Origin of the sequence: Bradyrhizobium altum, assembly GCF_020889705.1 — a bacterium.
In the GTDB taxonomy this organism is placed as follows: Bacteria; Pseudomonadota; Alphaproteobacteria; order Rhizobiales; family Xanthobacteraceae; genus Bradyrhizobium; species Bradyrhizobium altum.
Map to the genome: position 1 here is coordinate 1 of NZ_JACMYP010000009.1, position 57671 is coordinate 57671.

The following is a 57671-nucleotide window of genomic DNA, read 5'->3' on the forward strand; positions in this document are numbered from 1 at the left end:
GGGTTTGGTAGCTGTGTTCGTGCTGTGCTGGGACGCCAGCCAACTCCGGCGTCGTCCTGGCGAAAGCCAGGACCCATAACCACAAATGTCCCTTGTTGGGCTCGCTGGAACGACGAGTCCTGTTCGCAACAACGGCCGCGGAGTATGGGTCCTGGCTTTCGCCAGGACGACAGCGGAGTGTGAGGCTAATACACGTCCTTCGCGTCGGCCTCTTCGCTGGTCTGCACCAGTTCGAGGCTGGTCTCGACCTTGCCGAGCAGGCGTGCGAGATCGCGGCGCTCCTGTGCGGACAGGCAGGACAGGATCTCCTGCTCCTTGCGCAGCAGGCGCGGGATCAGCTCTTCGTAGAGTACCTGGCCCTTTTTGGTCAGGCGCAGGCGGAATTCGCGGCGGTCGTCCGCGTTCTCGACGCGCTCGACGATCTCGCGCTCCATCAATGCCGAGACCGCGCGGCTGATGGTGGATTTGTGGGTGCGGGTGCAATGCGCAATGTATTGCGCGCTGCAGGGATCGCTGCGGAAGCCGAGCGTGGCGAGCACGCGCCATTCCGGAATGTCGAGGCCGTACCGCGCCTGATATTCGCTCGACAGCGCCGAGGACACCTCGGCCGCCAGCCGGTTCAGGCGGAACGGCATGAAATGGAAGAGGTCGAGGCGCTTCTTGGTTGGCGCGACATTGTCGCGCGCGTCCGCTTCCACGGCGCTGCGTGGCCGGGCTGGAGGCTGGCTTGCAGATGTTCTGGCCAAAAATTCCTCCAATTTGAGTTGACGGCGGGCCCGACTGGGAGTTTAAGATAGTTGCAAGTGAGACTAATTTAGCAAGGTCGCGCCCGGCCCGCAAGGTCCCGGTCGCAAACCGGTCACACAGGCCGCAGCCCAAGCTACAAAAAAGGGCCGGCGGCGCCAGGGAACATCCAGGGTCACGCAATCAGGGTCACTCAATGGCACACGCCAATACGGCACAGGCCAAAACCCAGTTCGGCTATCGCCGTCATCCCGACCAGGAGCGGTCGGGCGCCAACGTCGCGGAGTATCCGGTCGTCGTGGTCGGCGCCGGGCCAGTGGGATTGTCGCTCGCGATCGATCTCGCCCAGCGTGGCCAGCGCGTGGTGCTGCTCGACGATGCCGACCGGATCGGCGAGGGCTCGCGCGCGATCTGCTTCTCGAAGCGCTCGCTGGAGTTCTGGGATCGCCTCGGCGTCGGCGACCGCATGGTCGAGAAGGGCGTGGTGTGGAGCGTCGGCAAGATCTTCCATGGCGCCTCGCAGCTCTACCAGTTCAACCTGCTGCCCGAGGAGGGCCACAAGCGGCCCGCCTTCATCAATTTGCAGCAGTTCTATGCCGAAGCCTATCTGGTCGACCGGGTCGAGCAGCTGTCTGAAATCGACCTGCGCTGGCGCAACAAGGTGATCGCGCTCGAAAGCCGCAACGATGGCGTCGCGCTGACCATCGCGACGCCTGAGGGCTCTTACCAGGTGCACGCTTCCTTCGTCGTCGCCTGCGACGGCGCCCGTTCCTCGCTGCGGCAGATGGTCGGCGCCGATTTCGCAGGGCAGGTGTTCGAGGACCAGTTCCTGATCGCCGACGTCAAGATGACCGCGGCGTTCCCGACCGAGCGCTGGTTCTGGTTCGATCCGCCGTTCCATGCGGGCCGCTCGGCGCTGCTGCACAGGCAGCCGGACGACATCTGGCGGATCGATCTGCAGCTCAATCCGGATGCCGATCCGGTGGCCGAGAAGCAGCCCGAGAATGTCCGGCCGCGGATCGAGCGGATGCTCGGACACGACAAGTTCGAATTCGAATGGATCTCGCTGTACAAGTTCCAATGCCGGCGGATGGCCAAGTTCATCCACGGCCGCGTGATCTTTGCCGGCGATTCAGCGCACCAGGTCTCGCCGTTTGGCGCGCGCGGCGCCAATTCAGGGCTCGAGGATGCCGAGAATCTGGCGTGGAAGCTCGATCGCGTGTTGCGCCGGCTGTCGCCGGAAGGCCTGCTGGAGACCTATCACATCGAGCGCAGCGCGGCGGCGGACGAGAACATCCGCGAGTCCACCCGGTCGACGGATTTCATGGCGCCCGTGACCCGGCAGGAGGCGCGGCTGCGCCAGGCCGTGCTGTCGCTCGCAAAGGATACCGAGTTCGGCAAGCGCATGGTCAATGGCGGCCGGCTGTCGGTGCCGTCGGTCTACGACACGCCGCTATCGAGCGGCGATCGCGACGACTGGCGCGGCGGCCCGCAGCCGGGCGCCTCGATGCCGGATGCGCCGGTGACCGAGCAGGGCGGCGGTTCCAGCTATCTCACCGACGTTTTCATCAGGCAGGGAACGCGGTTCACGCTGCTGGAGTTTGGCAATGGCGCGGCCGCCGATGTCCCTGACGGCGTCGGCACCATCCGCGTTGGCGGCGAGGGCGGGCTGATCGACGCGCAAGGCCTTGCGGGCAAGCGCTATGATGCCGAGCCGGGCACCGCCTATCTGTTGCGGCCGGATGGTTACGTCGCAGCCCGCTTCCGCAATGCGGCGCGGCCGGCGCTCGAGGCGGCGCTGGCGCGCGCATCCGGCCTGAACTGAGGTATCTGCGATGGCGCTGTCGACCAGTTCGAATTTCGCAAAGCCGGATGACGCCTTCCGCGCCATCGTCGAGGCGCATCGCGGCCTCACCGACGCGCAGAGCGCCGATCTCGATGCCGCGCTGGTGCTGGTGCTCGCCAACCACATCGGCGATCTCGACGTGCTGCGCGAGGCGATCGCGCTGGCGAAGCGGCGGACGCTGGATGCGAGCCAGCAGCAACAACAGCAACAACAATAGCACTGATCAAACGGACAGGATTGAACTGATGGCCAAAGGTTTCGCATCGACCACGGATCTCGCGGAGAAGAAGGTTACCTTCTCCGAGATCGGCACCGATCTCTACGCCTTCACCGCCGAGGGCGATCCCAACACCGCCGTGATCGTCGGCGAGGACGGCTGCCTGGTGTTCGACGCGCAGGCGACGCCGGCGATGGCGAACAAGGTGATCGAGCGGGTCAAGACCGTCACCGACAAGCCGATCAAGTACGTCGTGCTGTCGCATTATCATGCGGTGCGCGTGCTCGGCGCCTCCGCCTATCACGCGCAGGGCATCGTGGCCTCGCAGGAGACCTATCGGCTGATCCAGGAGCGCGGCCAGCAGGATTGGGATTCCGAATACGGCCGCTTCCCGCGGCTGTTCCAGGATGCGGCGAGCATTCCCGGACTGACCTGGCCGACGCTGACCTTCGAGGGCGAGATGTCGATCTATCTCGGCAAGCGCGAGGTGCGGCTGATGCAGCTCGGCGCCGGCCACACCTCGGGCGATATCGTCGCCTGGGTGCCGGATGCCGAGGTGATGTTCTCGGGCGATCTCATCGAGTATCACTCGGCCTGCTATTGCGGCGATGCGCATTTGCGCGAATGGCCGATGACGCTGAACGAGATTCGCGCCTTCAATCCGAAGGCGATCGCGCCGGGCCGCGGCGATGCGCTGAAGGGCCTCGAGACCGGGCGCGATGCGATCGCGATGACCCGCGATTTCGTCACTTCGCTCTACGGTGCCGCCGAATCCTCGGTCGCCAAGGGCCGCAGCCTGAAGGAATCGATGGCGGCGACGCGCGAGGTGATGGATCCGAAATTCTCGAAGTTTGCGATCTACGAGCACTGCCTGCCGTTCAACGTTTCGCGCGCCTATGACGAGGCGTCCGGGATCGACGATCCCGTGATCTGGACCGACAAGCGCGACCAGGAAATGTGGGCCGCCCTGCAAGGAGGATAGCGATGAACATCAATACCTCGCCTGATCAGATCGTGCGCAGCTCGGGGCAGGTCACGCCGGGCTACATGTCCGGCTTCGGCAACAGCTTCGAGACCGAGGCACTGCCCGGCGCGCTGCCGATGGGGCGCAACTCGCCGCAGCGCTGCGCCTATGGGCTCTATGCCGAGCAGCTTTCGGGCTCGCCGTTCACGGCGCCGCGCGGCACCAATGAGCGCTCCTGGCTCTACCGCATCCGCCCGTCGGTGCGGCACTCCGGCCGCTTCGCCAAGGCCGATGCGGGGCTGTGGCGCACCGCGCCGTGTCACGAATACGAGATGCCGATCGCGCAGCTGCGTTGGGACCCGGCGCCGATCCCGAAGCAGGACATGACCTTCCTGCAGGGCGTGCAGACCATGACCACGGCCGGCGATGCCAACACGCAAGCCGGCATGGCGGCGCACATCTATCTGATCACCAAATCGATGGTCGATCAGCATTTCTACAATGCCGATGGCGAGATGATGTTCGTGCTGCAGCAGGGCAATCTGCGCCTCGTCACCGAGTTCGGCCGCATCGATGCCGAGCCGGGCGAGATCGTGGTGATCCCGCGCGGCGTGAAATTCCGTGTCGAGATTCCGAATGGACCCGCGCGCGGCTATCTCTGCGAGAATTACGGCGGCGCCTTCACGCTGCCGGAGCGCGGCCCGATCGGCGCCAACTGCCTGGCCAATTCGCGCGATTTCCTGACCCCGGTGGCGAGCTACGAGGACAAGGACACCCCGACCGAGCTCTACGTGAAGTGGGGCGGCGCGCTGTTCAAGACCACGTTGCCGCATTCGCCGATCGACGTCGTCGCCTGGCACGGCAATTACGCGCCCTACAAATACGACCTGCGCACCTTCTCGCCGGTCGGCGCGATCGCGTTCGATCATCCGGATCCGTCGATCTTCACGGTGCTGACCTCGCCGTCGGAGACCGCCGGCACCGCGAACATCGACTTCGTGATCTTCCCGGAACGCTGGATGGTGGCCGACAACACCTTCCGTCCGCCGTGGTACCACATGAACATCATGTCGGAGTTCATGGGTCTGATCTACGGCGTCTACGACGCCAAGCCGCAAGGCTTCGTGCCGGGCGGCATCTCGCTGCACAACATGATGCTGCCGCACGGCCCCGACCGCGAGGCCTTCGAGCACGCCAGCAACAGCGAGCTGAAGCCGGTGAAGCTGACCGGCACGATGGCCTTCATGTTCGAGACCCGCTACCCGCAACGCGTGACCCAACATGCCGCGACGTCATCGACGCTGCAGGACGATTACTCGGATTGCTGGAAGGGGTTGGAGAAGAAGTTCGACCCGAACAAGCTGTAACATAGCTCTCCGTCATTCCGGGGCGCGCGTAGCGCGAGCCCGGAATCCATAACCACGATAATGAGTATGGATTCCGGGCCTGCGCCTGTCGGCGCATCCCGGAATGACGATCGATAGACCGTAGCAAATTCGGCAGGAAACCATGCCCCATCCCAACGACCCAAAACTCCGCTCCTTCGTCGACGTCGCCCCGACCTCGGACTTTCCGATCCAGAACCTGCCCTATGGCGTGTTCTCGTCGAAGGACGGCCTTGCGCCGCGCGTCGGTATTGCGATCGGCGACTATGTGCTCGACCTCTGGGAGCTCGAGCAGGATTCCCGGCTCGATGTCGGGCCGCTCGGCGTTTTCTCGCAGCCGTCGCTCAATGCCTTCATGGCGCTCGGGCCGAAGGTGTGGTCGGCGACGCGGGCGCGGATCAGCGAGCTGCTACGCGCCGATCATCCGGAGCTGCGCGACAACAGGGAGTTGCGGGCGCGGGCGTTGGTGCCGATGGCGGACGTCAGGCTGCACATGCCGTTTGCCGTCTCGGGCTATACCGATTTCTATTCGTCGAAGGAGCACGCCACCAATGTCGGCGTCATGTTCCGCGGCAAGGACAATGCGCTGCAGCCGAACTGGCTGCACATGCCGATCGGCTACAACGGCCGCGCCTCGACGGTGGTGGTGTCAGGCACCAAGGTGCGGCGGCCGCGCGGGCAGCTGAAGCCGCCGACTGCGGAGGTGCCGAGCTTCGGTCCCTGCAAGCGGCTCGATTTCGAGCTCGAGATGGGCGTGGTGGTGGGGCAGGCCTCGCCGATGGGCGAGATGCTCACCGAGAAACAGGCCGAAGAGATGATCTTCGGCTTCGTCATTCTCAACGACTGGAGCGCGCGCGATATCCAGCAGTGGGAATATGTGCCGCTCGGCCCGTTCCAGGCCAAGGCGTTCGCGACCTCGATCAGCCCGTGGGTGGTGACGCGCGAGGCGCTGGAGCCGTTCCGCATGCAGGGCCCGGCGCAGCAGCCGGAGCCGCTGGCTTATCTGAAGCAGACCCAGTCGAACAATTACGACTTGCAGCTCGACGTCGCGCTGCGCGCCGGTGCGATGAACGAAGCGAAGACGATCTGCAGCACCAACTTCAAGTACATGTACTGGTCGTCAGTTCAGCAACTGGTGCACCACGCCTCCAGCGGCTGCGCGATGAATGTCGGCGATCTCTTAGGGTCCGGCACGATCTCCGGTCCCGAAAAGCATCAGCGCGGCAGCCTCCTGGAAATCAGCTGGAACGGCACCGAGCCGGTCGAGCTTGGCAGCGGCGTGACGCGCTCGTTCCTCGAAAATGGCGACTCGCTGGTCATGCGCGGCTGGTGCCAGAGCGATGGCTATCGCGTCGGCTTTGGTGAGGTCGAAGGCACGATCGTTGCGGCGGAGTAGCCGCCGGCTGTGTCGCGCCGCTTCACCTTCCCTTGAAAAGCAGGGCTATCGCATATGGAAATCCCGAGTCTCTTCCACAGGTTAGTCGGCGATGCGCTTGCGCGACACTGCCAAAGCACGGAATCGGATCGAGAACAAAACGGAATCGAACCGCGAAGCTGGAGCGACGCTTCTTGAACGTGTCCTTTACAAGTGTCGATCGCGCCTCGCGTTTTTCCATATGCGATAGCCCTGCCTTGAAAAGGGGGGGTCGGTTTGCGCAGCAAACCGGGTGGGGATCTGGTCTCTCAGCAAGCGCCAGCGCCCGCGGCTGACCCCCATCCCACCTTCCCCTTGCAGGGGAAAGGAGCCCGAGAGCAGGTCAGCCTTACCGCTCCTCCGGCCTGACATCCCTCAGCCGCGCCGTATTCGCCGCGCAGTCCTCGAGGCTGTATTTCAGATGCACCCGCTTGTCCGACGGCGGCTGGTTCACGGTGCAGACACCCGCCCGCCACGGCTTGGCCGGGCGGATCGGCCGCGGCGCGAAGCCGCCGCCGCAGTTCGGGCAGACATTGCCGAGCTTGGTCTCGGCGCAATCCACACAGAACGTGCATTCGTACGAACAGATCCGCGCCTCCAGCGCGCTCGGTGGCAGGTCCTTGTCGCAATATTCGCAGTTCGGTCGCAGCTGCAGCGCCATGGCTTTCCTCAGATTCTTGGATGCCGCGTACACCGCTGCACCTCTCCCCTTGTGGGAGAGGTCGGATCGCATCGCAAGATGCGATCCGGGTGAGGGGTCGCGGTCTCTCGACGGAGTGTGCTCGGCGGAGAGAACCCCTCACCCCAACCCTCTCCCACAAGGGGAGAGGGAGCCCACCGCCGATGTCGCAGCATCGAACCAATTCATGCGAATGATCGCAAATCGGGCCGGGAAAGCGAATGACGGATTTCCCTCGATTTGCGCCAGTCAGGCTTGCAGAGCCTTCAGCGGCAGCTTGGTGCTCTCTTTCAGGCGGTCGAGCACGATCGAGGAGCGCACATGCGCCACGCTCTGGTGCGGCATCAGCACGTTGTTGACGATGTCGGACAGGCTCTTCAGGTCGCGCAGCATCACCTTCAGCACGTAGTCGGCATCCCCGGTCAGCGCATAAGCTTCCTGGATGTCGTCGACGCGGTTGACCAGCTCGCGAAACCGTTTGGCGTTGTCGGGCGAGTGGGTCGCAAGCGTGATGTGGATGAAGGCGATCAGGCCGAAACCGAGCGCTTCGCCGGCGAGGTCGGCGTGGTAGCCCGAAATCACCTTCTCCTCCTCCAGCCGCATCCGCCGCCGCGAGCATTGCGAGGCGGAGAGCCCGACCAGATCGGCGAGCTGCTGGTTGGTCAGCCTGCCGTCGTCCTGCAACGCGGCGAGCATTTTGAGGTCGAAGGCGTCGACGTCAGGCATGCGCGGATGGTCCATTTCATGCACGGATCGTGCGCGATTCTAGCAAATCAGGGACCATTTTGCACGCACGTTGCGCCGCAGATGACGGAAACTGATCCCCAGACAAATCAGGGAGTTACCGCCATGGGTCCGTTTCCGCACGATGCGCCGCCGGCCGAAATCAGCACTGAGAACCCGATGGGCACCGACGGCTTCGAGTTCGTCGAATATGCCCATCCCAACCCGGCGGAGCTGCATGCTTTGTTCAAGCTGATGGGCTTTGTCGCGGTCGCCCGCCACACCACCAAGAGGATCACGGTCTATCGCCAGGGCGACATCAACTATCTCGTCAATGAGGAGCCGGGCAGTCACGGCTTCAACTTCGTCGCCGCGCACGGTCCCTGCGCGCCGTCGATGGCGTTCCGCGTGGTCGATGCGAAGCACGCCTATGAGCGCGCGATCGCGCTCGGTGCGGAGCCGGCGGATGTGTCGTCCGCGGAGAAGACGCTGGATGTGCCCGCGATCAAGGGCATCGGCGGCAGCCTGCTGTATTTCGTCGACCGCTACGCCGCCAAGGGTTCGGCCTATGATGCCGAGTTCGAGTGGCTCGGAGAGGAGAATCCGCGTCCCGCGGGCTCGGGCCTTTATTACGTCGATCACCTCACCCACAACGTCCATCGCGGCCGCATGGATGTCTGGACCGGCTTCTATGCGAAGCTGTTCAACTTCCGCCAGATCCGCTTCTTCGACATCGAGGGCCGCGCGTCCGGCCTGTTCTCCCGCGCGCTGACCAGCCCGGACGGCAAGATCCGGATTCCGATCAACGAGGATGCCGGCGATTCCGGGCAGATCGAGGAATATCTCAACATTTATCACGGCGAGGGCATCCAGCACATCGCCTGCGGCGCGCGCGACATCTACCGCACCGTGGAGACGCTGCGCGCGGACGGCCTGCCGTTCATGCCGTCGCCGCCGGACACCTATTTCGAGCGGATCGATGCCCGCCTGCCGCAGCATGGCGAGGACCTGGCGCGGCTTAAGACCAACGGCATCCTGATCGATGGCGAGGGCGTGGTCGACGGTGGCCAGACCAAGGTGCTGCTGCAGATCTTCTCGGCCAACGCGATCGGGCCGATCTTCTTCGAATTCATCCAGCGCAAGGGCGACGACGGTTTTGGCGAAGGCAACTTCAAGGCGCTGTTCGAATCGATCGAGGAAGACCAGATCCGCCGCGGTGTGCTGAAGGTCGATCACGCGGCTTGAAGCCGTCGTAGGGGGACCGCGCTGGCGCACAGCCAACAAGTGTCGTCCCGGCGAACGCCGGGACCCATGCCGCCGAGTCTATCGAGTATGCCGGATGGCGGTCCCGCGGAACGATCGTGCACCACAACGACATTCCGGGGTTATGGTCCCGGCTCGCGCTTCGCTTGGCCGGGACGACAGCGAGACTATTTCCCCGCCTTCCACGCGCTCGTCACGTCACCGATGCTGGCCAGCTCCGGCTCGCGGATCGCCGACGGCGTGCGCGAGAAGCGCGGCGCGGGGGCGGGCTGGGTGACGCCGTGGCGCTCGACGAACACCTGGCGCGCGCCATGTGCGGATGATTAGGCGCTTCCTCCATGGTGAGGATCGGCGCGAAGCAGATGTCGGTGCCTTCCATGATTGTGCACCAGTCCGCGCGCGACTTGCTCTTGAACACCTTGGTCAGCTTCTCCTTCAGCGCCGGCCAGGCCTTGCGGTCCATCTGGGCGTCGAAGTCGGCCTCGGTCAGGTCGGCATGCTTGCGCAGCAGCGCATAGAACTGCGGTTCGATCGAGCCGATCGAGATGAAGTTGCCGCAGGAGCATTCGTAGACGCCGTAGAAATGTGCGCCGCCGTCCAGGAAGTTCTGGTCGCGGCCGCCGCTCCAGCGGCCCTGTGCGCGCATGTCGTAGAACATCGACATCAGCGAGGCCGCGCCGTCGCACATCGCGGTATCGACCACCTGGCCCTTGCCGGACTTCTGCGCTTCCAGCAGCGCTGCGAGCACGCCGACCACGAGATAGAGCGCGCCGCCGCCGAAATCGCCGACCAGGTTGAGCGGCGGCACCGGCTTCTCCTTGGTGCCGATCGCAGCGAGTGCACCGGTGATCGAGATGTAGTTGATGTCATGGCCGGCGGCGTTCGCCAGCGGGCCTTCCTGGCCCCAGCCGGTCATGCGGCCGAAGACCAGCCTCGGATTGCGCGCGAGCACGACGTCCGGGCCGAGACCGAGGCGCTCCATCACGCCGGGGCGGAAGCCTTCGATCAGTGCATCGGCATGGCTGAGCAGGTCGAGCACTTCAGCAATCGCCGCCTTGTTCTTGAGGTCGAGCTCGATGACCTTGCGGCCACGGGTTGCCACCGCCTTCAAATTCTTGCCGGCGCCGACCCGATCAAGGGTGATGACCTCGGCACCCATGTCGGCGAGCAGCATGCAGGCGAACGGGCCGGGGCCGATGCCGGCGAATTCGACGATGCGGAAGCCGGCGAGCGGGCCCGAGGTGCGAGCGGCGGTTTGGGAGGCGGGTTTATCGAGCACGTTGTTATCCGTTCGTTGTGGGGCGTTAAGCGGCTGAGGTGTTTGCGGCTGACTTGGCGCCGAATGTCCTGCGTTCCCCCAGCCGTCCGTGGGACGGTATTTTTAATTAGCTGATTAGCTAAATTGTCTCGCCGAACGCGCGATGAGGCAAGCCTCTTTTGCCCCGAAGCGCCGGTAAAACGAGGCGCCGGTAAAACGCGAACGGCGCGCATCGCTGCGCGCCGCCGCTCGACTTGTGTTTAGGCGCTATCAGCCGGCGGCAGTCACCGCCCGCTGTCCCATCACCTTCACCAGATTCGCGCGGTAGTCCGCCGAGCCGTGGATGTCGGCGAGCAGGCCGCTCGCCGCGATCGTGACGCTGTCGAGTGCCGAAGCCGCCCAGTTCGCCTTCAGCGCCTGCTCGATCGGCCCCACCCGCATGACGCCGCTTTGCGATGCACCGGTCGCGGTGACGCGGACGTCACCCGACTTGGTCTTGGCGACGAACACGCCAGTCAGGGCGAAGCGCGAGGCCGGGTTCGGAAACTTGGCATAACCCGCCTTGGCCGGGATCGGGAACGCGACCTGCGTGATGATCTCACCATCCTCGAGTGCCGTCGTGAACAGGCCCTTGAAGAAATCATCCGCCGTGATCGACCGCTTGTTGGTCTTGATCGTCGCGCCGAGTGCCAGCACCGCCGCCGGATAGTCCGCCGCCGGATCGTTGTTGGCGAGCGAGCCGCCGATCGTGCCGCGATAGCGCACGGCGGGATCGCCGATCATCGACGCCAGATTGGCAAGCGCCGGGATCGCCTTCTGCACGGCGTCGCTTTGCGCCACGTCATAATGCGTGGTCGCGGCCTTGATGGTGACGGTGTCGCCGGACACGTCGATGCCGACCATGTCCTTGATCTTGGCGACGTCGATCACGTCGGATGGCGCCGCAAGGCGCTGCTTCATCACGGGGAGCAAGGTCTGTCCGCCGGACAGGAACTTGGACTCCGCGCCCCTGCCGAATTGCGCCACGGCATCGTCGATCGAGGAAGCGCGGTGATAATTTGTCTCGTACATGGCTCTTCCTCCCTCAACCGTGAATGGCGTGCCAGACGCGATCGGGCGTCGCCGGCATTTCCAGCTTGTTGTTGCCGATGGCGTCCGTGATCGCGTTGATCACGGCAGCGGAAGCACCGATCGCGCCGGCTTCGCCGCAGCCCTTGACGCCGAGCGGGTTGCCCGGACACAGCGTCGTGGTGTGGGAGAGCTGGAACGACGGCAGGTCGTCGGCGCGCGGCATGGTATAGTCCATGAACGACGCGGTCACGAGCTGACCGGTGTCGTCATAGACCGCGCCCTCGAGCAGCGCCTGGCCGATGCCCTGCGCAAGGCCGCCATGGACCTGGCCCTCGACAATCATCGGGTTGATCAGCCGGCCGAAATCGTCCGCTGCCACGAAGTCGACAAAGGTGGTCTTGCCGGTGCCCGGGTCGACCTCGAGCTCGCAGATATAGGCGCCGGCCGGGAAGGTGAAGTTGGTCGGGTCGTAGAACGCCGTCTCCTTCAGGCCGGGCTCCATGCCGTCGGGCAGATTGTGCGCGGTGTAGGCCGCGAGCGCGACCATCGGCAGCGCGATCGCCTTGTCGGTGCCGGTGACCTTGAACTCGCCGTTCTCGATCACGATGTCGCTCTCGGAAGCCTCGAGCGCGTGCGCCGCGATCTTCTTGGCCTTGGCTTCCACCTTCTCCATCGCCTTCACGATCGCCGCACCGCCGACCGCGATCGAGCGCGAGCCGTAGGTGCCCATGCCGAACTGCACCTTGTCGGTGTCGCCGTGGACGATCGAGACCTGGCTGATCGGCACGCCAAGCCGCTCGGCGATGATCTGGCAGAACGTCGTTTCGTGGCCCTGGCCGTGGCTGTGCGAGCCGGTGAGCACCTCGATGGTGCCGACCGGATTGACGCGGATCTCGGCCGATTCCCACAGGCCGACGCCGGCCCCTAAGCTGCCGACCGCCTTCGACGGTGCGATGCCGCAGGCCTCGATGTAGCAGGAGACGCCGATGCCGCGCAGCTTGCCACTGGCTTTCGCCTTGGCCTTGCGGGCCGGGAAGCCGGCATAGTCGATTGCCTTCATCGCCGCATCGATCGAGGCGTGGAAGTCGCCGACATCATACGCCATGATCACAGGCGTTTGATACGGGAACTGGTTGATGAAGTTCTTCTTGCGCAGCTCGGTCGGATCGACCTTCAGCTGCCGCGCCGCCGTCTCCATCATCCGCTCGAGCAGATAGCTCGCCTCGGGACGGCCGGCGCCGCGATAGGCGTCGACCGGCGTGGTGTTGGTGTAGACGCCGATCACCTCGGCATAGATCGCCGGGATCACATACTGGCCCGACAGCAGCGTCGCGTAGAGATAGGTCGGCACCGCCGAGGAGAACAGCGACATATAGGCGCCGAAATTGGCGTGGGTCTTCACCCGCAGGCCAAGGATCTTGTTGTCCTTGTCGAACGCGATCTCCGCCTTCGAGACATGGTCGCGGCCATGCGCGTCGGTGAGGAAGGCCTCGGAGCGGTCGCCGGTCCACTTCACCGGGCGATTGACCTTCTTCGACGCCCACAGCGCCACCATCTCTTCCGGATAGATGTAGATCTTGGAGCCGAAGCCGCCGCCGACGTCGGGCGCGATCACGCGGAGCTTGTGCTCCGGCGCGATGTTGTAGAATGCCGACAGCACGAGGCGGGCGACGTGCGGATTCTGCGAGGTCGTGTAGAGCGTGTAGTGCTCTTCGGCCTGGTCATATTGTGCGATCGCGCGCGCGGCTCCATCGCGTTCGGCACCAGGCGGTTGTTGGTGAGCTCGAGCGTCACCACGTTGGCGGCCTTGCTGAAGGCGTCGCCGACCGCGGCTTCGTCACCGATGTGCCAGTCATAGACGATGTTGCCGGGGGCTTCGGGATGCAGCTGCGGTGCGCCCGGCTTGATCGCGGCCCTGACGTCGGCCACCGCGGGAAGCTCCTCGTAGTCGACGACGACGGCTTCGGCCGCGTCCTTGGCCTGGTTCTTGGTCTCGGCGATCACGACCGCGACCGCCTGCCCGACAAAGCGCACGGTCTCCGGCGCCATCGCCGGCCACGCGCCCATCTTCATCGGCGAGCCGTCCTTCGAGGTGATGGCCCAGCCGCAGATCAGATTGCCGACCTTGTCGTCGACGATCTGCTGTCCGGTCAGCACCGCGATCACGCCGGGCATCTTCATGGCCTCGGCGGAGTTGATGCCCTTGACCTTGGCATGTGCGTGCGGGCTGCGGATGAAGTGAGCGTAGCTCATGCCGACCATTTTGACGTCGTCGACGTAACGTCCCTGGCCGGTAATGAACCGGCGATCTTCCTTGCGCACGACGCGTGCGCCAATTCCTTCAACACCCATAGTCTAGTCCTCCCGACGGAGATTCGATTTGCCGCCGTTTCCATCGAGACCGGCGGTGATGAGCTTGATCGTGTGTACTGCGTGGGCCGGCTATTCGGCGGCCTGCGCGACCTTCATGCGGCCGGCTGCGTCGAGCACCGCCTTGACGATGTTGTGGTAGCCGGTGCAGCGGCAGATGTTGCCTTCGAGTTCGTGGCGGACCGTTTCCTCGTCGAGCTTGCCGCCATGGCGGTGCACGATATCGACCGCGGACATGATCATGCCGGGGGTGCAATAGCCGCACTGCAGGCCGTGATTGTCGCGGAACGCCGCCTGCATCGGGTGCAGTTCGTCGCCCTTGGCGAGGCCTTCGATCGTGGTGACGTTGGAGCCCGCCGCCTGGCCGGCCAGCATGGTGCAGGATTTGACCGCCCGCCCATCGACATGGACGACGCAGGCGCCGCACTGGCTGGTATCGCAGCCGACATGAGTGCCGGTGAGGTTGAGGTTTTCGCGCAAGAGATGCACGAGGAGGGTTCGGTCCTCGACGTCGACCGAAACCGCCCTGCCGTTTACCGTCAGTTTGACTGTAGACACGCGTTTCTCCCAATAGCTTCGTTATGGGCCCAGTAGACCACGCTTCATATGGGACGTAACCGCGATCAAAGTCGTAGGTGCGGCCCTGTCGTGAAGGCGCCGGGCTGTACTTCCGATCCTAGCAGGCAGCCGTTCAATGGGCAATTTGCAAGCTGCCGGGAGCATGCTCCGGCGCGATGAAATCACCCCGCAGTGCAAGCGGTTTTCGGCAGATCAATGCTGCCTGCGGCGCGCCAAAATCGCCGCCGCGATTGCTACTACCTTCCGCCTATAACGACGCAAAAGCGTTGCTGTCATCTTCATCGCCGACGCAGCGACAGAAGATCGCTGGTTCATGAAATTGGGTATCGATCCGCGCGCGCGATGCATCCATCGCGGCAACGAAACCATATTGGAGGAAGCCAATGAAGCTGAGGAGCGGGATTTTCTTTGCCGGTGTGTCGCTGGTCGCCATGGTGATGGCAAGCATTGGCGCGTCGAAAGCCAATGATTCCGTCGTGAACGCGGCGTCCGATCCGAACGGATGGGCGATCGCCGGCCACGACTACGGCAATACGCGCTTCAGCCCCCTGAAGCAGATCAATTCCGAGAATGCCGGTAAGCTGCAGCTGGTCTATTCGCTGTCGCTGGCCTCGCTGCGCTCCAACGAGTCTTCGCCGCTGGTGATCGGCAAGACGCTGTATGTGTCGACGTCCTGGGGTCCGAAATACGTCTATGCGATCGATGCCGCGACCGGCGCGCGCAAATGGACCTGGCAGCCGGATATTCCTGACGATGTGCTGCAATACGCCTGCTGCGACGTCAATAACCGCGGCGTGTCCTATGCCGACGGCAAGATCTTCGTCGGCCGGCTCGACGGCAAGCTGACCGCGCTCGATGCCGAGACCGGCAAGGAGCTCTGGACCTCGACGGTCGTCGACTACAAGCAGGGCTCAGTCATCACCTCGCCGCCGCTCATCGTCCGCGACAAGGTCATCACCGGCTTCGGCGGCGGCGAATACGGCGTCCGCGGCTCGCTGCAGGCCTTCAACCTCAAGGACGGCAAGCTGCTCTGGCAGACCTTCACGGTGCCGGCGCCCGGCGAACCCGGCAGCGACACCTGGAAGGGCGACACCGGGCTGCATGGCGGCGGTGCCGCCTGGCTGGTCGGCTCCTACGACGCCAAGTCCGACACGGTCTACTGGGGTACCAGCAATCCGGGGCCGTGGAATACGGGCGTGCGCTCCACCGGCGACGGCAATTTCGGCAAGCTGACCAATCTCTACACGGCCTCGACGCTGGCGATCGATCCCAACACCGGCAAGATCAAGTGGCACATCCAGGGCACGCCGGCCGACGCCTGGGACTATGACGGCGTCAACGAGCTGCTGCTCGCCGACCTGAAGATCAAGGGCGCCGAAACACCCGTTCTGATGAAGGCGGACCGCAACGGCTTCTTCTTCGTGGCCAACCGCGAAACCGGCAAGGTGATCTCGGCCGAGAAGTACGTCTTCGCCAACTGGGCCAAGAAGTGGGACATCAACACGATGCGGGCGGAAGAGGATCCGGACAAGCGTCCGGGGCCCGGCCACCCCGCCAAGGACATCTGCCCGAACCTGATCGGCGGCAAGAACTGGCAGCCGATGTCGTTCAACCCGCAGACCGGCCTCGTCTACATCCCGAGCAACAATGTCTGCATGGATTGGTCGGTCAGTGACGTGAACTACAAGCGCGGCGTGTTCTATCTCGGCGCCGAATTCCCGACCAAGCCTGGTCCCGGCGGCTTCCTCGGCGAACTCGTGGCCTGGGATCCCGTGGCCAACAAGAAGGTGTGGAGCATCAAGGAAGACCTGCCCTTCAACGGCGGCACGCTGACGACCGGCGGCAATCTGGTGTTTTCAGGCAATCTGCACGGCGACTTCCGCGCCATCGATGCCAAGAACGGCAAGGTGGTGTGGAGCAAGAACCTCGGCAGCGGCATCGGCGCCGGTCCGGTGACCTATTCGGTCGACGGCAAGCAATATGTCGCGATCGTGGTCGGACGCACTGCCGCGCTGCCGGCTTTCCTCGGTGACATCGGCAAGAAGATGGTCGCCGCGGCGCCCGAAGGCGGCTCGCTGTTCGTGTTCGCCCTGCAATAACGATCGTCAAGGAGGCAGCATTGTCCCTGTCCTGCATCGCCCGAAACGAACTGCGCACCCCCTCGCGCAACACGCGGTTGGAACATGCAATCCGGACCGTGCTGCTCTCCGCCTTGCTTATGGTGCCGGCCCTCGCGGCCGGCGCCGACGAGACAAAACCGCCGCTGCGGCTTTGCGCCGACCCGACCAATCTGCCGTTCTCGAGCGACGACCCGGGCAAGCCCGGCCTCTATCTCGAGATCGGCCAAGCGGTGGCGCAGAAGCTCGGCCGCGCGGTGAGCACCAACTGGTACAAGTCCTATTTCGGCAAGCGCACCGTGCGGGAGACGCTGCTCGCCAAGCAGTGCGACGCCATGGTCGGCCTGCCCTTGATCGACGATTTCATGGGCCCGGCGGTGATTTTCTCCAAGCCGATCGCCCATGAAGGCTATGCGCTGGTCGGCGCCAGGGATCGCGCGCAGGATCGCAAGCTCGCCGGCATCGACGACCTCAGGGGATTGCGGGTTGCGGTGCAATATCAATCGACGCCGCAGAACCTGCTGGCGATGCGCGACGATATCCAGAAGGTCACCGTGCTCAGCCCGGAGGAGGGCATGACGGCCCTCGAACAGGGCAAGGTCGACATCGCGTTCATCTGGGCGCCGGTGGCGGGCTGGCTCAACAAGACGACCTATGGTGACAAGTACCAGATCGTGTCGACCGAGGGCGACAGCCTGCTCTGGGCGACCGCGGTCGGCTTCGCCAAGGCCTCCGGCGCGCTGCGCGATGAGGTCGACGGCGTGCTGCCGTCGCTGCAGCCGGAGATTTCGGCCCTGTTTGCCAAATATGGTGTGCCGAACGGCGCTCCCGTGAAGTTTGGCCAAATGGCCCCGGCGACGATATCGTCCGTCGGGACAAGCGAGCCGGTCACGGTCGGGCAGGCGACGGCGGCCGAGAAGCCGGTGCAAACCGCCGCGGCTGCCGGGGACGCCAATGCGGGCCGGGAGGTGTTCAACGGAACCTGCGCCCATTGCCACGGTCCGGACGCGGTGCAGGCCGAGCGAAAGATCGACCTCAGGCTGCTCAAGAAGCGCTATGCTGATGACATGGAACAGACATTCTGGAAGACGGTCCATGACGGGCGGCCGGCCAAGGGCATGCCGGCCTGGAAGGACGTCTTCAGCGACGACGAGCTCAGAAACGTATATGCCTATCTGCAGAGTGTGCAGGATCCCGGCGGGTCGAACTAGCTGCTGCGATCCGCAATAGAAGCGTTTTCGAGCGAAGTGGATACCGGTTCGCGTGAAGAAAACGCGTCAGAACATGAATCGAGTGCCCCGTTCCGATTCAATCGGAACGGAAAAAGGCTCGAGCAATGCGAGGGTCCTCATGATGGGGTTCCTGATCATCGACGATCACCCTCTGTTTGGGGAGGCGCTTGGCAACGCCATCCGCATCTCGCATCCCGATGCCCGGATCTATGAGGCCACCTCGATCAAGGGGGCCCTTGGCATCCTCGCCAGCGAGCCGAATATCGACCTCGCGCTGCTCGATCTGCTGCTGCCCGACGTCGTCGGCTTCTCCGGCTTCCAGAAGATCAGGGATCGCTATCCGCGGCTGCCGATCGCCATCGTCTCCAGTGAAGAAGACAAGCACACCATCCGCGAGGCGCTGGAAATGGGTGCGGTCGGCTATCTGCCGAAATCGACCTCGCTCGGCGAGCTCTCGCAGGCGATCGCACGCGTGCTGAGCGGATCGGTCTCGGCGCCGCGGGATTTCGTCGCGGTCGGCGCACTGGATCAGTCCGAGACGGCGCGGACGCTGCGCGAGCGGATCCAGAAGCTGACGCCGCAGCAAATTCGCGTGTTGCATCTGATCATCCGCGGCCTGCAGAACCGCGAGATCGCCTCCGAGCTTAAGCTCGCGGAATCCACGGTGAAGGCACATGTCACCGAGATCCTGCGCAAGCTGAAGCTGTTCAGCCGCAACAAGGCGATCATCGAGCTCGGCAAGATTCCGCTCCCGGTTCCTGACGCCTGCGCGGGAGCGAAGGCAGAGAAGGCACCGTAGGCTTGCTGCACTGCGAGGCGGGCGCCTTGACTATCCGCCTATAGGCTGACGATCGGCTTTGAGATAACGTCGTGCGCACAATGGCTGTCATGAGCATCCAAGGGAGGACGGCGCAGCATTGACCACGACCGCGCCCCTGGCGGACGAGCCGCCGCTCGACAAGGCGGGTGCGCCTCGACTGCTGATCGTCGAGGACCACCCGCTGTTCCGTGCCGCCCTGATCGGTGTGATCGGGGCCGAGTTTCCCGACGCCGAGGTGCTGCAGGCGACCTCGATCGATGGGGCGCTTGACGTGATCGCCGCGCGCGACGGCCTCGACCTGATCCTGCTCGATCTGTCGATGCCGGGAACCACGGGCCTGCTCGGTGCCTACCGGGTGCGGGCCGCGGCGCCGCGTAGCTCGCTCGTGATCGTGTCGGCGCATGACGATTCCCGGATCATTGGCGGCGCCATCTCGCTCGGCATTTCCGGATTCATTCCGAAGTCGACGCCGAAGCTCGAGCTGGCGCGCCTGCTGCGCGGCATTCTCGAAGGCGAGGTGTGCCTGCCGACCCGTTTCCGCGATTCGGCCGCCGCACGGAAGGGGCAGGCCGACACCAAGCAACTGGTGCAGCAGCTTGGCCAGTTCACCGCGCAGCAGCTTCGCGTGCTCGACATGATCTGCCGCGGCCTGCAGAACAAGCACATCGCCTATCAGCTCGACATCTCGGTCACCACCGTGAAGGTGCACGTCTCGGAGATCCTGCGGAAGCTCGGCGTGCGCAGCCGGACCGAGGCCATCATCGCGCTGTCGAAACTGGATTTCGGCAAGCACGACCATGCGCCGGTGACGGCTTCGCCGCCGTCGCATAGCGTCTAGAGCCCCGTTCCGATGGAATCGGAACGGGGCTCTAGGTTTTTATCTTGACGCGTTTTCTTCACGCGAACCGGTATCCACTTCGCTTGAAAACGCTCTGATCATAGCCGCGCGCTCGACTGCTCCGCCGCCAGCAGGAACGACAGCAGCGAGCGCATCTCGGCGGGCTTGATCGGCTTCTTCAGCAATTCGTGGCCGAAGGCCGAGACGTCGGAGGCGGCCTTGGCCGAGTAGTCGGCGGTCACGATGATCGCCGGAACCTTGGCGTTGATTTCGCCGCGGATCACGTCGACGGCCTGGATGCCGGTCTCGCCATTGTCGAGGTGCAGGTCGGCGATGATGGCGTCGGGGATGCCGTCCAGCGCGTGGATGCGCTCGAGCGCCTCGGTCTTGGAGATCGTCACGGCGACGTCGCAGCCCCATTTCTCCAGCAGATGGGCAAGGCCCTCGGCGCTCGAGAGGTCGTTCTCGATCAACAGGATCTTGGCGCCTTCCATGCCGCCATAGCGATAGTCGACGCTGGCCTGTTCGCGTACGGGGATCGCAACCGGATCGAAGGTGCGGGGCACGGTGACCGAGAACACCGAGCCCTTGCCGGCGCGCGAACTCAGCCTGATGTTGTGGCCGAGCAAATCGGCAAACCGCCGCACGATCGAAAGGCCGAGCCCGATGCCCGCCTTGTCGCCGGCGCCGGCGTCGCCGCGCTGAAACTCGACGAAGATGGCTTCGCGCTGGGCTTCCGGGATGCCTGGCCCGGTGTCATGCACCTCGATGCAGATGTCGTCGCCCTTGAGGCGGCATCCCATCAGCACGGTGCCGCGCTGGGTGTAGCGTAGCGCATTGGCCACAAGGTTTTGCAGGATCCGGCGCAGCATCAGCTGATCGGAGCGAACCACCGCCGACGACGGCATGATCCGGAAGCCAAGGTTGCGCTTGGCGGCGGTCGCCACAAATTCCTGCTGCAGCGGCTCGAACAGCGAGGCGATCGCGACCGGACCGAATTCCGGCCTGAGCACGCCGGCATCGAGCTTCGAGATGTCGAGCAGCGTCCGCAACATGTCTTCCAGCGTCGCCAGCGAACGGTCGATCTGGTCGGTCAGCGCGACGCTCTTGGGCTCGCTGGCCATCTCGGTCAGCGCGGACAGGGTCAGTCGCGCTGCATTGAGCGGCTGCAACAGGTCGTGCGTCACCGAAACCAGCACCGATGATTTCAGCGAGCTTGCGGCCTCGGCCTGCTGTTTGGCCTGCAGCAGGCGTCCGTTGGTCTTTTCCAGCGATTGCAGCGCCTGCTTGAGCTGCTGGGTGCGGTCGCGCACCTGCTGATCCAGCGCAATCGCGGTCTCGAACAGAGAAAAGGCATTGAGCTGCTGGTCGGTCGAACGTTCGACGCGCGACATCAGCGCCGCGTTGATCTTGCGCAGCTTCTCGGCTTCGCGTTCGAGGGCCGCAATGCGCGTGGTCTTGCTGTCGGTCATTGCGGCGCGACAGCCCGCTTGCCGATGGCGATGCCGGTCAGCGTCTGGTTGACATGCATGGAGCGATACTGCTCGCCATAGGTCTGAAAGCCAATCACTTTGTTGCGGCGATAGAGCTCCGACATCTCCCGCGACAGCTGGCGCTGCTCGACATCGAGCCGGCGCAGCACGCATTCGAAGCCGATGAACATCGAGACCTCGCCGAGATCCTCGGTCAGCTCCTTGAGCAGGCGGCTCGTCACGTCGATCGGGTCGCGCTCGCGCGCCACCGTCAGCACCATTCCCTCGTCGATCGCGCAGAAGAACTGCAGCGACCCGTCGGGATTGGTTCGCTGGATCGACCGCGCGTAATATGCGCCGCCGACGCGGACCAGGACCGGATGCGCGGCAAACGAGAACAGTTCGAGCTTGCTGTCGCTGAGGCCGACGGCGCGGGAATATTCGAGCGCGGCAGGCTCGGCATTCAATTCCTTGACGATACGGTGCTCGATGTCCGCTTCGGTCACCACCATCTTGGTCGAGGTCGGCTCGAAATGGTCGCATTTGAAGGTGCGGAATGGCAGCCGCGTCCGGATCAGGATCAGGACGGCGGCGTCGGTAAAGGCTTCGCCGCCGTAGAAGACCCAGGACTTCTCGAAGCGCAGGCCGTCGCCGGCGGAGCCGCCGACCACCGGAATGTCGCCGAGCGATGCGTAGATCGCCGACATGATGGTTTCCTCACGCTGGCACATGCCATCGATGAAGAGCAGCCCGAAGGAATCGTCGGTGTGATCGCAATGCTCGGTGCGTTGCGCGAATTCGCTCTGCAACTCGGTGCACATCGAGCGGCCATGATCGACCCGGAACGTCGCGAGATCGAACAGGGGCCGGGCCGCGATGACGAAATCGGCGGCGTTGAAGCCCATCGCGACGACGCTGTCCTCGTCCCAGCCGCCGGGCGACAATTCGCCGGCCGTGGTGCAGCCGAAGATCGGAACGTCGGGCAGCTGCCTCGACAACTCGGCAATGAATTCCTTCGGGTCATAGAACGGCGACACGAACACCACGAGCATGGCGAGATCAGCCGCCGCCATTTGGCGTGCGATCTCGTCGGCTGCTTGCCGCGGCCCGCCGGTCTTTGCCTGCACAACGACAATGCTGTCGGTGGCGCTGCCGTTCCGCTTCGCCAAAGGCGTTCTCCCTGACCAGAATTTTTTGTTTTTCTTGGCGCGGCCTGTCGTGACAGCGCGGGTCGTAAGGACATACGGGCCATGCCGCGATTGGATGCGGTCAGGTCCGGCGGTACCTTCTAGGTCGTGAGGGGAAATGTCATGGGCCGGGCGACTTCGCCGGCAGCTGCGCTCGCCGCAAGCGCCAACGGCGCCGCTCGACGCGATGACATGGGACACCTCCCGATGTGTTCTCCTGGCCCGGGCAGGGACAGGTTTGATCGGTTCTAAAGTATCGGGCCGGACCCGCGCGTCAATCACCTTGCCCACCCCCCGAGCCCGACCAAGGTAGTAGCGCGCCGAATTGGCTGACCCTGTTGCCCATTTACCGGGCCTTATTGATTCTGCCTTAGTTTTGCCCTCTGGGGCTGGGGCGGGTTGCTGCCGGACCCCGCGTGGTTTTCAGAATGAAGACGGGGGTTGGAATGCCGGGACTCAAGCGATCGCTGTCGATCAGGTTCCCAACCCTCAGATTTCAAGCCAAGATCATGCTCGGCTTTGCCGTCACGCTGGCGCTGTCGGCGGCCACCATGGGCTTTGCCTATATGGGCTTCGAGCGGGTCTCCGCCGGTGTCGGCTCCTACCGCCAGAGCGTCGCGGAAGCCGACCTTGCCCGCAACATCGATCGCGAATTGATCTCCTACCGTTCGCTGGCGCGCTACTACGTCGCCACCGGCAAGGAGGACGACGCCAAGGCCGCGCTCGCCGCCGAGGCCAGCCTGAAGGACGCCATCGTGGCGTCGATGAAGGGCACCAGCAATCCGGCCCGGCTTGAGCAGGTCACCAAGCTGGAGCGCGAATTTCGCGCCTTCACCAAGATTTTTGCCGAGATCGTCCGCATCAAGGACGAGAGCGCGCAGACCGCGCAGAACAGGCTGGTCCGCAGTGCGACGTCGATGCGCTACAAGCTCGACGATCTGCCGAGCAATGCCGACGATTCCGAGCTGCAGTCGATTCAGTTCGGCGCCAAGAAGGTCGCCGACCAGCTGCAGTCGATCACCGGCGCCGTCAACACGTTCGTCGTCAATGGCGACAAGACCGTTGCCACCAGCGCGCTCGCCCGGCTGAAATTCGCCGACAATCTCGTGAAGGGGATCACCTCGAAGAACGAGCGTATCGCCCAGGGCGTGAAGGACATCACCGGGTTGCTTGAAGAGTACCGCGAGGCGCTGGCCAAGCTGATCGCGAGTGCGAAGTCGATCGACGAATTGACCGTCGAGATGACGGAATCCGCGGCAGCCATCAGCCAGGGCGCGGCGGCGATGAAGTCGGACCTGCTCGCCGACCAGAAGCGGCTCGAGAACGAATCGCACTCGATGATCGGCGAAACCGAGCAGCTGATCCTGATGCTTGCCGCGGGCAGCTTCGTGCTCGGGCTGGTGTGGGCCTTCCTGCTCGGCAAGGGCATTTCGCGCCCGATCGCGGCGATGTGTGCGGCGATGCGCGAGCTTGCGGCCGGCAATTTCGACGTGGTGCTGCCGGGCCTCGGCCGTCGCGACGAGCTCGGCGAGATGGCCGGCGCCGTGGAAGAGTTCAAGGTCCAGGCGGTCGCCAAGGCCGAGCGCGATGCTGCGACCCAGGAAGCGCAGAACAAGGCGAGCGCTGCGGCGCGGCGCACCGAATTGATTCGCTTCGCCGACGAATTCGAATCCGCCGTCGGCTCGATCGTCTCCAATGTGTCGGCTTCCGCCGTTCAGCTCGAATCGGCGGCCGGTACGCTGACCCGCACTGCCGAGACCACGCAGAACCTGTCGAGCCAGGTCGCCGGCGCCTCCGAGGAGGCCTCCAGCAACATGCAGTCGGTTGCTTCCGCGACCGAGGAGCTGTCGGCGTCGGTCGACGAGATCGGTCGCCGCGCCAAGGAATCCAGCCAGATCGCCGATTCCGCCGTGCGTCAGGCCGAGCAGACCGATGCCCGGATCGGCAAGCTCTCGCGCGCTGCGCAGGAGATCGGCGACGTGGTCAAGCTGATCACGGCGATCGCCGAGCAGACCAACCTGCTGGCGCTGAACGCCACCATCGAGGCCGCGCGCGCCGGCGATGCGGGCCGCGGCTTCGCGGTGGTCGCCGCCGAGGTGAAGTCGCTGGCGAGCCAGACCGCGAGAGCCACCGACGAGATCTCGACCCACATCTCGGGCATGCAGGCCGCGACGCAGGAATCGGTCGCCGCGATCAAGGAGATCGGCGGCACGATCGGGCAGATTTCCGGGATCGCGACCAACATCGCGAGCTCGGTCGAGCAGCAGAGCGCGGCAACGCAGGAGATCGCGCGCAGCGTGCAGAACGTCGCGCAGGGCACCCAGGAAGCCGCCTCCAGCGTTACCCAGGTCAACCGCGGCGCCACCGAGACGGGAGTGGCCTCCGAAGAGGTGTTGAACTCGGCCCGCTCGCTGTCGGTCGAGAGCTCGCGGCTGCGCGAGGAACTCGACCGCTTCATGGCGAACATCCGCGCGGCGTAAGCGCGCTGGTCTATCCTGGCGAAGGCCAGGACCCATAACCACCAATCGTTGTTGTTGTACGCGCAATTCGCCGCGTGCCCATTGCCATGGCCGCGGCGTATGGGTCCTGGCTTTCGCCAGGACGACGGAACGAATTGCTTTCGCCGGGACGACAAAATCAATCCCGCTCGAACTGTTGTCAGCATTACGGCGATTTTCCTCGCTCTCCCGCACTGCGGGAACCCTTGCCGGGCTGCGGCGTTGACATCGCGTGGCGGGCACTCCGTTTGCCGCAATCCTGGGAAAGAGAGCCTTGGAACACACCGTTCCGGGGTCTTTCTCGTTGGTCGATTCTGATGACACTGCAGCGGACACAGTTGAGCTCTGCGACCACGCACGAGGCGGCGGCTCCAGTCACGCCAAACGGCGACCGCATCATCGAGACCTCGATTCCGCTTCGGCTCGGCAGTCTCAGCTGGAGCGGCTTTCACACCCGCGTCGTGCTGGCGCTCGGCATCACCTGGATTCTCGACGGGCTGGAAGTGACGCTCGCCGGTGCGCTGGCGGGCGCGCTGAAGGATAGCCCGACCATGAGCTTCTCCAACGCCGATGTCGGGCTTGCCAGCAGCGCCTATCTCGCCGGTGCCGTGCTCGGCGCGCTCGGCTTCGGCTGGCTCACCGACCGGATCGGGCGCAAGAAGCTGTTCTTCATCACACTCGCGGTTTATCTCTCTGCGACCGCCGCGACCGCGCTGTCGTGGAATGTCGCGAGCTACGCGCTGTTTCGCTTCCTCACCGGCGCCGGCATCGGCGGCGAATACACCGCGATCAATTCGACCATCCAGGAACTGGTGCCGGCGCGCTATCGCGGCTGGACCGATCTCGTCATCAACGGCAGCTTCTGGATCGGTGCTGCGATCGGCGCGCTGAGCGCCATCATCCTGCTCGATCCCGCGTTCCTTGCGCCGGATCACGGCTGGCGGATCGCCTACTTCACCGGCGCAGTGCTCGGACTTGTCGTGCTGCTGATGCGGATGTGGATTCCGGAAAGCCCGCGCTGGCTGATGATCCACGGACGCCCCGAACGAGCCCACAAGATCGTGGCCGACATCGAGACCTCCGTGCTCGGCCACGAGCAGCCGAGCGAGGGCTTTGAGAAGATCAAGCTTCGGATGCGCGATCACACGCCGCTGCGCGAGGTCGCGGTGACGCTGTTCTCCACCTACCGGCAACGTTCGCTGGTCGGACTCACGCTGATGGCCGCGCAGGCGTTCTTCTACAACGCGATCTTCTTCACCTTCGCGCTGATCCTGACCGATTTCTTCGGCATCGCCGCCAGCAATGTCGGCTGGTACATCCTGCCGTTCGCCGCCGGCAACTTCCTCGGGCCGCTGCTGCTCGGCCGCCTGTTCGACACGCTGGGCCGCCGCACCATGATCGCGTTGACCTATGGCATCTCGGGCGTGCTGCTGGCGGTGTCCGGTTATCTGTTCTCGATCGGCGCGCTCAGCGCGCAGACCCAGACCATCGCCTGGATGGTGATCTTCTTCTTCGCCTCACCGGCCGCGAGCGCCGCCTACCTCACCGTCAGCGAGACGTTTCCGCTGGAGGTCCGCGCGCTTGCGATCGCCGTCTTCTATGCTGTCGGCACCGGCATCGGCGGCGTGATTGGACCGGCGTTGTTCGGCGTGCTGATCGATACCGGATCGCGCAACAGCGTGTTCGCCGGCTACCTGCTGGGGTCGGCACTCATGATGGTCGCCGCAGCCGTTGCATGGCGCTATGCCATCGCGGCCGAGCGAAAATCGCTCGAATCTGTCGCGCGACCGTTGGCATTTGTGGAGTAGACTATGACGAAGCATGAATTGGCCGAAATGCCTCTGGATGATGACATCACCCCCAATGCGACGACCGGCAGCATGCCGGCGCAGGCGTCGCTGATTCCGCCGCTGGATCGCACCGCGGTGCTGCTCGACATCGACGGCACCTTGCTCGATTTTGCACCGACGCCGCGCGAGGTCTGGGTGCCGCCGGAGCTTGCGACCACGCTGAAGCAATTGCATGAGCGCACGGGCGGCGCGCTGGCGCTGGTCAGCGGCCGTTCGCTCAACGATATCGACCTGATCTTCGCGCCGGAGCAGTTTCCCGCGGTCGGCGGCCATGGCGCCGAGATGCGGCTGCAGCCGGACAGCGAGGCGGTCGCCGCGCACGCGCCGCCGCTGGACAAGGAATTGAAGCGCCGCCTCGCCGCGATCGCAAAGCTCAGCCCCGGAATTCTGCTCGAGGATAAAGGCTATTCGCTGGCGCTGCACTATCGGCTGGCGCCGCAGGCGGAGAGGGCGATCTATGAAGCGGTGTCGCTGATCCGCGCCGATCTGCCGAATGCGCCGATCGAGGTGCTGCCGGGCAAGAGCGTCTGCGAGATCAAGCATTCCGGCTTCACCAAGGCGACCGGCGTGCGCGAGCTGATGACGCATGAACCCTTCAAGGGACGCCGCCCGTTCTTCATCGGCGACGACGTCACCGACGAGACCGTGTTTGCGATCATGCCTGACTTCAACGGTCTCGCATTCTCCGTCGGGCGTCGCGCCACCGGCGTCGCCGGACATTTTGACGGGCCGAGCGATGTGCGCGAGTTCCTCGCGCAACTGCTCGACGATGATAGGGACGGCAACCTGTCCTAACCAAACCACCTGCATCGCACGCTTGAATCGAATGCGGTTGTTTTGCGTCGTGGCGGTTGCCTCGCGTGAATTTTTCTTTTCGCGAGTTCCCGCGAGTTCCGTGCGTCTCCGCCAGAATTTGGTTTCAATTGGGAGATTCCTTGATCAGGAACCATCTTGATGAATGGTTGTTAATACGCGAGTTGACCAACAGGAGGGGACCGGGTGAACCTCGTCGTCGTATCGAACCGCGTTTCGCGCGGAAAACCCAATGAACCCATGACGGGGGGGCTGGCTGCGGCATTGTTGCCGGTGGTGGAAAAGACAGGGGCAATATGGGTTGGTTCCAGCGGCAGGGTCCGCGACGGGAACCACAAGGAACCTTTTGCAGAGGTCGAAGCTCTCGGCGCCGGCGCGCTGGCGATGCTCGATCTGCCGGCCGCGCACTATGGCGGCTACTACGAAGGCTTTGCCAATTCGGCGCTGTGGCCCGCGATGCATTCGCGCGCGGATCTGATTCGTGCGTCGCACGAGGACTACACGAGCTATCGCGAAGTGAACGCGTTCATGGCGCGCGCGTTGCTGCGCTTCCGCAAGCCTGATTCCGTGTTCTGGATCCAGGACTATCATTTCCTCGCGCTCGGTGCCGAGCTGCGGGATCTCGGCGTGACGCAGCCGATCGGCTTCTTCCTGCACACGCCGTGGCCGGCGCGCGCGGTGATCGCGGGCGTGCCCAATCATCGCGAGCTGATCGAGGCGATGCTGTCCTATGATCTGATCGGCTTCCAGACCGATGAGGACTGCGAGAACTTCCTGAGCTACGTGCAGAACGATCTCGATTTCGCAGTGCGCGACGGCGTCATCGGTTCGTCGTTCGGCCGCACCCGTGCCGCGGTGTTTCCGATCGGCATTGATCCCGGGAAATTCGCGCAGCAGGCCACCAAGGCGATGATGCATCCCGACGTGACGCGGCTGCGGCGCAGCCTCAACGGCGAGAAGCTCGCGATCGGCGTCGACCGGCTCGATTATTCCAAGGGCCTCGTCAACCGCATCAAGGCGTTCGACAAGATGTGGACGCTGCATCCGAACCTGAAACGTTCGGTGTCGCTGCTGCAGATCGCAACGCCCTCGCGCGGCGCAATCGAGGCCTATGGCAATCTCGCGAGCGAGGTAGCGAAGCTCGTCACCGACGTCAACGGCGTGCATGGCGAGGTGGACTGGACACCGATCCGCTACCTCAACAAGGGCTTTGGCCAGGGCGTGCTCGCAGGCCTCTATCGCACCGCGCAGGTCGGCGTCGTGACGCCGCTGCAGGACGGCATGAACCTCGTCGCCAAGGAATATGTCGCGGCCCAAAATCCGGCCGACCCCGGCGTGCTGGTGCTGTCGAAATTCGCCGGCGCGGCGAACGAGCTCGACGCCGCGTTGCTGGTCAATCCGCATGACATCGACGGCATGGCACGCACCTTGGCAACGGCGCTCGTGATGCCGCTGACAGAGCGGCGGATGCGCTGGGAAGCCATGATGGAGAAGCTCAACAGCGGCACCATCCAGCAATGGTTCGCCGATTTCATCGAGGCGCTGCAGGATACGCACAGTGCGGGTGCCGCGGCGCTGCCGGAGCCACCAAGCCTGTGGCCGCGCCGCACGGCGGATCTTGCCGCGCGATATCACTGAGCGAGCACGCGTTCGCCAGCGCACAGCGACGATGGACACGCCAGCGCTTGCCCATCGTCGTGCGTCGTTGTCTTCCGATTCAAAATGTCAAACAGCCACTCGGTGTCATCACCCGCGCATGCGAAAGCGGGTGATCCAGTATTCCAGAGACGCCTGTGCCTGAGCCGAGATGTCGCGGCTTCTTCCGGGCGTCGTCCCTGCGAAAGCAGGGACGACGGTGAATGCGTGGCACGGCCTGTGAGTCATACTTCCGCGTTCTCGCGACATGATTGTCCGAGTCTTGCATCTCGTTCCGTCCTCTCTCTCTTGAACAGAGGGCGCAGGGAAGCCGGGTGCCGATCGCACCCATAGGCCCCCGAGCCCCCGTGCGCAATTGCGCACCTCGGCGTGACGAGGATCGGCCGATCGATTGCATGGCCTGATTTGCGCCGCTCTTTGACCGGCCAGCGGCCAAAATCGCGCGCCGCGGCAAGCAAGGCCGCTGGGTGCGGCTGATGTCGCCGCCAATTTACCCAATATTTTCAATCCATTGGGGAAATTTCGTGGTCTGGCCCCGCGCTCCCTTGCAAAATCCGCCTCAGCCCTTCAAGAGAGGCCTCCCGGAGAGATGGCCGAGTGGCTTAAGGCGCACGCTTGGAAAGCGTGTGTGCGGGAAACCGTACCGTGGGTTCGAATCCCACTCTCTCCGCCACCGCTCGATTTTGCACGCCCGATTACGATCTCGCGCGATTTCCTACGACCCGCGAAAATGGCCAGGTGGCGGACTCTGGCATTGTTGACGAGGTGTCGCGATCCGGCGGGTGGTCAGCATGGCGTCGCGGCCATCCTTCGAGGGCAGGTCGGCCGCTAGAGACCGGCCGTATTGTGATCAAGCGCGCGCGAAGTCTCGATGCTCATGCTGCCGTCAAACCTCGGCTGAGGCCTGGCGTCGTATTGCGGCTCGGCCGATCGGTCGATGCGTCGGGAGCTTGAATGAGACGACTTGATCTGAACGGGCAGGTTCGCGTCGATCGGAAGCACCGTCTTGTGAGAAATCCGCTTCAATGCCAGATTTGAACGGATGCTGGTAACGCCTTGTATGCGCGAGAGCTTGTTTACGATGAGGTCTTCGAGAGCCGCGATGTCGGACACCATCACGCGGAGAAGGTAATCGCTGTCTCCCGTCATCAGGTAACACTCCATCACCTGGCTCAGGCGATCGATTGAGCGCGTGAAGTTCTCAAGCGATAGCTGAACCTGCCTCTCAAGCTTAACCTGGATGAAGGCGGTGACGCCGATGCCGAGGACTGCCGGATCGAGTACGGCGATCCGTCGATCGATCACGCCGAGCTTCTCGAGCGTACGAACTCGGACAAGGCACGGCGACGGCGAAAGGTTGACGCGGGAAGCAAGCTCGACATTGGTCAGACTGGCGTTCTGCTGGAGCTCGTTCAAAATCTTGATGTCGATCCTGTCGAGAGCCGTCGTTGTCATGTCGTTCTCCCATGGGCAAATGGTCGTTGTATCGAGGCCCGGTGCCGCGCGTTATCACGCGTGGTGACATCTCGATGACACGAATGCTAACCGCACCCGCGGTTGTAGAATTTCGACGAAATGACGACTTATATCGAAAAACGGTCAATCCCCTTCGGACTGGCCGCATATCCGGCGCCGCAGAGTTGGCAGGGGCGCCGCGGTCGGCTTCGGGTATCCGGAGCATGCGATCGCCGACCCGCGGCCGCTGAGGAATGACGTCAAAGGCCGGATGCGGCAGCATAAGATGCCGATTGATCATGCGGGAGGTGAACTGTTTGAGCATTCATGCCGGGCCCGCTGCGCCACGATCGCAGGACAGCCGAAGTCTGCGGAGAAATCGCAGATCGACGGGGCGCTCGGAATTGGGAGTGACACATGAAGCTCAAGCAGGCCTACCTCACCGCCGCGAAGCCCGAAGCGCTGGCCGGGTTTTACGAGGCGCTCGGATTGCCGATCCGCTTCGCTGACGGCGGAAAGTGGATTCAATTCGAAGGCGAGAAAGCCGCCCTTTGCATCGCAAGCCCGGCCGAATCCGTCTCCGTGCCGTCTCGGAATGCCGTCCTCGTGTTCGAGGTGGATGATCTGGAGGGGGCTCTGAAGCGCGCGCAGGCGCAGGGCGCGCAGGCGCTTGGCGAGGTCCGTGACATGGGCGCGCACGGCCGGGTCGTTGATTTCAGGGACCCGGAAAATAATACGATCCAGCTCTTTCAAGCCGCACCCAGATAGGCGGGCGAGTCAGCTCTCTGGACAGCTTGGTCTCTATGTATCGGAGCAATCCATCATGATGAACTTCCGAGTGTCGCCCATGCCCAGTCAAGAAATCCCGGTGTTCAGCAGCACGGACTTCCGTAGCGCAATGCGCAACGTGCCGGGCGCCGTCTCCATCGTAACGACGGGGACGCAGCCGGGCCGGCACGGCCTGACATTGACCGCCGGCTGTTCATTATCGACCGAACCGTCGAGCGTGCTCGTCTGCGTCAACAAGTCGGCCGGCGCCCACGATACAATCAAGCGGAGCGGGTCGTTTTGCTGGAACATCCTCACGGCCGATCACGCCGCGCTGGCGCAGAAGTTCGCCGGGCAGGACGGGAGCAAGGGCGACATCCGCTTCGGCGACGGGCTGTGGCGCGAGCTTGCCACGGGGGCGCCAAGTCTGATCGAGGCGATCTGCAGCTTTGATTGCCGAGTGTCCGGTTCGCACGATGCCGGCAGTCATACGATCTTCGTCGGCGAGGTGGTCGCGCAGGCGACAAACGCTGATCGCGAACCCCTTGTCTATGTGAAGGGTGAATTCACCGTGCCCAAGCGCCAGTGACCACCGATGCTGTCACTCTGGCTCAATGTTCTCGCGAGCGGCATTCTGCTCGGTCTCGTCTACGGGCTCGTAGCGCTCGGCCTGACGATCATTTTTGGCGTCATGCGCGTCGTCAACTTCGCACACGGTGAGATGGTCGTGTTCGGCGTCTACATCGGCTATTGGGCCGTCCGCCTTTGGGACGTGCCGATCATCGTCGCGGCAGCGATCGCAGCGGTCGTGATGTTCATCTTCGGATATTTTTTGGAGACCCTGATCGTCAAGCGGTTCGTCAACCGGCCGCATCACTATCAATTCATCGTCTTCATCGGTCTGTCGCTGCTCTTCAGCGGCGCCCTGCTGGTGGCATTCGGGCCGGATCCGCGCCCGACTGCGTCCCAGCTTTCGTTTCACACCGTATCGCTCGGCTTCGTGACGCTGGATCTGGCGCGACTTCAGGCGGCGGCAACCGCAGGCCTGCTCATCACGCTGCTGGGGGCGTATCTGAAGTTTTCATCGTTCGGCCGGTCCTTGCGCGCGGCCGCGGACAACCGCTTGGGCGGCCTTGTCGTCGGGCTGAACATTCCTCGGATCTATGCAGTGACGTTTGGTATCGGAGCGGCCTGCGCGGGCGTTGCCGGCGCATTGATATCTCCCTTATTCGACGCCCAGCCATATCTCGCGGTCGACTTTACCCTGCTGGCTTTCGTGACAGTCATCGTCGGTGGTCTCGGTAGTTTCAGTGGAGCGCTGCTGGGTGGCCTGATGATTGGCGTCGCCGAAGCGATTGCTGCGCTGATGTTCGCTCCGTCGATGAAGACGGCGCTTCCCTATGCGCTCCTGATCCTCGTCCTGATTTTCCGTCCGAGAGGGTTTTTTGGTGCAAAAGAGATTTGATGGCGGGACCGAAATGAAGCGGTGGCTCGCCGGGGGATCGGTGCTTGTTGTCCTTGCCTTGGTCGGCGCGCTGGCAAGCCCGTACCTCATCTCGCTGCTGACGATCGTGTTGCTGTTCACGTTCCTTGGGCAATCCTGGAATTTGATGCTGGGGATCGGCGGGCAACTGTCGATCGGTCATGCCCTCTTTGTCGGTCTGGGCGCCTATTCGGTGGCCCTCCTCGACGTCAAGTACGGCGTCTCTCCGTGGATAGGCCTTTTGCTCGGAATGGTCATTGCCGGGTCTGCCGGCGCGGTGCTGGCCTGGTTGAGCTTCCGGTTTGAAGTGCGTGGAATCTATTTCGCCCTGCTGACGATTGCCGCTGCCGAATTCGCCCGGATCATGTTCGGTGGCTGGGAGTTTGTTGGCGCCATGCAGGGGCTGTTCTTTCCCGCGCCGACGGGTGCAATCGACATCTCGATGCTCCGGGGAGACGCGCGCTTCTACTACTTCATAGCTCTTGCTCTGGCGGCATTGGGGATCGTTGGAACCGAAATGATCTCGCGATCGTACTTCGGATATGTCTGGCGAGCGATGAGGGACGATGAACAGGCCGCGCGCGCGCTCGGTGTCCGCGCATTCCGGCACAAGATCCTTGTGATTGCGATCTCGGCGGCGACCGCAGCCGTGGGTGGTGGAATTCTGGCGCTGGTGCAGGGATCGATATTCCCGGATTCGATCATGGGCATGGGGCTCTCCGTCGACGTCCTGATCGGGCCCGTGGTCGGCGGGTTGGGCACGACGTTTGGTCCGCTGGTCGGGTCGCTCGCAGCTATTCCTCTGAACCATCTGATGAGCGCTCTCGGCGACTGTCTTCGGATCCCGGGACTGAACAGTATCGCGTACGGTGTCGTGCTGGTGCTGGTCGTCTGGTTCCTGCCCGACGGCATCTGGCCGGCGATCGTGCGGCTTGGCAAGGCAGTGCAGCTGCCGTCCCGGCTGTGGCTGCTGCAACCGAGGAAGGCCGAGGAATGACTGCCTTGCTCGAGGTGAAGAATCTCTCCAAATCGTTCGGCGGATTGGTCGCGGTGAACAATGTCAGCTTCGCGTTGGAAGCCGGACGGATCACCGCACTGATCGGGCCGAACGGGGCAGGAAAGACGACATGCTTCAATCTCGTTGCGGGCGCCATGCGGCCGACCAGTGGGCAGGTGGTCTTCGATGGACACCCGATCGAGAATGCACCGCCTGAACTTGTTTGCAGGATGGGTATCGCGCGGACATTCCAGATCGTGCGGCCAATGCGCGACATGTCGGTGCTCGAGAACGCCATGGTCGGAGCCTTCAGCTGGACCAGGAGTGTCGACGAAGCCAGGTCGACGGCATACGAATCCCTTGAAAGCGTTGGACTGGCCGGCAAGGCCAATGCGAGGACAGACCAACTGACGCTGCCGGATCGCAAAATGCTGGAAACCGCCAAGGCGCTATCCACGCGACCTAGACTACTGCTGCTGGACGAGGTCATGGCGGGCCTCCGCCCTACCGAAGCCGCGGGTGTTGTCCGCGTGCTGCGGAAACTTGCCGAGGGCGGACTGACGATCCTGCTCGTCGAGCACGTCATGCGGATCGTGATGGAGGTCGCGTCGCGTGTCGTCGTCCTTCATCACGGCGCCAAGATCGCCGAAGGACGCCCTGAAGAGGTGGTCGCAGATCCGATGGTCCTCGAGAGCTATCTGGGGGCGGGCTTCCATGCCTGACGAGGCGCTCTTATCGATCGACGGCCTTTCCGTTGCGTATGACGGATCGAACGCGCTGAACGGTGTTTCCTTGCGGATCCGCAAGGGCGAGTTGATCTGCGTCGTCGGTGCGAACGGTGCGGGAAAGACCTCGCTGATCAGATCGATCTCGGGCATCGTGCCATCTTCGAGCGGCGTCGTGAAAATGAATGGCGTCGATATCACCGGGATGCCGCCATGGGAGGTCTGCGAACGCGGCATTGCGCAGGTCGCCGAAGGCCGGCAGATTTTCGGGAGCCTTTCCGTCGAGGAAAATCTGCTCCTGGGTGGTTCCCTGAAGCGTGCGAAAGCCGGCCGACTTGAAGCGCTTGAATGCGTCTATCAATTGTTTGAGCGGCTTCGAGAGCGCAGGCGGCAATTGGCCGGGACGCTATCCGGTGGCGAGCAGCAGATGCTGGCGATCGGGCGCGCGATCATGTCGAAGCCTGAAATCGTCATGTTCGACGAGCCGTCCATCGGGCTGTCGCCGGCCTTGACGGACGTGATGTTTGGCGTGGTGAAATCGCTGCACGAGCAAGGGATCACGGTGTTGCTGGTCGAGCAGAACGTCGCGAAATCCCTTGCGTTGAGCAATCGCGGCTACCTCCTGGAGAACGGCTCGATCGTGCTGCACGGACCGAGCGACGAACTGCTGAGCAATTCCGAGATTCAGCGCGCTTATCTTGGAATGTAGTGGCGTTTCGCGGCTGCGGCATTGATCCGACCGGCGTGGAACACGGAGCGTATGAAGCAGGAAATGCTGCGATCCAGCGCTGCGGCGGCGATTTGTGTCGACGCTCGCCGATACGGATGCGTTGTATGGCAACCGATTCCGGGGTGCGTCGCATAGGTTGACCCTATGCAGAACGACGACACCCTTCGCGTCGAGCGCGACCTCTACATGGTTGCGATGACCATGAACCGGCCGCCGGCGAATGCCTTGAACAACGGACTGGTCAAGCGTTTGCTGGACACGATTCGTGCGCTGTCCGCTGAAGCGGCACCGCCAGGTATCGTCCTGACTGGCGGAGGTGATCGCTTCTTCAGTGCGGGTGGCGATATCAAGGAAGTCGCCGGCCTCGAGATATCCAGACCTCGCATGCGGGACTTCCACGCGCTGTTGTGCGAGATGGAGAGCTATCCGGGCCCGCTCGTCTGTGCCGTCCGTGGCTATGCGGTCGGAGGCGCCCTGGAATTTCTGCTTCACGCCGATTACGTCGTCGCAGATCAAGCCTGCATGATCGGGTTTCCCGAGATAAACCACGGTCTCCTGCCCGCGGCCAAGGGAATGCGGCAAGCCGTGCGGAAACTGGGCCTTCGGGAAGCACAGGCATTGCTTTACCGGGGCGACTTGGTCGATGCCCGGAAGGCGCTCGAAATCGGAGCGATCAGCGAGGTCACAACCACCGCTGATGTGATGGGCCGTGCCCTGGAGGTATGCAGGCATCTTCGCGGGAAGGAACCGAAACTATTCGCCGCGATCAAGCGCTCGTTGAACTTGACGGGGCAAATGGATGACGCTTCGCTTGAGGCGATGACGATCGAGGATCTCGGCGCCTATTTGAGCGGGGATAGCTCGGCAGACGCGCGCGCCCGCTTCCTGTCGAAGAATTCAAAGAAGGCTTGCATGGCCGTACTGCCATCCCTTGAAGAAATCCGCCTGGAGCTGATGAGCTTCGAGGACGTATCGGCTGCTCTGGCGCAGGGACATTCGACCGTCCTGATACCGTGCGGCGCTGTCGAGCAGCATGGGCCGCATCTTCCGCTTTGCATGGATGCCGACCATGCTGACGCCCTCGCGGCAAAAGTGGCAGGGCATCTGGGCGATGCCCTGATCGCCCCGACGATCAAGGTCGGCTGTTCGGCCCACCATCTTGTCTTCCCCGGTACGATCTCGCTTCGACCGGAAACCTTCGAATCGATCTGCCTGGATTACTGCACAAGTCTTGCCCAGCACGGCTTCAAGCGGATCCTGCTGTTCTCCGGGCACATCGGAAACTTTCCCGTCCTGCGCGACATCCTTCCTCGGTTGAGGCGTGCGGTTGCGTCCGACGTTGAGATCGATGTGTTCTGCGACGCAATTGCCTGGGTCGACAGGTGGCGAAGCGCCGTCAGAGATGCCGGGGGTGATCCCAACGCAGTCGGCGGGCACGCCGATATCGCGGAGACGTCGCTCATGATGTGGCTCCGCCCCGATAGCGTGCGGCTGGACCGGTTCGAGGTGGGGTACCTGGGCGCGCTGTCTGAACAGCAGCTTCAGTCCATGTGGAAGAATGGGATCAAGTCGATCACGCACAACGGGATCATTGGCGATCCGCATGGATCGACCGTCGAGATCGGTGCGCATTGCCTCGAGGCGATCGCGGATCTTCTGGCGACCTCGTTTGCCAGATGAGGCGACGCTGGCCTCTTGCGCGGCGCCTGGCGCGGGAAACTGCCCGCAGTGGTGTTGATTGCGGACAGGATGTGATCCGCCTGCCTGCAGCACAAAATTCGGAAAGATGCGCGGCCGCACAAGCATTCGGACGAAAATGTTGCCGTGCCTGTGAAATCCTCTGCCATCTCGAATTTCCCAGAGGACTTTAGAAGATGGCACTTTCGTTCGGGTTCTGGTCGGAGCAGGAAACCCAGGTCGGGCAGAGCTATGCGCGGCGACTGCACGAACTGGTTGACGAGGTGCGCCTCGCGGAAAAGATGGGGTTCGACTGCGTCGCGCTGTCCGAGCAGCACGTCGCGCTCGGCGGCATCTCGAGCTCCGCTCCGGAAGTGGTCTACGGCTATCTCGCCGCGGTGACATCGCGCGTGAAGCTGAGGTCTGCGGTCACCTTGATGCCGCAGAAGATCAATCACGCCTTGCGCTCGGCGGAACGGCTGGCCGTTACCGATATTCTGTCGCATGGCCGCATGGAGTTCTACGCCGGCCGCGCCAACACGACCATCGCAATGCGTGCCTTCAACGTCGATCCCAGCGAAACGCTTGCCCAGATGGAAGAGGGGATCGCGCTTCTGAAGAAATCGATGCGCGAGGATATCTTCACCTTCGAGGGGAAGTACTACCAGATTCCGCCGCGGATGCTCGTGCCAAAGCCCCTGCAGAAGCCGCATCCGGTCATCGGCATCGCCGCGACGAGCGAGCGCAGTCACGCCTGGGCGGGATCCGAGGGCCTCGCCGTGATGAGCGCCTCGATTTACCAGGGGTGGGACGTCCAGCAGAGGCTTCTTGATACCTATCGACGCGCCTGGAAGCGCGACGAGCAGGGGCCGCTCGAGCGTCCGCGCGTCGGCCTTCCGCTGTTCTTCGGCATTGGTCCGACGGACCAGAGGGCGAAGGACGACTACGCCGAGCCGCTGATGCACTACGCGAGGATCTCCACCGACGCGTATCCCCGCCTGGCGAAGCTCGCGGATGACTATGCGTATATGAGCGAGAGCGTTCCGGCCATGGAGCGCGCCGGAAGAGACTGGGACTATCTGCTCAACCATTCAGCGACAACGGTTTGCGGGAGTCCCGACACCGTTATTCGCCAGATCGAGAAGTTCCAGGAGCTGGGCATCGACGAAGTGCTGCTGCATCTCGACTCGGTCAGCCACGAGAAGATCATGGAAGCGATCGAAATGTGCGGCCGCTACATCATTCCGCACTTCAACGACAAGAACAACGTCGTGCGGCCCACGGAAGACATTCTCGCGCAAATCCGGGCCATGCGGCCTCAAAAGTGAATTCACAGAGAAACGGAACGGAACCAGCGATGTCACAGCACAGCTACAAGTACCTGCTCGTCGAGAAGCGCTCCAGCGGCGTTGCCGCTGTGACGATGAACCGGCCAGAAATCCTGAACGCCATCAACTGGGATATGCACGAGGAACTGGAGCGGGTGTTCGTCGACCTTGACCACGACAAGGACGTCCGCGCGATCGTGCTGACCGGCGCGGGGCGCGGCTTCTGTTCCGGCGGCGATCAGAAGTCGCTCGACAAGGGGCCGCTGCCGTCGCCGACAAGGAGCGGACGTCACCTGATCCGCAACATGCTCGAGGTCGAGGCGCCGGTCATTGCGGCCGTCAACGGCGTCGCCGTCGGCCTGGGAGCGACGCTTGCCCTGTTTTGCGACGTCATCTTCGCAAATCCGACCGCGCGATTTGCCGATACGCATGTGACGGCGGGCGTGGTTGCGGGTGATGGCGGTGCGGTGATCTGGCCGCTGCTGATGGGGCCGGTACGCGCCAAGCACTACCTGATGACAGGAGAGTTCATCTCCGCCGAGAAGGCCGCCGCCATGGGCATGATCAACGAGGTCATTTCGGGCAGGGACGTCAAGGACGCGGCGATCGAATACGCCGAGATGCTCGCAAGCGGCCCTCGGGAGTCGATCATCTGGACGAAGTACAGCGTCAACAAGATCATCAAGCAGTATGCGCATCTGGTGCTCGACACCTCGGCCGCGCTGGAGATGCTGACCTTCGCGCTGCCCGAGCGCCGCGAGGCCGTCGCCGCCTTCGCTGAGAAGCGAAAGCGCTTCGCGGAGCGGTGAGATGGACATCGAATCCATCACCTCGGGCGCTCAACTCGTCGACGTGACCATTCCGCAGCTTCTGAACGCACGACGGGCGGAACGGCCCGAGACGGTCGCCTACAAGCAAAAGCGTCGCGGCGCATGGATCGCCGCGACCTGGCGGCAGTATTCGGGTCAGGTGGCGAATCTGGCGGCCGCTCTGCAGCAAGCCGGATTCGCGCGCGGTGATCGCGCAGCCATCATGGGGGATGTATCCCAGGAATGGCTGCTCGCCGACATGGCGACGATCTGTGCCGGCGGCGTCATGGTCGGCGTGTATTTTACCTCGTCGCCGGAGGAAGTCGGTTACTACCTGAGTGATTCCGGCGCCTCCTTCATCTTTGTCGGCAGCGAGCTTCAGCTTGGCATCGTCCTGGCGTCCGGCCAGGCCGAAAAGTTGCGGAAGATCATCGTGCTCGATCCGGAATGGAACGGGATCGATGCGGCGGCGAACGTCGTCTCGCTCAGCGCCTTTTGCGAAGGGATCTCGGTCGACGCCGATGGATTCCTTCGCAAGCAGGTCGAGAAAGCGAGGGCGAGCGACCTGGTCAGCATCGGATATACATCCGGCACCACCGGCTTTCCGAAGGGCGCGATGCTGACCCATTTGTCGCTGCTCGCCGGTGCGCACAGCGTGACGACGTTCAGCCCGAGGATGCGTTCCGACACGCACCGCGTCGTCGTGCATCTGCCGATGTCGCATACCGTCGCGCGCGCGCAGGCGACGACGTTGCCTTTGCTGGCCCGGATTGTGCCGCATTTCGGCGAGACCAGCATGGAGTTCGCCCAGACCATCAAGGATGTGAAGCCGACGTATTTCACGGCGCCGCCCCGCTTCTATCAGCGGTTTGCCACCCAGATCCTCAGCAAGGTTCATTCCGGATCGGCGAAGCAGAAGCAGGACTATCAGTTTGCGATGACGATCGCCCGCAAGGCGCTCGACGACCGCCAGGCTGGCGGCACGCCGGATCCCCTCATATCGGCGCTGTTCGCCGTGTGCCAGGACCAGATCTTTCGACCGCTGCTTGCTGAAGTCGGGTTCGAGGAGCTCGCGATCACCTACACATCTTCGGCTGCGATGCCATCCGAACTCATGTCCCTTTGGCAGCTTTGGGGACTGCAGCTGAAGGAATGCTACGGCCAGACAGAACTGGTAGGCGCCAATCTGGTCCAGATGGCGGAATGGCCGGAAGCCGGCACCGTTGGCGTGCCCGTGCATGATGCGGCTTGGGAGACGGCGGTTCTCGAGGACGGGGAGATGATTGTCCGGGGGCCGGGGCTCTTTGTCGGGTACTGGAACAAGCCGGAGGAAACCAAGGCGGCGCTGCGCGATGGGTGGCTCTACACCGGAGACATCGTCGATATCGGCCCGACAGGCCTGTTCAAGCTGGTTGATCGGAAAAAAGAGATCATCAACACCTCCAACGGGAAGTCCATCAGCCCGACGCAGATCGAGAATGAAATCCGGCACAGCCCGTTCATTTCCGAAGCCGCGGTGATCGGAGAAGGAAAGAAGTATCTCACCGCATTGATCGAAGTCGACGCGATCGCGACGATGGAGTGGGCCCGATCGCGGGATCTTCAGATCGCGCAGTACGCGGATCTGGCAAATTCCGAAATCGTCGTCCGTATGATCGAAGGCGAGATCGGCAAGGCCAACAGCAGATTGGCGAGGGCCGAACAGATCAAGGCCTTCCGGATCTTGCCGGAAGAGCTGTCTCCCGAGAATGGTGTGATGACTCCGACCAGGAAGAAGCGCCGGAGGCAGATCATCGAGAGATATCGCTCGTTGATCGATACGCTTTACGACGAGAGTGAAGACGATCTGGTCAAGGCCGAGATGAGAAGGTGATCTGAGCGGACGCATCTGCCGCGTGCGTCGCCAGTCATCGAGCTTTCGATTGGATCGCCTCAATATTCATGCAGCCGACTGAGGGGGAACGTCACATGATGAATCGCAACGAAAGTGGTCTGACGCGCCGTGCGCTGCTCGGCAGCAGCGTTGGCGCCGCCGCCGGGCTCGTATCGTGGCCGGCGAAGGCAAACGCTCCCGGCAAGGTGCGGGTCGGCGCGATCAATCCGAGCAGCGGCGTGTTGGCATTTCCCGGCCAGGCCTGTGTGCGCGGTATCGACGCCGGCGCGAAGTTCGCCAAGGAGAAATTTGGAGTAGACATGGAAATCAACCATGCCGATACGCAGAGCAGGCCGGAGAACGGACGAATTGCCGCCGAGAACCTGATCCGGCAGGGCTGCACGGTGCTCATCGGGGCTTGGGACTCCGGCGCAACCATATCCGCGCTGCAGGCCGCGGAAGCCGCAAAGGTCCCGATGGTGGTGCATATCGCGAGTGCGACCCAGGTGACATCGCAGGGTTTCACCCAGGTCTTTCGTTACTATCCGACGTCGCTGACGGTCGTCAGGAAGTCGCTGATCGAACTGAAGTCGCTGTTGTCGTCGCTCAAGGAAGTGCCGACGAGTGCGGCCATCATGCATCTCAACAACACGATGGGGCAATCGACCGCGGCCAGCATCGATCAGACCTGGAAGGAGGTCGATGTGCCTCTGAAGATTACCCAGTACATCCCATACGACGAGAAGGCCAGGGATCTCTCGGTCGAGGTGGCAAAGGCGAAAGCCTCGGGCGCTGACGCGCTGGTATCGGTGACGCGCGTCAACGATGCCATCATGATCATCCGGGAATGCGTCAAGCAGGGATGGAATCCCAAATTGATCTTCTCGCCGAACTCGAATGGCGTGCAGGACAAGGCATACTACGACGCATTGGGCAAATACGGCGACGGCGCGATCCTGTCGACGCTGTGGCGCAACCCAAAGGCTCCCGACGCCGCGGCGATCCTCAAGCAGTTTGCGTCCGACTATCCAAACGACTGGCTTGACGCAAATTCAGGATGCGCGTTCGAGGCCGTGCAGATCGTTGCGGACGCCGTGAGCCGCGCCCGCTCTTCTGAATCGGCCGCTATCCATGACGCGCTCAAGGCAACCGATATGACGCCGATCTTGATGTCCAGCGGCAGGATCAAGTTCGATGCCAGCGGTCAAAACATGGGAGGCGACGTGACTCTGCTGCAGGGGCAGAACGGCAGGCCGCGCGTGGTGGCGCCGCAAGCCGTGGCCGAGGCAACCCTCCAGTACCCGCTGGTGCCGTTCAATTCGAGATAGAGCATTGCCGGCCGCGGCTCAGGATACGACGTCGCAAGCTGCTTATTCGACCGGTTCGCGGCTGACGAAGCTGGATCGCTCGGCGAGGAAGCGACGAGGGCTCTTGCCCATTGCCTTCTTGAACATGGTGATGAAAGCGCTGGGCGTCTCGTAGCCCAGATCGAGTGATACGGCTTGTACGGAAGATCCGTCCGATAGTCGCTGCAACGCGACCAGGATGTGAAGCCGCTGTCGCCAGCGCCCGAACGTCATCCCGGTTTCCTTGAATACCAGACGGGCGAATGTGCGCTCGCTCATCGCGTATCGTGCAGCCAGTTCCTCGACCGTGCTCCGATCGGCAGGATCATTGAGAAGGGATGTGGCGAGATGCTGGAGCCGGCTATCAGCGGAGATCGGAAGGTAGAGCTGCTCGGTGGACATCTGCACCAGTTCGTCGAGCAATACGCGCCCAAGTCGACTTGTCGGCCCCTCGATCGGATACAGGGGCGGAAATACCGACAATCGATGGATCAACTCGCGGACGAGCGACGATATCGTAAATGTGCAGCAGGTCGTCGGAAGCATGCTCGCCTGCGGATCGATGAAGACGACGTAGACCTTTCTGGAACCTGACATGCAGTTGCTGTGCAGAACTCCGGCGGGTATCCATACCGCACCCTGCGGCGGAACGATCCATAGTCCTCCTGGTGCACGACACATGACCGATCCATGAGAGGCGACCACCAATTGCCCCTTCTTGTGCGAATGAAGTGGGAGCTCATCGTTCCCCTGCCCTGTCTCGATGCAGAGAGAGATAATTGGTCGGTCGAACTGGTCCGGATCGATCGGATCGTAATTGATCCGAAGGTCCGGCAAATTCATTCGGGCAAAGCCGTCGTTCGTTTCAATAGCGGGTGACTTCTGCATCGAATTCTCGCGTGGAGACCGCAGTTCCGGTCTGTTGGGCGGCCATGAGGCCGGCGGAGGATTCCTTCAGAGGATAGCCCTCAGACACATGATCGTCACGGGAAAGTAGGGCGGTCGAGAGAAAATGCCGCGGCAGGCTGAATGCGGGCCGCCTGACGCCGGCCGCGAGGCGATTTGCCCTCGTTGGTTGCGGTCGCCGCTTGGCATCCCGCCTGCGGATCGTTGAGAGAGCCGAGGTCCTGTAAGCTCGCGCGTTGTTGCACGGCCAGAGCGAGCGCAATTGATGCGCGTGAATCCGGTAGCGGCAGAACGGCCCGCTCCATACGTCTCCCTGCAGAAGATTCCCTATCGGCTCTGCTCCTAAATGCGGTATGCGATCTTGCCGCTGCGGGCCGCTGAACCCTGGCTGCTTCTCTGCCAGCGTGAGGTGGATGTGCTAGGATGTCGACGACTGGATGATCCAGTCAGCGATATTCATGCGGACCAGTCCACCAGTGAGAGTGTCCATGAAGAAAAAATTTGATCCTGCCCCCGTCGACAAGCTCGCGGTAGACCCCAAGAAGGCGATCGAGGCGGATATGAAAATGACCAAGCTCGAAGAAGGCCTCGAAGAGACTTTTCCGGCCTCCGATCCTGTGAGTGAAACTCAGCCGAAGCCCTCAAGAGACTGACCGTTGAGACGTCCTCCGCGGTAGCGGACCTCGCTACGGCCTCGCCAGGTGCCGGGATGGCGGGACATGCCCCTTGGCGATTGATGACCAAGCCACCGCAGTTTCCTCGTCACAAAAGGCTTCCCCAGCGGCGGCCTGCCCTCGACATTCTGTCCCGTGGCGCGCGGACAAATTGTCCTTCTTGAATGCGGTCGAACCACCAAGCGTCTGACGTAACGTGGTTTCCTGATTGGCATGTCTGTTGCTCCGGTGTGCTGTGGCGAGTGCGCTGTGGCGGGTGGCCTTCACGCCGGGGTGCCAGTTGCACATGGCTGAAGCGGGCTCGCCGGTTCGGCTCTCGGAGGGTCCTATGACAACAACCAATCATACGTCCATGCTGTCTCGCGCATTTGCGGACGTGCACGCCAAATGGAGCTGGTTCGTTGGCCTCGGGCTCATCTTCATTGTCCTCGGCGCTGTCGCGGCCGGCAACCTGCTACTGGCGACAATCGTGACGGTCTACTACGTGAGCGCGGGAATGATCGTCGCCGGGGTCATGCAGATCGTGCAGTCGCTCCGCGTGAAGACCTGGGGCGGCTTCCTGTGGTGGATGCTCAGTGGCGTCCTCTACACGGCCGCCGGCGTCGTGACATCGATGAATCCGCTGCTTGCCTCGGTCTTTCTGACATTGATGCTGGCTCTGCTCACGGTTGCGTCGGGCGTTGCCCGTCTCTGGCTCGGATTCCAGGCGCGAACGGACCACGGCTGGGGCTGGATCGTTGCCTCGGGTGTCGTCACCGCGATCGCAGGGCTCGTTTTCTTGCTTGGGTGGCCGGTCAACAGTCTGTGGTTGCTTGGCCTTGTTCTGGCGATCGATCTCGTTTTCCAGGGGTGCGCGCTTGTCGGCCTCGGCCTGCGGTTTCGCGCAGCCTAGCGGGCACCATCGCTGAATAGGACAGGAAAGCGCTGTCCGCTTGCAAGGGAGGACTAGATGACGGAGCGAAAATGGCCACCCGACGACGATCCGCGCGGACACCGCCCGGGAGGTTCGGCCCACACGCTGCCAACCGCGAGCGATGCCCTGCCTGACCCCGGGGGCGCGGCGGATTCCGGGAGAGCCGTAGCAAGCGATCGTTCGTCGGAGGATCGCACCCAGCTCCTCGCTGAGAATGCCGAACTCAAGGACCGCTTGCTGCGCGCATTTGCCGAGGTCGAGAACACGCGCCGTCGCGCCGAGCGCGATCTCGACAACATGCGCCAATACGCGATCACGAAATTTGCCGGCGACATACTCAGCGTCGCCGACAATTTGGAGCGGGCCATTGCCAGCGTCCCCGCCAGTGTCCGGGAACCGGAGGCGGCGCTGAGGACTCTGGTTGAAGGTGTCGGCCTCACCGAGAAGGAGTTGCTGCGCGCGTTGGAAAAGCACGGCATCAGGAAGCTCGATCCCGTTGGCGAACGGTTCGATCCCAATCTCCACGAGGCATTGTTCGAGGTGCCGGATCCGTCCGTACCGCGCGGCACCGTGATGAAGGTTCTGCAGCCGGGCTACGCGATTGGCTCCCGCGCATTGCGTCCCGCGAAGGTCGGCATCGCGAGTGGGGCATGAAACCCATCCCGCTCCACCGACAACTTGTCCTGCGCGGCAGAGACAAAATGTCCGCCGTCGCGATCGATGCGCCTCTAAGTCGTTGTTACCGTTGGCCGCAGGGGATGGCATGCCCGTTGCAAAGAAGAGCCCGGATTAAAGAGTCCGTCGTCTTACAGGGAGAGAATGATGGCGCCGAATTCCACCGCACCTGTTCGATCAGGCGTTCTGATTCAGCGTGATATCGAAGCTCCCTTCCATTCGCTCCATCACGAGATCAATCGGCTGTTCGGCGAGGTCTTCCTGCATGGCCGTCTTCATCATCAGTCGCGTCCCAACGTCGATCAGCAGGGCCCCTTCATGCCCAGCATCAATGTGAGTGAGACCGATGGCGAGATGCGGATCAGCGCCGACCTCCCCGGTGTGAGGGCGGAGGACATCGACGTTACGCTCGTCGACGACATCCTCACCATTCGCGCGGAGAAGACGCTGGATCGGACGGACGACAAGGAGAGCTTCCACATCCTCGAGCGTACCTACGGCACATTGCTCCGCACGTTGCGCCTGCCTTATTCGGTCGATACCGACAAGATGAAGGCCGACTTCGACAATGGCGTTCTGACGGTGATGTTGCCGATCAACAGGGAGAAGGAACACGCCCGCAGAATACCCGTTCAAGTTGCCGCGCAGGGCGGCGAAGCGTCGGCGCCGGACCGGAACAAAGCCGGAGCGGCCGCACCGGAAGTGGCATACAATGTCGATCCGAAGCCGAAGGCGTCATGAGACGTGCATCGTGCTGGAGATCGAGCGGGTCTGCGCCAGGCCTAGCTGGCGATTGCGCCACCCATGTCGACGAACGACACGCACACGCATTGGACGCCGATAGCTTCGCCGCGCCGGAATGGTGGTCAGGCGAGCAACCTGCACCAGTTCGGTGAAGAACAGCGAAACAGCAAAAACAGGAGGGTGCGACAGTGGGAAAAGTAATCGGTATTGATCTCGGAACGACGAACTCCTGCGTTGCCGTCATGGACGGCAAGAACCCCCGCATCATTGAGAATGCGGAAGGAATGCGCACAACACCGTCGGTCGTGGCGTTCACGAGCGACGGCGAGCGCCTCGTGGGTCAGCCCGCACGCCGCCAGGCGGTGACAAATCCCACCAACACCATCTTCGCAGTGAAGCGCTTGATCGGCCGTCGCTATGACGATCCGATGGTCGAGAAAGACAAGAAGCTCGTCCCCTACACGATCATCAAGGCTTCGAACGGCGATGCCTGGGTCGAGGCTGGCGGGAAGTCCTACTCACCGTCGCAGATATCGGCGTTCATCCTGCAGAAGATGAAGGAGACCGCCGAGGCCAACCTTGGCGAGAAGATCACGCAGGCGGTCATCACCGTCCCGGCCTATTTCAACGACGCGCAACGGCAGGCGACCAAGGATGCCGGCAAGATCGCAGGCCTGGAGGTGCTGCGCATCATCAACGAGCCGACGGCCGCAGCTCTCGCCTATGGTCTGGAGAAGAAGAAGCAAAGCAAGATCGCGGTTTACGATCTCGGCGGCGGTACGTTCGACATCTCCATTCTCGACATCGGTGATGGCGTGTTCGAGGTCAAGGCCACCAATGGGGACACGTTCCTCGGTGGTGAAGATTTCGACATGCGGCTGGTGAACTACCTGGCCGACGAGTTCCAGAAGGAGCAGGGTATCGATCTGCGCAAGGACAACCTCGCCCTGCAGCGGCTCAAGGAGGCCGCGGAGAAGGCCAAGATCGAGCTCTCGACCACGACGCAGACCGAGATCAATCTTCCGTTCATCACGGCCGACGCAACCGGTCCCAAGCATCTCCAGGTCAAGCTGACGCGCGCGAAGTTCGAATCCCTGGTCGACGATCTCGTGCAACGGACCATCGAGCCCTGTCTCAACGCCCTCAAGGACGCGGGTCTCAAGGCCCAGGATATCAACGAGGTCGTCCTGGTCGGCGGAATGACGCGGATGCCGAAGATCCAGGAGATCGTGCAGAAGATCTTCGGGAAGGAGCCACATAAGGGTGTCAACCCCGACGAGGTCGTCGCGATCGGCGCGGCGATCCAGGCCGGCGTGCTGCAGGGTGACGTCAAGGACGTTCTCCTGCTGGACGTCACGCCGCTGTCGCTTGGTCTCGAGACGCTGGGTGGCGTGTTTACGCGCCTGATCGAGCGAAACACCACCGTTCCGGCGAAGAAGAGCCAGGTGTTCTCGACGGCCGAAGACAATCAAAATGCGGTGACCATTCGCGTCTTTCAGGGCGAGCGCGAAATGGCCGCCGACAACAAATTGCTCGGGCAGTTCGACCTGATGGGTATTGCCCCGGCGCCGCGCGGTGTGCCGCAAATCGAGGTCACGTTCGATATCGACGCCAACGGCATCGTCAATGTCTCGGCGAAGGACAAGGCGACCGGCAAGGAGCAGCGCATCCAGATCCAGGCGTCCGGCGGCCTCTCCGAAGCCGACATCGAGCGCATGATCAGGGAGGCCGAGGCGCACGCGGTCGAGGACAAGAAACGCAAGGAAGCCGTGGAAGCAAAGAACACCGCCGAAGCACTGTTGCACACGGCGGAAAAGACGGTCGCCGAGCATGGCTCCAAGCTTTCCGACACGGACCGTCGCGGCATCGAGAACGCCATGTCGGATCTGCGCGAGGCGCTGAAAGGCGACGATGCGGCTGCGATCACCACCAAGGCGAGCGTGCTCCAGCAGAGCGTGATGAAGCTGGGTGAGGCGATCCACGCTGCGTCGCAAGGGACGTCCGGCGCCAGCCCGGGTCACGCTGACAGCAACGTCGTCGATGCCGAGTTTACAGAGATCGGCGACGACGAGAAGAAGTCGATGTAGCGAGGCTGCGGCCGGGGCCTCCCGCGCATACACAAATGTCGGCTGGTCCGGGCGACGCGAATTGCCCGGACCGCCTCGATCGGTTCACTCAGGCTCCATCCTTGATGCCCTCCAGGCATCGTCTTCCAACTCACAAAAAGGGGGGTTCTCATGCGACGTCATCGGGGTTTTTCCATCGTTATTGCCGCCACCATGCTGAGCGCGCTTGTGTCACCCGGCCTTGCGCAGCAACCGGCGCAGCCGGCTCAGAAGGTGCAAGTCGGCGTGCTCGAGTGCCTCGGCGGCGCGACCGTCGGATTCCTTGTGGGGACTGTGGTCAATCTTCGATGTGTCTTGCGGATCAACGGAATGCCGGAAGACTATTACGTAGCGACAATGCAGAAGCTCGGTCTCGATATCGGCTTCACGGAGACCACGGCGCTTGCCTGGAATGTATTTGCACCCGTGGTGCAGCCCGGTCGCGGCGACCTTGCCGGTACCTATGTCGGGGTCGACGCCATGGCGGCGGCCGTGGTGGGCGTGGGCGGAAATGTGCTGCTGGGCGGCTCGAACAACAGCATCGCGCTGCAACCGCTCAGCGTTCAGGCGTCGACCGGCGTGATCATTGCCGCCGGCGTCGAGAGCCTCACCTTGCAACCGGGGCGATGACGCGGAGCGTTGCGTTCAAGATCCGTTCGGCTTCTGAATCGAATGCCAGCCACAAGGCTCCTCGCAGAATCAGGGAGAAACCATGGCAATAGATCACGGAGGCGATGGACAGCTAGACGACGGCAAGCCGCGTTTGACGGAGGATGACATCGCGCGGGCCAAGCTCGGCCCGCGGGGTGTGCCGGGGGCGTCGGATCAGGCGCGGATGACGCCGCAGCAGGCCAAGAACTATCCAGGATATGTGGACCCGGGACATGTTGCGTAACATCAGCCTGCCATCGAACAGCACCGCGGCTCGCGAACGCCTCCGTCGCGCGATCCAGACGTGCCGATGGCGATGCCGGGAGAGCTGAGGTGGCGACCAATCCATACGATGTGCTCGGCGTCTCATCGTCGGCTTCCGCCGCCGACATTCAGAAGGCTTATCGCAAGCTGGCGAAGAAGCTTCATCCGGATCTCAACCCCGGTGACAAGAAAGCCGAAGAGAAGTTCAAGGAAGTTGCAGGCGCCTACGATCTGCTCGGCGATGCCGAGAAGCGGAAACGGTTCGACGATGGAGAGATCGACGCGTCAGGTGCGGACCAGCCGCAACATCATTTCTACCGGGATTTCGCCGGCGCGGACGACGGCCACCCCTACACCAGCGGTGCCGGCTTCGCCGATTTCATGGACGGCGAGGGCCCATTCGCCGAGCTTCTCAAGCGCAGTCAACGGGCGCGCGCGAATCGTCGCGGCGCAGATTTGCATTATCGGCTTGCAATCGATTTCGTGGATTCGATCACGGGTGGGAACAAGCGCATCACGTTGCCGGACGGCGGCGCATTGGACGTGAAGATCCCACCCGGGCTGGTCGACGGCCAGATCCTGCGTCTGAAAGGCAAAGGTGCGCCCGGCACCGGCAAGGGCGGGCCTGGCGATGCGCTGATCGATGTGGAAGTCCTGCCCGACCGACGCTTCACGCGCGGCGGTGACAACATCTCACTGGAATTGCCGATCTCGCTGTCCGAAGCCGTTCTGGGTGGGCGGGTGCGCGTCCCGACACCGACCGGCGAAGTGACCATGTCAGTCCCGAAGGGATCGAACACCGGGACGACGCTTCGCCTGCGCGCAAAGGGCGCGCCGCGTCACGGCGGCGGAAGCGGCGATGAGCTCGTGAAGCTAAAGATCGTCCTGCCGAATTCGCCGGACCCGGAGCTTGAGGCGTTCGTATCGGGATGGGGCAAGGGCAAGGAATTCAACCCCCGCGAAGGCGGTGCATCATGATCATGAGCAGGCAGGAGTTTCTGATTGCTTCCGGTGTGCGGGGGCAGACCTTGGAATTCTGGCTCGAGCAGGAGTGGCTGATCCCGGAGCGGACCATCACCGGGATGACATTCACCGAGGGCGACGTCGCCCGCGCGCGCTTCATTCAGGATCTTGCGGCCGGAATGGGGATCAACGACGAAGGCATCGATGTGGTGCTTCATCTCGTGGACCAGCTTCATGGCATGCGGCGGGTCCTTGCGCGGTTGCATGATGAGGTCAGCGGCGAGGCGACCTAGTCTTCGTCGCGGCCGACAAGCCGGAATCCCGGTCGGGGCCGGCGCGCGATCGCGTTAAAACAGGCTTTTGCACGGATGTGATGTTGTGGTTCTCGGGCCTGTCCCCTGTTAGGGTACAGGCGACGCCAGGAGAAGGGCCGAATGTCGGAGGATTCAACCCAGGAAGTTGTCGAACCCGTCGGCGGCCCGGAGTTCGGCCCTTGGCTCTCGCAGGCGTCGATATTGGTCATCGATGATGAGCCCGGCATCCGCAACTTTCTCGTCAAGATTCTGCGGCCGCGTTGCAAGCTGATCGAGGAGGCGGCGGATGCCAAGGAGGCGTCGCGCAAGCTCGACAGCCGGCATTTCGATGTGGTCATCCTTGACAACGTCATGCCCGGGAAGGCCGGTCTTGATTGGCTTGCCGAACAACGGGCGATCGGCTTCTTCGCCGATGTGATTCTGATGACGGCCTACGCCGACCTCGATACAGCCATCGTGGCTTTACGGGCCGGTGTTGTCGATTTCGTTATCAAGCCCTTCCGTTCCAATCAGTTGCTCAACGCCGTAGCCCGATGCCTGGATCGAACGCGGCTGCAGCGAGAGAATTACGTGCTGCGTCATGAGCTGACATCCGCTTCATACGAAACGTTCCTACGTAACAAGCTACTGGGTCAGTCGGGCGCAATCCAACAGGTGCGCGATATCATCGCGCGAGTTGCTCCGTTACCCACGCCGGTCCTGTTTACCGGCGAATCCGGAACCGGCAAGGAGGTTGCCGCCCGCTCGCTTCATTCCCTCTCCAATCGCGCCGACAAGCTCTTCGTGCCGATCAATTGCGGCGCGATTCCAGCCGATATGATCGAGAGCGAACTGTTCGGCCATCTCAAGGGAGCGTTCACGGGTGCGGGACGGGCTCGCGAGGGCCTGTTCATGCACGCGCAGGGCGGGACCGTGTTTCTCGATGAGATCGGCGAATTGCCTTACACGCTTCAAAGCAAGCTGCTGCGGGTTCTCGAGGATCGCCGCGTGCGTCCCGTTGGGGCGGAACGAGAGGTCCCGTTCGACGCCCGCTTCGTCTTCGCCACCAATGCCGATCTGCCAAGCCGGGTCGAGGCCGGCAGTTTCCGCGCTGACCTCTACTTCCGAATGAATATCATGCAAATCGGCATGCCGCCGCTTCGAAACCGCGGCGAGGACGTCCTTGAGCTCGCCGCAATATTCATGCGCGATATTTCCCAGCAGCTCGGCATGCCTGCCGTGCCCATGGGCGAGCGTGTGCGCGCGGCCCTGACGCACTACGAGTGGCCCGGAAACATCCGGGAGCTGCGCAATCTGATCGAGCGGACCATCATTCTCGGAACCTTCCCGGAGGATTTCGAGAGAGCCCTTGATCATGGCGAGAGCGGCGGGGAGAGTCTTGCTCAGGTGGAGCGACGCCATATCCTGGCTATCCTTCGCGAGACAGGCGGAGATCGCGACGAAACTGCGCGGCGGCTTGGCATCTCGCGCAAGACGGTCGACCGCAAATGCGCAAGCTGGAAAGTATAGCCGTTCGCTCGATGAGCAATCGGCGCTCGGTTCGCTATCGATTGCTGGCGATCGCTCTCGTGCCGATGCTCGTGATCCTCCCGCTGCTGCTGGGGATCAGCATCTATCGCTGGAACACCAAGTTCGACGAAGCGCTGCTCTCCAAGGTCCACGATGATCTGACTATCGCGCATCAGTATCTCACCCGCATCATGGAGAATACGGGAGACCAGTTGGCTTTCGTCACCGGCTCCGCGCGGTTTCAGAAGACCTTACAGAGGCAAGGTGGTGCTGATGACGATCTTGCGGCACTTCTCAATGAAACTGCGCAAGCCCGCGGGTTCGATTTTCTCTATATCGTGGTCGACGGCGGATCTATCGTGGCAAGCGAATATCCGCTTGCGTCGGCCTCCGTCCGTTGGAACTGGCCGGTCATCAGCACCGCGCTCGAAGGGCACGCAAGGACAGCCATCGACGTTTTCGAGGCGACCGAGCTTTCGGCGGTATCGCCTGATCTCGCGCGACGGGCACGAATCGAACTCGTTCCGACGATCGGGAGCGCTCCGAGCACAAAGGCGGAGGAAACGCGCGGCCTGATCCTTCAGTCGGCCAACCCGCTGATGCTGCCCGATGGTCGGCGTGCTGCGCTGGTAGGCGGCATCCTCTTGAATCAGAATCTCGCATTCGTCGATACGATCAATGATCTTATCTATCATGGCTTGGGCTTGCCTCGGGAGAGCCGTGGCACTGTCACCCTGTTTCTCGATGACGTACGCATCAGCACCAATGTGGAGTTGTTCGAGACGCAGCGCGCGATCGGCACCCGTGTGTCTGCGGCGGTCCGCAAGGCCGTCCTCGAGGACGGTGGAAGCTGGTTCGACAGCGCATTCGTCGTCAACGACTGGTATGTCTCGGGCTATGAGCCGCTCCTCGATAGCTACAATCATCGCGTGGGCATGCTCTACGCCGGCTTTCTTCAAAAGCCTTTCACCGAAGCGAAGCGCCGGACGCTGCTCGAGATCGCGGTTGCTTTCCTGGTTGCCGTTGCCGCCACTGTTCCATTGTTTCTGAGGTGGGCCGCGGCAATCTTCCGTCCTCTCGAGAGCATGACGGGTACGATTAGCCGGGTCGAACGAGGTGAGCTCGACGCTCGAACCGGGCATGCTGGCGATCAGGACGAAATCGGCCGGGTTGCGCTCCACCTCGATCGGCTCCTCGACCAGCTTCACGAGCGCGATACCCAGCTGCGACAATGGAATGAGGAGCTCAATCAGCGCGTCGAGGAACGCACCAGCAAGCTGCAACTCGCCAACCAGCAACTGGAGGCGACCACCAAGCAGCTCATCATGTCGGAGAAGCTCGCCGCGATCGGTGAAATCACCGCCGGCATCGCGCATGAGATCAACAATCCGATCGCCGTCGTGCAGGGCAATCTCGAAGTCATCCGCGACCTGATGGGTAGCAAGGTCGATTCCGCGAAGACGGAGTTCCGGCTCATCGACGAGCAGTTGCGACGGATCAGCGAGATCGTCACCAGACTGCTTCAGTTCGCCAAGCCGCAGGAATACGCAGGCTTTGTCGAGCAGTATCAGCCGGACGAGATCGTGAACGATACGCTGCCGCTGGTCCAGCACCTGCTGAACAAGACGACGATCACCGTTGACAAGGAGTATCGCGCGTCGCGCCCGATTTCGATGAACAGGACCGAGCTTCAGCAGGTGCTGGTGAATCTGATCGTCAATGCGATTCACGCAATGCCCAACGGCGGACGGCTGACGCTGCGGACGTTCGATCGCCAGGAAGGTCTCCGTCGCGGCGTCGTGATCGAGGTCGGCGACACCGGCGCCGGCATGACGCCCGATATCATGCAGCGGATCTTCGATCCCTTCTTCACGACCAAGAGACGGGAAGGCACCGGCCTCGGGCTGTCAATTAGCCAGATGCTCGTGACCCGACAAGGTGGTAGGATCTCGGTCGAAAGCGAATTGGGAAAGGGCACGACCTTTTCGGTCTGGCTGCGGGAAGCTCCCGGCTGACCGCGAGAGATGGTTTGCCCGACCTTTCGAGGTCAAGGCGATCGCGGTGCAACGATTCGCCGTGGCGCAGCGTTAGACACGTGAAAGCGACGTGGCGCGAATTGCGTCGCGCGATGGTCAATTACAAGGGAGGATTTCGACGAACAAATTCGCCGGTCAGTTTGTCTGACCTGGCACTGACAAATTGTCTTTATCCCGATGAGAACTGTCACGCTATGAGGCTGATTTCGTTGCTGGTTCGATTTGGCACGTCAGTTGCTCGATCTCCCACGATATCGGCAGGAGTCTCGATCCGTTGTCTTCAAAGGGAGTTGCCGCCATGTCACGTCACAACAAGATGCCACCTGTCCCGCCTGCCAACCGGAGTCCAAAGGGGACCGGATCGGAACCCGACCGCAATGCCGGGCCGCAGCCGAAGGGAAAGGCGAAGAACGCGGCGGAGCAAGGCGAAACGGCCAACATTCGTGAGAACACGACGAATGCCGGGTTCTTCCATGGCCGCAGGGTCAAGTAGAGACCTGAGTGCGCGCGTCGTTATCCGATCAGGCGGCTAGAGCCGGGGACCGATAGAACCCGGGCCGGTCGAGGATCCGTTTTCACAGGTGAGGAGATCCGCAATGCCTGTTGTATCGCTGAACCAGCTCACGACCGATCTTCGATCATGCGCCGCTCAACTTGTCGAGCAGGTCGGCTTCGTGCCCCAGGCGATGGATCGTCCCTTGGACGCAGGCGACCTGCTTTTCTACCTCAGCGAAACGTCGATGCCGATGGCTGCGTTCCTGCGCAAGCACGGTCTGTTTTCCGATGCCGACGGCCTGCACTACGACCTTGTGCAGTTCGGCGTCATAAGTGATCTGGCTACCAAGGTCATCAACGAAAGAACGGCCGGCAATCTTGAGGGCGTTTGGAGGGAATTTGATCTCTCCACGGATGACGATATGGACAATGATGGCGGATATATCCTCACTGCGCTTGCAGCACTCGAGTTGATGTACGGACCGAAGACGTAGGACGGCGGGTGGGTCGCGCATCAAGGCTTGTGCGCAGCATCCGATGCGTCGAGTGAACCGCGTACGTCGCTTGCTGTCGCAAGAACGTCTGTTCAAGCCTCGTCTGGTTCCTGCCATCTCGGACAGTTTGTCTCGCGTTGTCTCGACAACTTGTCCAACGGCGCGTTCTTGTCGCTCTGTAACGTATTGATATTCCGCGCCGTCTGAGTTGGCACGTCGGTTGCTGAGGAAGTATCCGTCAGATCGGCGATTGCGACTCGGCGGATCGCGATACGCAACTATCGGCATGAGCGATCGAGCCCACGTCGCAAACCCGGATGTTCGCTCACACAGCAGATCATGAGCCGGAGAAGTCACATGTCGTTTTCCCTCCCCGATCTACCCTATCCCCATGATGCGCTCGTTCCCTACATGTCCAAGGAAACGCTCGAGTACCATCACGACAAGCATCACGCGGCCTATATCAACGCCCTCAATACGCTGATCAAGGGTACGCAATGGGAAAGCAAGAGCCTCGAGGAGGTCGTCGTCGGTTCCTTCGGTAAAAGTACGCCGCTCTTCAACAATGCGAGCCAGGATCTCAATCACACGTACTTCTGGAAGTGGATGAAGCCAGGAGGCGGCGGCGCGATCCCTGGCAGCCTCGAGAAGCGGATCAACGCGGATATCGGCTCGACCGAGAAGATGAGGGACGACTTCGTGGCGGCTGGTGTTGGCCAGTTCGGCTCTGGATGGTGCTGGCTGGCCGTGAAGGATGGAAAGATCGTCGTGATGAAGACTGCGAACGGCGAAAGTCCGCTTGTGCACGGCGCCAAACCCATTCTCGGCTGCGATGTCTGGGAGCACTCGTACTACATCGACTATCGCAATCGACGGCCCGATTACATCAAGGCGTTTCTCGATCACCTGGTGAACTGGGACTATGTCGAGGAACTGTTCCAGAAGGCGGTGTGAAACATGAAGCCGGTGCCTCTCGGCGCAAAGGGCCGCTTTACGCTCGACGTGAAGCCGCAACATCTGGCCAGCCAGTTCAAGGACCCGACGCTGCCACCGGTTCTCGCGACGCCGGTGATGATCCTTGCGATGGAAAACGCGGCGCTCAACGCCGTCCGGAGCTATCTCGAACCCGGAGAGGCGGCGGTCGGGACTGCGGTCGACGTCCGGCACATCGCCGCGACGCCGGCGGGACAGCGGGTGACCGCAGAGGCCGAAGTCACCGGCGTCGATGGACGGCGCCTGGTCTTCGCGGTGACCGCCCATGACGAATCCGAAGAGATCGGCAGCGGCACCCATGAGCGCATGGTGATCGACCTCGGTCGATTGGAACAGCACCTCGAGGCGAAAAGGGCGCGTTCGCCGACAGGTCGATGAAATCGGAATTAAGACGGCATGCGCCGGTGTTTCCGGTTTGAGGTGATCTCATGAACGTTGAAAAATATACCGATCGTGCAAGAGGCTTCATCCAGTCGGCGCAGTCGCTGGCGACGCGAGAAGGCAATCAGCAGTTTACACCTCTTCACATCCTCAAGGTCTTGCTCGATGACGGCGAAGGTCTGGCGGGCGGCCTGATCGACCGCGCCGGCGGCAATTCGCGGGCGATCCTGAAAGCAACGGAAGCGGCGCTTAACAAGCTCCCGAAGGTGTCGGGAGGCGGCGCTGGACAGGTCTATCTCGCGCCCGAAACCGCCCGCGTATTCACCGCGGCAGAACAGGCCGCGGAGAAGGCGGGAGACGGCTTCGTCACGGTCGAGCGGCTGCTTCAGGGCCTGGCTTCGGATCGGAACAGCGATGCAGCTGGACTTCTGAGGGATGGCGGCGTCACGCCGCAAAATCTGGAGGCTGCGATCAACGCGCTGCGCAAGGGGCGCACGGCCGACAGCTCATCGGCGGAGAACGCCTATGACGCGCTGAAGAAGTACGCCCGTGACCTGACGCAGGCCGCGCGCGACGGCAAGCTCGATCCAGTGATCGGTCGCGACGAGGAGATCCGCCGCACCATTCAGGTGCTCTCGCGCCGCACCAAGAACAACCCGGTGCTGATCGGCGAACCCGGCGTCGGCAAGACCGCCATCGTCGAAGGGCTGGCGCTGCGTATCGTCAACGGCGACGTGCCGGAGAGCCTGAACGACAAGAAGCTGCTTGCGCTTGACCTGGGCGCCTTGATCGCCGGTGCGAAATATCGCGGCGAATTCGAGGAGCGGTTGAAGGCGGTCCTGAACGAGGTGACGGTGGCCGAAGGCGGCATCATCCTGTTCATCGACGAGATGCATACGTTGATCGGCGCCGGCAAGACCGACGGCGCGATGGACGCCTCCAACCTGCTCAAGCCGGCGCTGGCCCGTGGCGAGTTGCATTGCATCGGCGCGACCACGCTGGATGAATATCGCAAGCATGTCGAGAAGGACGCGGCATTGGCGCGGCGCTTCCAGCCGGTGTTCGTGTCGGAGCCGACGGTCGAGGATACGATCTCCATCCTGCGCGGTCTGAAGGAGAAGTACGAGCTCCATCACGGTGTTCGCATCTCGGATTCGGCGCTGGTCGCGGCGGCGACGTTGTCGAACCGCTACATCACCGACCGATTCCTGCCGGACAAGGCGATCGACCTCGTCGACGAGGCGGCCGCCCGGCTGAAGATGCAGGTCGACTCCAAACCCGAGGAGCTTGACAACCTCGATCGCGAGATCGTCCGACGGAAGATCGAACAGGAAGCGCTCAAGAAGGAGGACGACGCCGGTTCGAAG

49 protein-coding genes, 1 tRNA gene and 2 pseudogenes (1 of these 52 running past the window's edge) are annotated in these 57671 nt (G+C 62.8%); 40 read left to right on the plus strand and 12 right to left on the minus strand.

Translation table 11 applies throughout. From position 1 onward, the window contains the following. Positions 1 to 185: 185 nt before the first annotated feature. Positions 186 to 746, minus strand: coding sequence for a MarR family winged helix-turn-helix transcriptional regulator (locus H8B02_RS04655; protein ID WP_376711592.1), 561 nt, complete (start codon positions 744 to 746; stop codon positions 186 to 188). Positions 747 to 940: 194 nt separating this feature from the next. Here H8B02_RS04655 and H8B02_RS04660 point away from each other — a divergent pair, with 194 nt between their 5' ends. From H8B02_RS04660 to fahA, 5 genes are all read left to right on the plus strand, one after another. After that, on the plus strand, positions 941 to 2569 hold the full coding sequence (locus H8B02_RS04660) for an FAD-dependent oxidoreductase (protein WP_229165087.1): 1629 nt from the start codon (positions 941 to 943) through the stop codon (positions 2567 to 2569). Positions 2570 to 2579: 10 nt separating this feature from the next. After that, complete coding sequence (locus H8B02_RS04665; protein ID WP_050425419.1) at positions 2580 to 2807, plus strand: DUF2783 domain-containing protein; 228 nt, start codon at positions 2580 to 2582, stop codon at positions 2805 to 2807. 28 nt (positions 2808 to 2835) lie between these two features. Beyond that, a complete protein-coding gene (locus H8B02_RS04670; protein WP_229165088.1) occupies positions 2836 to 3789 on the plus strand; it encodes an MBL fold metallo-hydrolase in 954 nt (317 codons plus the stop codon). Between the two features lie 2 nt (positions 3790 to 3791). Further along, positions 3792 to 5138 (plus strand): homogentisate 1,2-dioxygenase, encoded by a 1347-nt coding sequence (gene hmgA, locus H8B02_RS04675; protein ID WP_229165089.1) that lies wholly within the window; start codon positions 3792 to 3794, stop codon positions 5136 to 5138. A gap of 142 nt (positions 5139 to 5280) precedes the next feature. Next, the gene (gene fahA / locus H8B02_RS04680; RefSeq protein ID WP_229165090.1) at positions 5281 to 6552 is read left to right on the plus strand and encodes a fumarylacetoacetase; all 1272 of its coding nucleotides are present in this window, start codon (positions 5281 to 5283) and stop codon (positions 6550 to 6552) included. Between the two features lie 367 nt (positions 6553 to 6919). Here fahA and H8B02_RS04685 read toward each other — a convergent pair whose 3' ends face one another. Together H8B02_RS04685 and H8B02_RS04690 are read right to left on the minus strand one after the other, a co-directional pair. Beyond that, positions 6920 to 7231: a DUF1272 domain-containing protein gene (locus tag H8B02_RS04685; RefSeq protein ID WP_229165091.1), complete on the minus strand. Its 312-nt coding sequence runs from the start codon at positions 7229 to 7231 to the stop codon at positions 6920 to 6922. Between the two features lie 267 nt (positions 7232 to 7498). Continuing rightward, complete coding sequence (locus H8B02_RS04690) at positions 7499 to 7975, minus strand: Lrp/AsnC family transcriptional regulator (RefSeq protein ID WP_229165092.1); 477 nt, start codon at positions 7973 to 7975, stop codon at positions 7499 to 7501. 123 nt (positions 7976 to 8098) lie between these two features. Between H8B02_RS04690 and hppD the strand changes: the two genes are divergently transcribed. After that, on the plus strand, positions 8099 to 9217 hold the full coding sequence (gene hppD, locus H8B02_RS04695; protein ID WP_229165093.1) for a 4-hydroxyphenylpyruvate dioxygenase: 1119 nt from the start codon (positions 8099 to 8101) through the stop codon (positions 9215 to 9217). A gap of 185 nt (positions 9218 to 9402) precedes the next feature. On the opposite strand, the pseudogene H8B02_RS04700 reads toward hppD, so the two are convergent. From H8B02_RS04700 to H8B02_RS04720, 5 genes and pseudogenes are all read right to left on the minus strand, one after another. Beyond that, a pseudogene (locus tag H8B02_RS04700) lies at positions 9403 to 10514 on the minus strand (CaiB/BaiF CoA transferase family protein). 249 nt (positions 10515 to 10763) lie between these two features. Then, the gene (locus H8B02_RS04705) at positions 10764 to 11564 is read right to left on the minus strand and encodes an FAD binding domain-containing protein (protein ID WP_229165094.1); all 801 of its coding nucleotides are present in this window, start codon (positions 11562 to 11564) and stop codon (positions 10764 to 10766) included. 13 nt (positions 11565 to 11577) lie between these two features. After that, positions 11578 to 13916, minus strand: a pseudogene (locus H8B02_RS04710) (xanthine dehydrogenase family protein molybdopterin-binding subunit). Positions 13917 to 14006: 90 nt separating this feature from the next. Continuing rightward, positions 14007 to 14492: a (2Fe-2S)-binding protein gene (locus H8B02_RS04715; protein ID WP_097675807.1), complete on the minus strand. Its 486-nt coding sequence runs from the start codon at positions 14490 to 14492 to the stop codon at positions 14007 to 14009. Between the two features lie 268 nt (positions 14493 to 14760). Next, on the minus strand, positions 14761 to 14961 hold the full coding sequence (locus H8B02_RS04720; protein WP_229165095.1) for a hypothetical protein: 201 nt from the start codon (positions 14959 to 14961) through the stop codon (positions 14761 to 14763). On the opposite strand from H8B02_RS04720, the gene H8B02_RS04725 reads away from it, so the two are divergent. The 4 genes from H8B02_RS04725 to H8B02_RS04740 all read left to right on the plus strand — a co-directional run bounded on the left by H8B02_RS04725 (position 14945) and on the right by H8B02_RS04740 (position 19520). Then, positions 14945 to 16612 carry a PQQ-dependent dehydrogenase, methanol/ethanol family gene (locus tag H8B02_RS04725; protein WP_312000609.1) on the plus strand — a complete coding sequence of 556 codons (1668 nt, stop codon included), beginning with the start codon at positions 14945 to 14947 and terminating at the stop codon, positions 16610 to 16612. The two genes, H8B02_RS04720 and H8B02_RS04725, sit on opposite strands and share 17 nt — an antisense overlap. A gap of 20 nt (positions 16613 to 16632) precedes the next feature. Next, the gene (locus H8B02_RS04730) at positions 16633 to 17841 is read left to right on the plus strand and encodes a c-type cytochrome (RefSeq protein WP_229165097.1); all 1209 of its coding nucleotides are present in this window, start codon (positions 16633 to 16635) and stop codon (positions 17839 to 17841) included. A 139-nt stretch (positions 17842 to 17980) separates the two neighbouring features. Beyond that, positions 17981 to 18661, plus strand: coding sequence for a response regulator (locus H8B02_RS04735; protein ID WP_092121932.1), 681 nt, complete (start codon positions 17981 to 17983; stop codon positions 18659 to 18661). Positions 18662 to 18779: 118 nt separating this feature from the next. Then, positions 18780 to 19520, plus strand: a complete 741-nt coding sequence (locus H8B02_RS04740; RefSeq protein ID WP_229165098.1) for a LuxR C-terminal-related transcriptional regulator — start codon at positions 18780 to 18782, stop codon at positions 19518 to 19520. A gap of 98 nt (positions 19521 to 19618) precedes the next feature. Here H8B02_RS04740 and H8B02_RS04745 read toward each other — a convergent pair whose 3' ends face one another. Both H8B02_RS04745 and H8B02_RS04750 read right to left on the minus strand, forming a co-directional pair. After that, a complete protein-coding gene (locus H8B02_RS04745) occupies positions 19619 to 20992 on the minus strand; it encodes an ATP-binding response regulator (protein ID WP_229165099.1) in 1374 nt (457 codons plus the stop codon). Further along, the gene (locus H8B02_RS04750) at positions 20989 to 22161 is read right to left on the minus strand and encodes an FIST N-terminal domain-containing protein (protein WP_229165100.1); all 1173 of its coding nucleotides are present in this window, start codon (positions 22159 to 22161) and stop codon (positions 20989 to 20991) included. The genes H8B02_RS04745 and H8B02_RS04750 overlap by 4 nt, the downstream gene beginning before the upstream one ends. Positions 22162 to 22625: 464 nt before the next feature. Here H8B02_RS04750 and H8B02_RS04755 point away from each other — a divergent pair, with 464 nt between their 5' ends. From H8B02_RS04755 to H8B02_RS04775, 5 genes are all read left to right on the plus strand, one after another. Continuing rightward, on the plus strand, positions 22626 to 24659 hold the full coding sequence (locus H8B02_RS04755) for a methyl-accepting chemotaxis protein (RefSeq protein WP_229165101.1): 2034 nt from the start codon (positions 22626 to 22628) through the stop codon (positions 24657 to 24659). A gap of 335 nt (positions 24660 to 24994) precedes the next feature. Then, positions 24995 to 26485: an MFS transporter gene (locus H8B02_RS04760; protein WP_376711593.1), complete on the plus strand. Its 1491-nt coding sequence runs from the start codon at positions 24995 to 24997 to the stop codon at positions 26483 to 26485. Positions 26486 to 26488: 3 nt separating this feature from the next. Continuing rightward, complete coding sequence (gene otsB / locus H8B02_RS04765; RefSeq protein WP_376711594.1) at positions 26489 to 27322, plus strand: trehalose-phosphatase; 834 nt, start codon at positions 26489 to 26491, stop codon at positions 27320 to 27322. Positions 27323 to 27526: 204 nt separating this feature from the next. Beyond that, complete coding sequence (locus tag H8B02_RS04770; RefSeq protein WP_229165103.1) at positions 27527 to 28978, plus strand: trehalose-6-phosphate synthase; 1452 nt, start codon at positions 27527 to 27529, stop codon at positions 28976 to 28978. A 601-nt stretch (positions 28979 to 29579) separates the two neighbouring features. Beyond that, a tRNA-Ser gene (locus tag H8B02_RS04775) sits at positions 29580 to 29669 on the plus strand. A 155-nt stretch (positions 29670 to 29824) separates the two neighbouring features. Here H8B02_RS04775 and H8B02_RS04780 read toward each other — a convergent pair. After that, positions 29825 to 30412 (minus strand): Lrp/AsnC family transcriptional regulator, encoded by a 588-nt coding sequence (locus H8B02_RS04780; protein ID WP_229165104.1) that lies wholly within the window; start codon positions 30410 to 30412, stop codon positions 29825 to 29827. Between the two features lie 456 nt (positions 30413 to 30868). Here H8B02_RS04780 and H8B02_RS04785 point away from each other — a divergent pair, with 456 nt between their 5' ends. The 11 genes from H8B02_RS04785 to H8B02_RS04835 all read left to right on the plus strand — a co-directional run bounded on the left by H8B02_RS04785 (position 30869) and on the right by H8B02_RS04835 (position 42169). Then, entirely contained in the window at positions 30869 to 31219 is a 351-nt protein-coding gene (locus tag H8B02_RS04785; RefSeq protein WP_229165105.1) for a VOC family protein, read from the plus strand. 58 nt (positions 31220 to 31277) lie between these two features. Next, positions 31278 to 31808 carry a flavin reductase family protein gene (locus H8B02_RS04790; protein WP_229165106.1) on the plus strand — a complete coding sequence of 177 codons (531 nt, stop codon included), beginning with the start codon at positions 31278 to 31280 and terminating at the stop codon, positions 31806 to 31808. A 6-nt stretch (positions 31809 to 31814) separates the two neighbouring features. Then, positions 31815 to 32684, plus strand: coding sequence for a branched-chain amino acid ABC transporter permease (locus tag H8B02_RS04795; protein WP_229165107.1), 870 nt, complete (start codon positions 31815 to 31817; stop codon positions 32682 to 32684). A gap of 13 nt (positions 32685 to 32697) precedes the next feature. Then, the gene (locus H8B02_RS04800) at positions 32698 to 33699 is read left to right on the plus strand and encodes a branched-chain amino acid ABC transporter permease (protein ID WP_229165108.1); all 1002 of its coding nucleotides are present in this window, start codon (positions 32698 to 32700) and stop codon (positions 33697 to 33699) included. After that, positions 33696 to 34421 carry an ABC transporter ATP-binding protein gene (locus H8B02_RS04805; RefSeq protein WP_229165109.1) on the plus strand — a complete coding sequence of 242 codons (726 nt, stop codon included), beginning with the start codon at positions 33696 to 33698 and terminating at the stop codon, positions 34419 to 34421. Before H8B02_RS04800 ends, H8B02_RS04805 begins: the two co-directional genes overlap by 4 nt. Continuing rightward, the gene (locus H8B02_RS04810) at positions 34414 to 35133 is read left to right on the plus strand and encodes an ABC transporter ATP-binding protein (RefSeq protein WP_229165110.1); all 720 of its coding nucleotides are present in this window, start codon (positions 34414 to 34416) and stop codon (positions 35131 to 35133) included. The genes H8B02_RS04805 and H8B02_RS04810 overlap by 8 nt, the downstream gene beginning before the upstream one ends. Positions 35134 to 35298: 165 nt before the next feature. After that, complete coding sequence (locus H8B02_RS04815) at positions 35299 to 36834, plus strand: creatininase family protein (protein ID WP_229165111.1); 1536 nt, start codon at positions 35299 to 35301, stop codon at positions 36832 to 36834. Positions 36835 to 37028: 194 nt separating this feature from the next. Continuing rightward, entirely contained in the window at positions 37029 to 38159 is a 1131-nt protein-coding gene (locus H8B02_RS04820) for an LLM class flavin-dependent oxidoreductase (RefSeq protein WP_229165112.1), read from the plus strand. A gap of 29 nt (positions 38160 to 38188) precedes the next feature. Beyond that, positions 38189 to 38968, plus strand: a complete 780-nt coding sequence (locus H8B02_RS04825; protein WP_229165113.1) for an enoyl-CoA hydratase/isomerase family protein — start codon at positions 38189 to 38191, stop codon at positions 38966 to 38968. 1 nt (position 38969) lies between these two features. Continuing rightward, positions 38970 to 40841 carry an AMP-dependent synthetase/ligase gene (locus H8B02_RS04830; RefSeq protein ID WP_229165114.1) on the plus strand — a complete coding sequence of 624 codons (1872 nt, stop codon included), beginning with the start codon at positions 38970 to 38972 and terminating at the stop codon, positions 40839 to 40841. 95 nt (positions 40842 to 40936) lie between these two features. Then, positions 40937 to 42169, plus strand: a complete 1233-nt coding sequence (locus H8B02_RS04835; RefSeq protein WP_229165115.1) for an ABC transporter substrate-binding protein — start codon at positions 40937 to 40939, stop codon at positions 42167 to 42169. Between the two features lie 42 nt (positions 42170 to 42211). On the opposite strand, the gene H8B02_RS04840 is transcribed toward H8B02_RS04835, so the two are convergent. Continuing rightward, a complete protein-coding gene (locus H8B02_RS04840) occupies positions 42212 to 43075 on the minus strand; it encodes an AraC family transcriptional regulator (RefSeq protein ID WP_229165116.1) in 864 nt (287 codons plus the stop codon). A 506-nt stretch (positions 43076 to 43581) separates the two neighbouring features. Here H8B02_RS04840 and H8B02_RS04845 point away from each other — a divergent pair. The 14 genes from H8B02_RS04845 to clpB all read left to right on the plus strand — a co-directional run. Continuing rightward, positions 43582 to 43746, plus strand: coding sequence for a hypothetical protein (locus tag H8B02_RS04845; protein WP_171947950.1), 165 nt, complete (start codon positions 43582 to 43584; stop codon positions 43744 to 43746). A 349-nt stretch (positions 43747 to 44095) separates the two neighbouring features. Next, complete coding sequence (locus H8B02_RS04850) at positions 44096 to 44659, plus strand: HdeD family acid-resistance protein (protein ID WP_229165150.1); 564 nt, start codon at positions 44096 to 44098, stop codon at positions 44657 to 44659. A gap of 57 nt (positions 44660 to 44716) precedes the next feature. Then, positions 44717 to 45334 (plus strand): nucleotide exchange factor GrpE, encoded by a 618-nt coding sequence (grpE, locus tag H8B02_RS04855; protein WP_229165117.1) that lies wholly within the window; start codon positions 44717 to 44719, stop codon positions 45332 to 45334. Between the two features lie 339 nt (positions 45335 to 45673). Next, the gene (locus H8B02_RS04860) at positions 45674 to 46096 is read left to right on the plus strand and encodes an Hsp20/alpha crystallin family protein (protein ID WP_229165118.1); all 423 of its coding nucleotides are present in this window, start codon (positions 45674 to 45676) and stop codon (positions 46094 to 46096) included. Between the two features lie 191 nt (positions 46097 to 46287). Next, the gene (gene dnaK / locus H8B02_RS04865) at positions 46288 to 48186 is read left to right on the plus strand and encodes a molecular chaperone DnaK (RefSeq protein WP_229165119.1); all 1899 of its coding nucleotides are present in this window, start codon (positions 46288 to 46290) and stop codon (positions 48184 to 48186) included. Between the two features lie 150 nt (positions 48187 to 48336). After that, positions 48337 to 48834, plus strand: a complete 498-nt coding sequence (locus H8B02_RS04870; protein WP_229165120.1) for a DUF992 domain-containing protein — start codon at positions 48337 to 48339, stop codon at positions 48832 to 48834. Between the two features lie 354 nt (positions 48835 to 49188). After that, positions 49189 to 50097 (plus strand): DnaJ C-terminal domain-containing protein, encoded by a 909-nt coding sequence (locus H8B02_RS04880; protein ID WP_229165122.1) that lies wholly within the window; start codon positions 49189 to 49191, stop codon positions 50095 to 50097. After that, positions 50094 to 50375: a chaperone modulator CbpM gene (locus H8B02_RS04885; RefSeq protein WP_229165123.1), complete on the plus strand. Its 282-nt coding sequence runs from the start codon at positions 50094 to 50096 to the stop codon at positions 50373 to 50375. Before H8B02_RS04880 ends, H8B02_RS04885 begins: the two co-directional genes overlap by 4 nt. 141 nt (positions 50376 to 50516) lie before the next feature. Continuing rightward, entirely contained in the window at positions 50517 to 51905 is a 1389-nt protein-coding gene (locus H8B02_RS04890) for a sigma-54-dependent transcriptional regulator (RefSeq protein ID WP_229165124.1), read from the plus strand. Between the two features lie 11 nt (positions 51906 to 51916). After that, positions 51917 to 53920, plus strand: a complete 2004-nt coding sequence (locus H8B02_RS04895; RefSeq protein ID WP_229165125.1) for a sensor histidine kinase — start codon at positions 51917 to 51919, stop codon at positions 53918 to 53920. Between the two features lie 617 nt (positions 53921 to 54537). Further along, positions 54538 to 54930 carry a hypothetical protein gene (locus tag H8B02_RS04900; RefSeq protein ID WP_229165126.1) on the plus strand — a complete coding sequence of 131 codons (393 nt, stop codon included), beginning with the start codon at positions 54538 to 54540 and terminating at the stop codon, positions 54928 to 54930. Positions 54931 to 55287: 357 nt separating this feature from the next. Beyond that, positions 55288 to 55884: a superoxide dismutase gene (locus H8B02_RS04905; RefSeq protein ID WP_229165127.1), complete on the plus strand. Its 597-nt coding sequence runs from the start codon at positions 55288 to 55290 to the stop codon at positions 55882 to 55884. Between the two features lie 3 nt (positions 55885 to 55887). Next, complete coding sequence (locus H8B02_RS04910; protein ID WP_229165128.1) at positions 55888 to 56301, plus strand: thioesterase family protein; 414 nt, start codon at positions 55888 to 55890, stop codon at positions 56299 to 56301. Positions 56302 to 56351: 50 nt separating this feature from the next. Then, a protein-coding gene (gene clpB, locus H8B02_RS04915; RefSeq protein WP_229165129.1) for an ATP-dependent chaperone ClpB crosses the window boundary here: on the plus strand, positions 56352 to 57671 show its 5' portion. Its footprint extends 1293 nt past the window's final position; 1320 of the gene's 2613 nt are visible here — the first part of the coding sequence; it begins with the start codon at positions 56352 to 56354; its stop codon lies beyond the right edge, outside the window.

What these genes read in the sequence shown, in the direction of transcription:
- H8B02_RS04660 (WP_229165087.1), top strand. Translation starts at nt 941, where the DNA reads ATGGCACACGCCAATACGGCACAGGCCAAAACCCAGTTCGGCTATCGC.
- H8B02_RS04665 (WP_050425419.1), top strand. Translation starts at nt 2,580, where the DNA reads ATGGCGCTGTCGACCAGTTCGAATTTCGCAAAGCCGGATGACGCCTTC.
- H8B02_RS04670 (WP_229165088.1), top strand. Translation starts at nt 2,836, where the DNA reads ATGGCCAAAGGTTTCGCATCGACCACGGATCTCGCGGAGAAGAAGGTT.
- hmgA (WP_229165089.1), top strand. Translation starts at nt 3,792, where the DNA reads ATGAACATCAATACCTCGCCTGATCAGATCGTGCGCAGCTCGGGGCAG.
- fahA (WP_229165090.1), top strand. Translation starts at nt 5,281, where the DNA reads ATGCCCCATCCCAACGACCCAAAACTCCGCTCCTTCGTCGACGTCGCC.
- H8B02_RS04685 (WP_229165091.1), bottom strand. Translation starts at nt 7,231, where the DNA reads ATGGCGCTGCAGCTGCGACCGAACTGCGAATATTGCGACAAGGACCTG.
- H8B02_RS04690 (WP_229165092.1), bottom strand. Translation starts at nt 7,975, where the DNA reads ATGCCTGACGTCGACGCCTTCGACCTCAAAATGCTCGCCGCGTTGCAG.
- hppD (WP_229165093.1), top strand. Translation starts at nt 8,099, where the DNA reads ATGGGTCCGTTTCCGCACGATGCGCCGCCGGCCGAAATCAGCACTGAG.
- H8B02_RS04705 (WP_229165094.1), bottom strand. Translation starts at nt 11,564, where the DNA reads ATGTACGAGACAAATTATCACCGCGCTTCCTCGATCGACGATGCCGTG.
- H8B02_RS04725 (WP_312000609.1), top strand. Translation starts at nt 14,945, where the DNA reads ATGGTGATGGCAAGCATTGGCGCGTCGAAAGCCAATGATTCCGTCGTG.
- H8B02_RS04720 (WP_229165095.1), bottom strand. Translation starts at nt 14,961, where the DNA reads ATGCTTGCCATCACCATGGCGACCAGCGACACACCGGCAAAGAAAATC.
- H8B02_RS04735 (WP_092121932.1), top strand. Translation starts at nt 17,981, where the DNA reads ATGATGGGGTTCCTGATCATCGACGATCACCCTCTGTTTGGGGAGGCG.
- H8B02_RS04745 (WP_229165099.1), bottom strand. Translation starts at nt 20,992, where the DNA reads ATGACCGACAGCAAGACCACGCGCATTGCGGCCCTCGAACGCGAAGCC.
- H8B02_RS04755 (WP_229165101.1), top strand. Translation starts at nt 22,626, where the DNA reads ATGCCGGGACTCAAGCGATCGCTGTCGATCAGGTTCCCAACCCTCAGA.
- H8B02_RS04760 (WP_376711593.1), top strand. Translation starts at nt 24,995, where the DNA reads ATGACACTGCAGCGGACACAGTTGAGCTCTGCGACCACGCACGAGGCG.
- otsB (WP_376711594.1), top strand. Translation starts at nt 26,489, where the DNA reads ATGACGAAGCATGAATTGGCCGAAATGCCTCTGGATGATGACATCACC.
- H8B02_RS04785 (WP_229165105.1), top strand. Translation starts at nt 30,869, where the DNA reads ATGAAGCTCAAGCAGGCCTACCTCACCGCCGCGAAGCCCGAAGCGCTG.
- H8B02_RS04790 (WP_229165106.1), top strand. Translation starts at nt 31,278, where the DNA reads ATGAACTTCCGAGTGTCGCCCATGCCCAGTCAAGAAATCCCGGTGTTC.
- H8B02_RS04795 (WP_229165107.1), top strand. Translation starts at nt 31,815, where the DNA reads ATGCTGTCACTCTGGCTCAATGTTCTCGCGAGCGGCATTCTGCTCGGT.
- H8B02_RS04800 (WP_229165108.1), top strand. Translation starts at nt 32,698, where the DNA reads ATGAAGCGGTGGCTCGCCGGGGGATCGGTGCTTGTTGTCCTTGCCTTG.
- H8B02_RS04805 (WP_229165109.1), top strand. Translation starts at nt 33,696, where the DNA reads ATGACTGCCTTGCTCGAGGTGAAGAATCTCTCCAAATCGTTCGGCGGA.
- H8B02_RS04810 (WP_229165110.1), top strand. Translation starts at nt 34,414, where the DNA reads ATGCCTGACGAGGCGCTCTTATCGATCGACGGCCTTTCCGTTGCGTAT.
- H8B02_RS04815 (WP_229165111.1), top strand. Translation starts at nt 35,299, where the DNA reads ATGCAGAACGACGACACCCTTCGCGTCGAGCGCGACCTCTACATGGTT.
- H8B02_RS04820 (WP_229165112.1), top strand. Translation starts at nt 37,029, where the DNA reads ATGGCACTTTCGTTCGGGTTCTGGTCGGAGCAGGAAACCCAGGTCGGG.
- H8B02_RS04825 (WP_229165113.1), top strand. Translation starts at nt 38,189, where the DNA reads ATGTCACAGCACAGCTACAAGTACCTGCTCGTCGAGAAGCGCTCCAGC.
- H8B02_RS04830 (WP_229165114.1), top strand. Translation starts at nt 38,970, where the DNA reads ATGGACATCGAATCCATCACCTCGGGCGCTCAACTCGTCGACGTGACC.
- H8B02_RS04835 (WP_229165115.1), top strand. Translation starts at nt 40,937, where the DNA reads ATGATGAATCGCAACGAAAGTGGTCTGACGCGCCGTGCGCTGCTCGGC.
- H8B02_RS04840 (WP_229165116.1), bottom strand. Translation starts at nt 43,075, where the DNA reads ATGCAGAAGTCACCCGCTATTGAAACGAACGACGGCTTTGCCCGAATG.
- H8B02_RS04845 (WP_171947950.1), top strand. Translation starts at nt 43,582, where the DNA reads ATGAAGAAAAAATTTGATCCTGCCCCCGTCGACAAGCTCGCGGTAGAC.
- H8B02_RS04850 (WP_229165150.1), top strand. Translation starts at nt 44,096, where the DNA reads ATGACAACAACCAATCATACGTCCATGCTGTCTCGCGCATTTGCGGAC.
- grpE (WP_229165117.1), top strand. Translation starts at nt 44,717, where the DNA reads ATGACGGAGCGAAAATGGCCACCCGACGACGATCCGCGCGGACACCGC.
- H8B02_RS04860 (WP_229165118.1), top strand. Translation starts at nt 45,674, where the DNA reads ATGCCCAGCATCAATGTGAGTGAGACCGATGGCGAGATGCGGATCAGC.
- H8B02_RS04870 (WP_229165120.1), top strand. Translation starts at nt 48,337, where the DNA reads ATGCGACGTCATCGGGGTTTTTCCATCGTTATTGCCGCCACCATGCTG.
- H8B02_RS04885 (WP_229165123.1), top strand. Translation starts at nt 50,094, where the DNA reads ATGATCATGAGCAGGCAGGAGTTTCTGATTGCTTCCGGTGTGCGGGGG.
- H8B02_RS04890 (WP_229165124.1), top strand. Translation starts at nt 50,517, where the DNA reads ATGTCGGAGGATTCAACCCAGGAAGTTGTCGAACCCGTCGGCGGCCCG.
- H8B02_RS04895 (WP_229165125.1), top strand. Translation starts at nt 51,917, where the DNA reads ATGAGCAATCGGCGCTCGGTTCGCTATCGATTGCTGGCGATCGCTCTC.
- H8B02_RS04900 (WP_229165126.1), top strand. Translation starts at nt 54,538, where the DNA reads ATGCCTGTTGTATCGCTGAACCAGCTCACGACCGATCTTCGATCATGC.
- H8B02_RS04905 (WP_229165127.1), top strand. Translation starts at nt 55,288, where the DNA reads ATGTCGTTTTCCCTCCCCGATCTACCCTATCCCCATGATGCGCTCGTT.
- H8B02_RS04910 (WP_229165128.1), top strand. Translation starts at nt 55,888, where the DNA reads ATGAAGCCGGTGCCTCTCGGCGCAAAGGGCCGCTTTACGCTCGACGTG.